Source organism: Perlabentimonas gracilis (assembly GCF_011174675.1).
Lineage (GTDB): Bacteria > Bacteroidota > Bacteroidia > Bacteroidales > Tenuifilaceae > Perlabentimonas > Perlabentimonas gracilis.
The window spans coordinates 115,343-173,013 of sequence record NZ_JAANIG010000003.1; the positions used below are offsets into that span (position 1 = coordinate 115,343).

A 57,671-nucleotide genomic window follows, 5' to 3' on the forward strand; every position below is an offset into this window, starting at 1 on the left:
GTACTAGCGGCCAACTTTATGGTTGGTGGCTCGCGTATCGCCGAAGCCTTCTCGCTAACGGGAATGAATGCCGTTCTATCCTTTGGCTTCTTTGGACAGCTGGTGTGGATGTTTGGAGGTTTAACAATACTAATCCTTCTGGGTAAGGCAAATCATATACGCAACCTAGCGCCCGGTATGGCTGGTTCACTATCGCACTCTGGACTAACTGGAGCATGTACCGCAGGCGATTTGGGCAACGAAGCACAGGTAAGAGCACCTATAATGATAAATATTCCATTCGTAGGGCATATCTTCGTATTCTCCATTCTTGCAGCCAGTACGGCATCGGGTAAGCTGCTTATTCCCTACACTCTAATCGTAGTAGTCGTAGGCATTATACTAACCTATTTTTCATTGAACACCCTGAGAAAAGCAGAGGGAAAGGAGTCGAAAGAAATTCGTGGCCTCATGCTATTCTCCCTGGGATGGCAGCTCATTGCCGTATTTGGAGGATTACTAATCCTAAATCTTGGTGGTATGGGCCTTAACGACTCGGTTATGGCCAACGCATCGGCCATATCGCACTTCGGCCTTTTTGCGGCTATACAAGGGGGAATGTTTGGAGAGCAAGCCTCTGGGCTTATAGCTTTTGTTTTTGCCATGCCGTTCCTTGTTCACCCACTAGTATTTGGGATATTTGGTAAAACAGCCGAGAACAATGGGGTTATGCCTAGCAAAATTGTTTATACCCTTGCAGCAATTGGTGTGCTTGGAGTGACCTATGCGCTAATCTTTTAAACCCTCATAGAATTGTTCTAACAGTTCGATTTTAGAACCGGTCGTATACCTTTACACCAGATCTACTGGCACCTATGATTATACAAAGCACAGAGCCTTGCCCAAAAGCAAGGCTCTGTTGCAAATGCCCCTGGCTCTATACCTAAAATATTCAATTGGTGACTTGCCTTGTGTTTAAAGCACTAGGTCTTGTTTGGTTGACATATTTAAAGATTGCCCCTAGCGCTGTATTCGGCTACCAAGCTTTATTTAATATTTGAGGTAAACTTTACGGCAAAAGAACTATAGGTGCAGCGTGCTTTATATTTTTGCCCAGCACACTTCATATTGAAGGCTTTACATTACTTAGATAATGAAATATTAATTAGCTTTGTATTTAACAAATCGTAATTTGGAAATCAACCAAAACAACTTATTATGACCGAAAGTAAAAACAATTACCAAGGCAATGGCCCTTCAGGGGCAATTTATGGGCTTGGGCTTATTGGGGCAGCAGTTTACTACATTGGCGCAGCCACAACCTTTTGGACTGGAGTACTGGGGTTCCTGAAAGCATTGGTTTGGCCAGCCTTTTTAGTTTACGAGGCTCTTAAATCGCTTGCTGCCTAGCGCGGCCCATCCAACAGCTTGCTAAGCACATCGAGTACCTGAACCACCTTAATGGGTTTGACTAGGTAGCTATCGAAAGCTTTACTATAAATAGCTACCTCATGCTCCAATGCGTAAGCAGTTTGAGCAACAATAGGCAATTTTGGGCGAATGCCCTTTATGAGCTTGGCCGCTGTGAGACCATCCATTACAGGCATCCGAATATCCATGAGCACAAGGTCGATACTTTCATTCTCTCTACATATATCAACAGCTTGCCTCCCATTGGTGACTGTAATCACCTTGCACCGCTTTTCAGATAGTAGCTCCCTAAGGTACACGAGGTTAAACTCCTCGTCTTCGGCTACTAGTATAATATACCCTTCTAACGAGCACTTTGCCTTCTCAACCACCACCTCCTGTTCATGAGCTAATGCTAACTTCTGGTTTGGTATGGTAAAATAAAAGGTTGATCCAATACCCACTTTTGATTCTAACCAGATTTTGCCCCCAAGCAGCTCAACTAACCCCTTGCAGATAGGAAGACCTAAGCCTGTTCCTCCATACGAGTGCTGTATGGTTAAATCGGCTTGAGCAAATCGTTTAAAAATTCGATGCTGTTTTCCCTCCTCGATACCAATGCCAGAATCGCTTACATAAAACTCTATTGTGTCAGCCTGAAGCACACAGCCAAACTCAACGACTCCCTTTTGGGTAAATTTTATGGCATTCCCAAGTAGATTGGAGAGAATTTGGTGAAGCTTAGCTTTGTCGGTTCCGATAATTGCTGAATCCATAGGGAGCCATTTGCCAACACGCAGCTGCACATCGCCTCTGAGCTTAAGCTTTAAACTATGAGAACCTTCCAACTCACGCAAAAGATCATTCACATTCACCTCTGAGCGAAAGACCCTCTCCTGCCCTGTTTCAAGCGATGAAATGGTTAAAATATTAGTAACGACCGAGAGCAGCTGCAGGCTGTTATCCACAATAAATTTTGAGTATTGCTTACGCTTCTCGGGGGTTAAATTTGGGCTATTAATCTTCTCGGAAAAGCCACAAACAGCATTAAGCGGGGTACGTATCTCATGCGACATGTTTTGTAGGAAAGCCGATTTTAACCTATCGCTCTCCTCGGCCTTCTCTTTGGCCTTAAGAAGCGCCTGCTCATTGGCTTTCTTCTGTGTGATATCTTCAGAAATTCCTATTAAAAACTTGCCGTTTCCACTGCTATCCCTAACTGCAATCTTTTTGGTGTATAAAATTTTGGGGCCATTTCTTGTGTCAATCAGTTCTTCCTCAACCACAAGTATATCATCCGACTCAAAAACCGATCTGTCCTTAGAGGTGAAAAAACTGGCTTGATTCTCAGGAAACAAATCATAATCACTCCTACCAATCAGTTCATGCCTAGCATACCCCAAAAGAGCCTCCGCCGCCTTATTCACCCTAATTAACTTTAGGTCTTTGGCATCTTTTATAAAAACCATGCTGGGAATATTATCGAACAAGTTCTCAATAAAAGCCTCGCTCTGCTCTGCCTTCTCCTTCGATGCCTGTAGCTGCTTATTCTTAATGTCGAGTTCTCGTTGGTTATTCCTAATTGATTTAAAGATGGGGATCATAAAGTATAGCCCAGCAGACAAAAATATTGATATGATCAATGCTGTATACTCAGCCAGGGTTACGCTGCTTCCCTCAATAGTCCCTTTAAAAATTGCAATTAGCGTAATTACTCTCCTGATTGCCATTAGCGATATGGCTAATGCTATTAGTATCCAAGCAAAATACCTTTCGGTCACGAAAATAAGATAGATAGCCACACCTACTGCAACAAGTTGAAAAAGAATTGATGCGATGATCACCGCTATTTCCATAGCATTAACGCATTAGATTTAGAAACCACCTATTTTTGGCAATTAGATATAAAGATAATGGCTTATTTATATGGCTATGAGAAAAGCAACTTTTCTCAGGTCATAACAAATCTACTAAATATAATTATCAAAAGGGAAACAGTAAAACTAATATTTTAACCTTGGGGTGGCTAATTGCTTACAAGAGGGTTAGGCTTACCACTAATTGCTGTGCTCGGCAAACAGCTATTTTACATACCGCTGCTTACCTATGCCTTAAACAGGCTTCCAGCTCACTTCGAATTGGCACATCCACATGGTAAGTTATGTACCATTGCAAATACCAATAGAGTTTGTCTTTGAAACGAGTTTCTAAACACCATAGGAGTATCCAAAACTGACACTAGCCGTTTACCTTGCGGTTTGGACTCCGGCGGCAAAGTATACTTAGAAACCTCACCTGTTGAAAACATTCGGGGGAGCCTCTTTGATCCACTTTGGGCATCATATTGGGTATTAGCAAAACCGCACTGCAAGCAGCATAATACAAGAACTAAGCACTTGCTCCATACCGAAGGGAATAAGCCGAGAAAATTTTATTGGCATTCAACAGTTCCGCTTGCTAGCGAATTATTTCACCAACTTGGCAAGATGTTTTTATAGCAATAAACTGCAGGAAAATTTGCGCATGGGGTTTTGCGATATAGCTTTTGTAGTAAAACCACAGCCCCCTATGTACTATGAGAGTTCTAGTTTTAACGTTAGGATAAGCTACTTTTCACCAACCAGAACTTGTGCTTCTCTAGCAGCAGGTAACTTTATTCGGGAAAGAAGCCAAGCAAGCAGAAGTCCACTAATCATTTGCCAAATGCCCCACCAAGCAGCCATAACAGCCATTCCACCATTGGCGTCGAAGAGTTTTGGATTGAAAATAAGGATTAACGCTAGTCCCGAGTTCTGTATACCCGTTTCAATGCTTAACGAGCGCCTATCGGCTCTCGGAACACGTCCAATTGTACCTACCAAATAACCTGTAAAAAGGGTCTGGGCATTAAGCACAAGGATAAGTACACCTATGGGTAAAAGAATACGCCCCATAAAATCGACATTAGCGTATAATGCTCCAAAGATAAAGCTGAGGTAAAGCACAACTGAGCCAATTTTAATGTGCTTTAAGTACTTCTTAGTAAACTCGGGGAACCTATGACCAAACCACATCCCCAGAATCAGTGGCAAACCTAGCAGAATGAATACCGTTTGCGCCATCTGCAGAAAATCAATTTCGATGGGGATATTTAGATGCAAAGCTCTTTCGGAATACCGCACATACATACCCCCCCAAATGGCGTAATTCAGGGGTGTTAGTATTGTTGCCGACAGAGTGGCAATGGCGGTTAGGCTAACCGACAGCGCCACGTTGGCCTTGGCCAACGACGATATGAAGTTGGAAACATTGCCCCCGGGACACGCCGATATTAGGATCATTCCCATGGCTATTGAGGGCGGTGGATTTAGAAGCAGAACTAGCACAAAGGTCAGAGCAGGTAGCAGAATAAACTGAGAGCCTACACCCAAAATTGCCGACTTGGGATAGTTTACAATATTTTTAAAGTTATCAATCTTTATCTCTAAGGCAACCCCAAACATAATGGCTGCTAGGGTTAAATTCATAAACAGTAATCCGCCCTCGCTGAAGTTAAGGCGTAGCGAATCGATATCCATTAGCAAATCGTACATATTCGTTGGGTTTGGGTTGGCTCCAAAAGTAGGGATAAAAAAATTAAATGGAGTACGCCTTATGGTTGGATTTTAAAAACATCGATTTTAGGTGCGATTACTGGTTGATACCCAAAACAAAGACACTAGCGCAGAATCACCTCGCCCTGTGGATGTCTCAGTATCGTTTCGTAGTATCTGTCTACCAAAAACAGGGGATTAAAAAGTTGGATTGCCGAAGCATTCTCGATATCGCTATTTAAAACTTTTCCTGTATGTGTATTTACTACTAAATATTCTGTTTCCACTCGTCCTTCGCCCATAGCTGCAGGCATTCTTATAATGGTTGCCCAGCGCTTATTCTCACTAATATCTACCACCTGAAAAACCGATTCGGGATCGTTTAAAATCTGAACGCCCTTTTGCGCAGGAGTATCAATAAGTACTTGCCCCTCATTACTATCATCAACATAAACATTTAGCACCTTGGGGTAAGGCTGGTTTCGGTAATCGGCCACATAGGTGTCATTGAAGAACAGCTCGCTTACACAGGTATCGTCATACTTTGTTCCCTTGTAAACAGACACAATCTCAAGCTGAAGAAAGGCGGATACCTGAAAAATGGGCTCTTCATGGTGCGTTGCGTAAAGCTCTTTCACCTTTTCAGTAAACTTTGCAATATCGGCATGTGCGAACGGGAACATAAAAGTCTGAAGCATATCAACATCCCTCAAGTCGATATAATGCTCGCCAGGAAGCTGCATCATTTTAAAGAGCATGGTAACCTCCGATGCATAGCCTACAGGATTTATCCCCACATGGCAAGTTACCCTAAACCTTTTTACCCTATTGTTCTGCTGATAGAGCGAGGGGCTTTTACCGTACCCAGCATGCACATTGATAGACCGGCAGTAGTGGGGAAGCGATATGTATACGGATTGTCCAACACCACTCCTCAGTTCACCCTCAACCCAAGCGGTGGTGTAGTTTCCGTCTACCAGGTTTAACACGCCATAGCGCTTATTAAACCACTCTTCTCCCTGATTTGGATCGTTAAGTTCAGATGTGGCCCTAAGGAAGTAGCCATTAGACTCGTACATGGCCAAATCGACCCACTCTTGTGCCCAAAGGCATTGGGATACAAGCATTAAGGCTACTAAGATTCCTCTCATATTGGTATGGGTTACTATTTGTACTGGGGCAGGCCTTCCAATTTTCCTACAACAACATCCCTTGTGTGTAGTAGTCGGCTACGCTCATGGCCCTCTTTGCTGTCGACATAACGGTTAATACGCCTAATCAAGCGATCGATATCCTTGGCGGTCAAATCATTTGCCATTAGTTCGATTATGGCAAGCGTGTAAGCGCGGCAATTCTCAAAGGACTCAATCTCGGCCAACCGCTCTCGCTTTGTTTGCGGGTAAATTTCATCAAAATTGAGCCCCCACTCCAGCAGCGAGATATGCTCGGTTTCTCTGCCTATCAAGCTCAAACTAACTTTTCTAATCGCTGAAGAATCGATGGTCATTGGCTCTATCTCTACAATAACATCTTGAGCATGTTTGTACAAAAACCAGCGATTCAAACTGTTTTCAGCCATAGGGGTGGGGGTCATACTTGAATCATTCTCCTCCTTAGGCAAAGCGTGCAAAGGTGCGAGGTTGAATATCACATCGTTATTAATGAAAAAAGCCGTTGTCTCCCACCTGCTTCTATTGCCATAGAACGAACCAAAATCGTAGATTCGGTTTAGGCTACTGTCCTCAAAGCTATATGTGAATAGGGAGATGTTACGGTATAGGCTTTTGGATATTCCACCATCGGGAAACCTCAGCAAACCCTTAGGGTGCCTAAAAATATGATGGAATTTGTAAAAAACTACCTGCGACGAGTCGGCGTTGTAATTTGCACCCCAGCCAATATCGGAGCTAATTTGAATGCCACCGTAACATCCGCTTAGTAAGATTGATGCTGTAACTACTAGGAGAACATTTAAAAATTTCATTGGCAACTCTGTTTAGCTTCCATTAAAGACCTTAAGCTTTAGGAAAAATACGGCATCGTTTATCTTGATAAACAGCTCCATATTGTCCCTAGTAAAAGTACCCTTACCGTCGCGCTTATCCTCCGAGAGAGTCCAACTTCCCTCCCACCCATTATCGGCTAGTACCTGCTGGTAATGATTTACGATATCGCCCCGCATCTTGGGGTTTATTTTCTCGATGTTAAAGGACTTGTAGGTTTTTTGCCCCTGGGCATCATCATTAACAACTCCCTGCCCAATGCGAATATCATTTGCTGATACACCCTCATGCAGCACTACTGATTGGGGAAAACCCTCGGGTAAACTGAGAGGCTCAGAAACAATTTTATCTTTTGAATCTACAGATCTTACTTTTTGATCTACCTGCTCGCAGGCATTAAGAGCTAAGGCCACTAGAGCTAGGCTAAGGATATACTTTAGGTTCATAGGTTTAAGGTTATGGGGTAGATATCTAAAGGCAAAGGTCATTTAAAAATGCATACATGTCAAGTACTGTGCAGTTTTTTTGCCGATATAGAAAGTAACCCACCGCGAAACTGCGGGGTATAGCTTACCTGTATACCATATCCCTATAAGAGAGTTGTTCGGCTAGTTTTCCTAATTGACAAAACTTGGGAAATCTTAACGATTCCAAGTCCAAAGTACGGACGCTGGAATGTTAAGGGAACAAAACGGCAAGAAAGGGAAACCACCTCCTTTGTAGTAAACCCCAACGTCAAAACTTGGAATCGTCCACCTGCCTTTGGGGGTCATTCCAACGTTTTGTCACCCCCCCTAGGCAAACTTCATTAAAAAGCCAACTCAAGCATCACCTCAAAAATACCTGTGTCGGGCACAGGGTTACCTTGATTATTATCGAGATAATTGTAATCGACCACAACCTTGGTTCTACCCTGAATGTGATATGCCACCCCAAAAATGTAGCGGGTAGAATAGGTTGGAATAGCCGTATCGTAGGTTTCGTTATTATCGTACCTAGCAAAAATGCTTGCCTTTTTACTGAATAGCTTAACCTCTCCAAACAAACTTTGCCCCCGGTTTTTAAAAGGATTACCCATGGGGTCAACCAGCCTTCCCGTATGGTCGCCTAATGCTTGATAAACCTGGCCAGTTATCACAAAGTACTCCTGCTCGTACGATAAAAACCCAGCGTACAAATTCCAATCGGGGGCAGCAGGGGTATTGCCTTTCCCAAGAGCCCCTGTAAAGCTGGTTTGCAACCCCGGAATGTGATTTGGCAAGGGTCTTAGCGTTAGGCGCCATTGAAAGGTCTTATTGTCATTCTTCTCCAGCGCATTGTATCCGCCTCCATTGTACACCCCCAGTGCGAATGACCCATACTTGCCAGCATGGTTACTATTCACTCTTCTCTGAAAATCCTCATCCATCTTCCCCCCTATAAGCGATGTTAGGGTAATGCCGAAATCGGCAGAACTTACCTGATCAATCCGATCTAGATAATGAGCACCTTCAACACGATACCTATTAATTTTTTCTTCATACTCAATAAAGGGCGTGTAAACCTGTCCTATCAATATGGATGGCTCGGTGAAAAAGCCCTGGCGAGTAGGATCTTTAAACTCGGCAAAGCAGTACTTAAGGCGCATCTCTACATCGCCCTCACCATCGCCCTCCTGATCGACAGTAATATCAGGAGTAATTCTTCCGCTTAGATAAGGTGTTATGTTCTTGCTAAAGGTTATGTAACCTCGCTTTATGGCAAACTCATTATGGCTTTCGCCCACAGCGCTGTGATACCTATAGCCCAAAAAGAGTTGAGCCGAGACCTTACTGTCGGAAAGGAATTTTGCCATTTGTCTCTCCATAGCCGTAAGCGAATCTACCTCAACACTCGGCATGGCCGCATTGCTAACCAAGTTAACAGAGCATACCAGTAGCAAAACTTTAAATAATCTCATAATCATGGGGAAATTTGAACGGCCAAAATTATAAAAAAACCCCTTAGAATAAAACAAAATCCCACAACCCGCATAAACAATGTAAACAGCCAGTATCCAGACCTTAACACCCCACCTATTGAGGAAAATAAAACGACGAATACTCCTTAGAAGCTAAACGATTAGACTGCGCACCTGTCTAAAACATCATTACAGAATCTATAATCATGAACATGTAAACAAAAAGAAATAGTAAAAGCAACTAAATCACTTACAAAATGAAAAATTACTTACTACTGATCATCCTCACCATTTTGCTAGTACCAGCAAAGGGACAGGATGAGGCACTATGGCTTCGTTACCCAGCCATTTCGCCTAATGGACAGGAGATTGTTTTTAGCTACAAGGGCGATTTGTACAAAGTTTCATCAACTGGAGGAACTGCTACTCCCCTAACCCTGCATGAGGCTCATAACTTCATGCCCGTTTGGAGCCCCGATGGCAGTAAAATTGCATTTGCAAGCGATCGCTTTGGCAATTTTGATGTTTACGTGGTTCCCTCTACAGGTGGTACAGCAAAACGGATAACTTACCACTCAGGCAACGATTTCCCTTGGGATTTTACCCCCGATGGCCAAAACGTAATATTCAGCTCACCCCGAAACGACCTCAACACCTCAGTAAGGTTTCCAAATCGAGGGCTCTTTGGCAAGCTATACCAAGTTCCCGTTGATGGTGGCAGAAACCTACTGATATCAACCGCAGGGTTCCAGCACGCACGCTTCGACAGCAATGGGGAGCGCATAATATTCCAGGACCGCAAAGGATATGAGGATGAGTGGCGTAAGCACCACACCTCATCGGTTACCCGCGATATATGGGTTTACGACATTAATAAGAAGCAGTACACCAAGGTAAGCAATTACGAAGGCGAAGATCGCGAACCCATATTCACTACCGATGGGCAATCGTTCTACTACCTTAGCGAGAAGAATGGACATCAAAATATTTTTAAGCGCTCGCTGGGCGAAAGTCCAACCGAGGTACAGCTCACCCATTTCGATAATCATCCCGTAAGGCATCTAACCCGCGCCAACGATAACACCCTTTGCTTTACCTGGAACGGGGAGATCTATACACTTAAAGAAGGTGGACAACCAACTAAAGTTACCGTGCACGCTCCGTTCGACTTTAGGGGTAAAGACGGGAAGATCCTATCGGTAAGTATCGGTGCAACCGAAATGGCGCTATCGCCCAACGGTAAGGAGGTTGCCTTCGTTTTCCGTGGCGAGGTGTTTGTAACATCTACCGAAGGAAATACAACCAAACGAATTACCAACACCCCAGAGCAGGAACGTATGCTTAGCTGGGCTCCCGATGGCCGCACCCTATACTACTCCACCGAGCGCGGCAATAGCTGGGACATATACAAGGCAACCATTGTACGCAGCGAGGAGCCCTACTTCTTTGCTTCAACCTTAATACAAGAAGAGCCAGTAATTGCAACCGAGAAGGATGAATTCCAGCCCATGGTTTCGCCCGATGGCAAGAACATTGCCTACCTCGAAGAACGTAACACCCTCAAAGTATTCAATATCGAGAATAAATCAAAGAAAGTTATTATCCCCGAAGGGAATAATTTCTCGTACCGCGATGGCGATCAGGACTACACCTGGAGCCCCGACAGTAAGTGGCTGGTAGCAAGAAGTTCCATGGGATTCTACGGTGCATCCTACCTAGTTGCATACGATATTGCCAACCCGCAAACGGAGCACAAACTAACCAACAGCGGTTTCTCCGACGGCAATCCAATTTGGACAATGGACGGAAAAGCAATGCTATGGGTAAATGATAAGGATGGCAAAAAACCTTTGGCATTTCAGGGTGCGCGAGAGGTAGATATTTTCGCCATGTTTTTCGACAAGGAGCAATACGATCGGTTCATGCTGAGCAAGGAGGAATTCGACCTATTAAAGGAACGTGAGGACAAGGAGAAGAAGGAAAAGGATGGTGATGATAAAAGCGATGATAAGAAAAAAAAGAAAGCTGCCAAGAAGAAGGACGACACCCCAAAATGGATACCCGACTTCAAAAATGTTGAGGACAGGAGGGTGAAACTAACACCAGGATCGGCAAATCTGGCTAGCTTCAACGTTTCCCCAAAAGGTGATAAGCTTTACTTTATGGCTCGCTACGAGAAGAATTACGATATATGGGAAGTTGACACCCGCACCAAGGAGCTAAAATCGTTGGCCAAGCTAAATGCTCGTCGTGGCGGCCGTATGGAAATTAGTGAGGATGGAAAAACGCTATTCGTTCTTGCCAACGGCAGAATTCAAAAAGTAGACACCAAAAACGGCAAGGTTAGCCCAGTATCAATTAGCACCGAAATGGTGCTTGATGCAGTTGCCGAGCGTGAGTATATATTCCATCATACTTGGCGTCAGGTGCAAAAGAAGTTTTACGACCCCAACCTGCACGGCATCGACTGGGATATGTACCGCGATGCCTACGCCCGATTCCTGCCTCACATCAACAACAATTACGATTTTCAGGAGCTGCTAAGCGAAATCCTAGGCGAGCTAAACGGATCGCATACCGGTGGGCGATACTCGCCACGCCATGAGAATGGCGATGCCACCGCATCGCTTGGCCTTTTCTACAACGAGCAGAAAGGCGGAAACGGCCTTGAAATTACCGAGGTAATTAAGGGTGGACCACTCGACAAGGCCGACAGCAAGGTTAAAGCTGGTCATATCATCGAAAAGATTGATGGCGAAGCCATAACTGAAAGCCTCGACTGGAATTTACTACTTAACCGCAAAGCCGATAGAAACGTGCTACTTAGCCTATACGACCCCGCCACCAAGCAGCGATGGGACGAGACGGTTAAACCCATATCGTATGGAGCCGAGAACGGATTACTGTATAACCGCTGGGTTGAAACCATGCGCGACATGACCGAGCGGCTAAGCAACGGCCGTGTGGGCTATGTACATGTAAGGGGGATGAACGATGGAAGCTACAGAACCGTTTTCGATGAGGTGCTGGGTAAGAATGCCGATAAGGATGCGCTAATTGTTGATACCCGTTTTAACGGTGGGGGTTGGCTACACGAAGACCTGTCGAACTTTCTTGACGGCAAACCTTACGCCACATTCAGACCCTATGGGTATATTGCAAAGGGTGGCGAGCCTCGCGACAAGTGGGCCAAACCCAGCGCAGTGCTCATGAGCGAGAGCAACTACAGCGATGCACACGCATTCCCCTACGCATATCGTGCCAAGCGAATTGGCAAGCTAATAGGCATGCCCGTACCGGGCACTAGCACTGCCGTTTGGTGGGAAACGCAAATTGACCCAACCATTGTGTTTGGCATTCCAATGATTGCATTCTACGGCATTGAGGAGGACAGACCCCTAGAGAACCTTCAGCTGGAACCAGATGTTAAGGTAGAAAATCCGTTCGAGAAAGTTCTTTACGGCGAGGACAAACAGCTAGAGAAGGCTGTGGAGGAACTACTAAAAGAGATTTAAACATAAGATAATGAATACAGTAAAAGGGTGGCCAGTTTTTGGCTGCCCTTTCTTAGTTGGCTACGATTATTTACCCTATAACCCCACCACCATTCAGATTCTCCAATAAAATCTTAAAGCCAAGTCCAAGTAATACCAGTCCACCAACAATCTCCATACGCTTGCCAAATCGCAGCCCAGCCTTCTTTCCAAAAAGCATACCCAGCATAGCAAATAGGTAGGTGGCAAAACCAATGATTAGTATTGCCTGAAAAATATTTACCTCGATAAACGCAAAGGAGAAACCCACCACCAGCGCATCAATACTGGTAGAAATAGCCATTCCAACAATTACAATAAGCTTAAAAGGATTTACTGGATTCCGCTTCTCCTCCGGCTTAAGGCTCTCAACTATCATCTTTACCCCAATCCCCGACAACAAGGCAAAAGCCAAGTAGTGACCAAGCCCATTGGTGAAAACAACCAGCTGCTCGCCTAGTATCCATCCTGCTAATGGCATTGCCCCTTGAAAAAATGCCATGACCAATGCCAGCCAAGTGGCTTGCCAAAACCTGATTTGGCATCTCATAACACCTATCGAAACCGAAACAGCGAAAGTATCGAAGCTTAAACCAATGGCCACAAGGGTCAAAGTGGGTATATCCATTTATTATCTAGAGTTGAGGTCTGCAAAAATACTAAAATATTATAGTCATACCAGAATTAAGATCTACCTCAACATTTCACCCTACGTTGCTTTGGGGATGGAAGATATTGATTTTTTATCACTAGTGTTCATTTGCGAACACTAAGTGTTCATTCCCACACAATAAAACTGGGCATCAGTTCTGTTGTACCCTCATCATTACCCTTGACTAGCTGAGCATTGGCCAGAATGGCACGCAGGTTGGACAACATAAACTCGTACAATTTCAACAAATAGAACTATGCTAAAAAATTATTTAAAAACAGCCTACCGGAATATAATCAGGGAAAAGTACTACACAATGACAAACATTGTGGGTTTAGCAGTTGGAATAGCTTGCTGTGTACTAATACTTCTATTTATTAACCATGAATCTAGCTACGACAATTATCATACTAGGGCTGATAGGCTATATCGTTTATACATTGACGGAAAGTTTGGGGATAACCTGATAGGATCATCGAAAACCTCTGCCCCAATTAAGGATGCCTTTGAGCATGAAATAGCCGAGATAGAACAGGTTACTCGACTTATGGAATCTATTCGACCTGTAGTCCGCAAAGATGAAGACTCATTTATTGAGGAGAATTTCTTTTACGCCGACTCCAACTTCTTTAGCACCTTTACGGTTGAGGTTATAGAGGGGAACCCCAAAACCGTGCTATCCAAGCCAAACTGTATGGTGATAACCCGAGAAATGGCAAAAAAATACTTTGGTGACGAAAATCCTATTGGCAAATCTTTAACAGTAAATAGTTATGAGATAGAAATAACTGGGATTACAGAAAAAATGCCCTCAAATTCTCATTTTCAATACAATTTTTTAGCTTCATTAACCACAATGGGTGTTGATAGCTGGCAAAGCTGGCTAACAAGCAATCTATACACATACGTTTTGCTCAAGCCTGGAGTCAACCCCAACGACATTTACCCCAAATTTCATAATATGGCTTACAAGTACGTAGGGCCTGAAGTACAGCAAGCTATGGGGATTGATTTGGAAACATTTGAGAAGATGGGTAACTCCTACGGATTCTTTCTCGAGGCTGTTCCTGATATTCATCTTTACTCCAACTTGGATCATCAGATAAGCGCAGGAGGTAATATTGCTTATATATACTTCTTTTCAACCATCGCCCTTTTTATTCTAGCAATAGCTTGCATCAACTATATGAATTTGGCTACAGCAAAATATTCGAACAGAGCTAAAGAAGTAGGAATTAGGAAGGTAGTGGGAAGCAGTCGAAAAAAACTCATTATACAGTTTCTTTTTGAATCGATTATAGTTTGCCTAATTGCTGTACTTATTGCTATGACAGCAATTGAGATTGTTCTACCGCAATTCAATTACTTAACGGGTAAGGATTTGTCACTTTCCTACTTTGACAATTGGTTTATTCTCCCTGCTTTCATTGTTTTTGGCACTTTTGTAGGGATACTTTCTGGAATTTACCCAGCCTTCTTCATGTCATCCTTCAAACCCATTGTCGTGCTAAAAGGCCAGCTCAACTCTAGCATGTCAAGCAGCCAATTCAGAGGAGTCTTGGTAGTAGTTCAATTTGCAATTACCATAGCGCTTTTTGTAAGCACTTTTGTAGTAACCCAGCAGCTCTACTTCTTCAAATCTAAAGATTTAGGATTCAGCAAAGAGGGAGTTGTTGTTCTTAAACGCACCCATACACTCGGTGATAAATACGGCGCATTTCGTGAAGAACTCCTCAGTTCGCCTGACATAATAGATGCCAGTTTCTGTGATGCTTTACCCGGATACAGCTACAATGGCACAACCGTTTCTGTTGAAGGGAAACCGTCAGAGGAGATGGTGCAAACAGGTATCGTTAGAGCGGACGAGAACTATATTCATACCCTAGGAATTCAACTTGTAGACGGGCGATACCTTAGCAGTAATTTTAGTACCGATCGAGAATCTATAGTAATAAATCAAAAAATGGCTAGCATGGCAGGCCTTTCCGAGCCGCTAGGGAAAAGGCTACTTATCCCATACTTCAATGGAGACAAAGTAACACCGGGCACCATCGTTGGGGTAATGCCAGATATCTACTTCGAGTCGTTACACAAAGAGACCAAACCAATGGTTTACGCCCTTAGCTCAGGAGCCGATTGGCTTATGGCAATTCGGTTTAGAAAAGATAACATCACAAATTCGCTTAAACACATTGAAAGCAAATGGAAGGAGTTTAATCCCAACCAACCCTTCTTATACTCTTTTCTAAATTCTGATCTGGAAAAACTATACAAAGAGGAGGAGCGAACAAGCAAAATCTTTAGCCTTTTCTCAATCCTTGCCATTTTTATTGCTTGCCTTGGCCTTCTGGGTATGGCTTCGTTCGCTGCTGAAAAAAGAACAAAGGAGATAGGGGTACGAAAGGTACTTGGGGCTGAGAATAAATCAATATTTATTCTCCTCTCGAAACAAGTAATCATGCTCGTTATTTATGCTGCCCTTTTTGCATCACCCATAGCATGGTTCGTCATGAAAAATTGGCTTAATAACTTTGCTCATCGAATCGACATTGCACCCTGGATGTTCTTCGCATCAATATTTATTGCATTTGCCATTGCGCTGCTAACCATAAGCTACCAAGCAATAAAAGCTGCAACCGCCAATCCAATCAGATCATTGAAATACGAGTAATTTCATTCCCAATACCATAATAAAAGGGGCGATAAAATAATGTCGTCCCTTTGTTATTTTAACACTTTACACGTTAACATTGTGTGTTTTGGTGTATTTTTGAGGCATTGTTTAGCTTAGTAAAAAAAATATGCAGCGAAACCTAAGAATTACAGCGATTACCCTTTTGCTAATTAACAGCATTGGTGCCCTTTGGGGCGGAGCAGGTCTTATATACGACCCTTCAGGTGAGTTTATGCAGATGCCCCTCGATTTCCTCACCCATTCCCCTTTCAATAGCTACTTGATACCGGGGATAATCCTATTTACGGTTAACGGCCTGATGTGCCTTGCGGCAGCCATTCTAACCATCCGCAAGTGGAGTTATCATCCACAGCTTATCATTTTGCAGGGAATACTACTTGCGGGCTGGCTCTCGGTTCAAATCATAATGATACAAGTTTTTTACGCACCTTTGCATTTACCCTTTTACCTTATTGCACTTGCATTGATTATGTCGGGTTCAGTTTTATTAAGAGCAAAACCAGCATAACACAAAGTTAAACATTAAGATACACTCTTTAAAACCCTACGCCATGAAACCAATCATCCTACTGGCTTTAGCCATAATGATATCGTCAATCGTCGTTGGCGAAACGCAAAAGAATGTTGAGTCGTCCATAAAGCACGTAACCGTATACCAGGTTGGTGCGCAGATAACTCGCAAATCGGAGGTAAAAATTGAAAAAGGCATCACCGAGCTCCAATTCAGCGGGTTGCCCCAGGCCATTAACCCCGAGAGCATACAAGCATCAGCCGATGCTGGGGTAACCATCCTATCTGTTACCCATGCCATCGACTACCTGAATAAGCAGAAGGCCACCGATCAGGTGCTGAAGCTCGAGAAAAGGCGTGAGGTGATAAACGACAGCATCAACATCCATAAAAACCTGCAGCGGGTTTACGCTCAGGAAAAGGATATGGTTATCGCAAACCAAGCCATTGGTGGCGATAATGGAATAAGCGCTGCCGACCTGGAGAAGATGGCCGTATTTTTCCGGAATCGACTTTCGGAGATTGAGAGCCTACACTACCAGCAAACGCTCAAAATTCGTAAGCTACAACGCGAGATGGTTACCATTACGCAGCAGCTGCTCGAGCTTAACGCGCAAATTGATATGCCCACCAGCTTGGTTAAGGTTAAGGTTAGCAGCGAAGCGGCTAAAAACGCCAAAATGGAACTTCGCTACTTTATTGCCGATGCCGGCTGGAAACCCAATTACGATATCAGAATTGAGGATGTGAACTCGCCCCTCGGGCTTTTCTACAAGGCCAAGGTAAACCAGAACACAGGCGAGGACTGGAAAGATGTACTGCTTACCCTCTCCTCGGGCGATCCATCCATTAGCAACTATAAACCCGAACTCGATGCTTACTTCCTAACATTCGACAACTTCTACAGCAAGAGGGATCCGCTTGAGGCTTCAAAACCTTACTCAGGAACCGTATCGGGAAGAGTTGTTGATGAAATTGGAGAGCCAATCCCCGGGGTTTCAATAATGATAAAGGGAACCACGCAGGGAGTTGCCACCGATATGGATGGCCGGTACTCCATTAAGGTTCCTAGCGCTAGTAGCACATTGGTTTACTCCTTTATTGGGATGAAATCGTTGGAACTCCCAGCTAGTTCCCCCGTTCGAAATGTTAGGATGGAAAGCGATAACGTGGCGCTCGAGGAGGTGGTTGTTACAGCTTATGGCGCCAGATCTGAAAATATGATGATAAGGGGTGTATCTAGTTCTGCTCCAAAAATGAATATTCAAATCCCTTTGGCCATTGAGAAGAGCCAGGTGGCAACCGAGTTTAAGATTGAAATCCCATACTCCATTCCCTCCGATAATCAAGCCTACGATGTTTCAATTCTTGAGTACACCGCACCGGCTCAGTACAAGTATGCTGCTGTTCCCAAGCTTACCACCGACGCATTTCTTATGGCCAGCATCCCCGATTGGCATCTCTACGAGCTGCTCGATGGCGATGTAAGCCTGTTCTTCAAGGGAATCTACCAAGGAAAAACCTACTTCGACTTAAGTTCCATTGAGGATACGCTTACCGTTTCGATTGGGCGCGACCGCGATATTCAGATTAAGCGCGAGTCGAAGAAGGAGTTTTCTCGCCGTAGCGTAGTTGGATCCAATAAACGCGAGCAGCGCGTTTGGGAAATTTCGGTAAAGAATAACAAACCTTTCCCTGTGGATATTGTGGTTGAGGATCAGTACCCCATATCAAGGTTAAGCGATATAAAAGTTGAGCAGGTTGATGCCCCCGGGGCAACCATCGATGAGGCTACTGGCAAGGTAAAATGGAACCTTAATCTAAAATCGGGCGAAACCCGAACCCTGCAGATTAAGTACACTGTGCGATATCCACAGAATAGAAAACTGCTGGTGGAGTAAAGATTTTTCACCAACTATAATGGCTTTATGAAACTCTGCGCCTCCTTTGTGTTTATATTTCATTCCATCACAAAGAAGGCGCAGAAAACACAAAAACCTTAAACTACCATTTCCTTAAAAAAATCTTCCATAGCAGCGATAGGTAAACCAGCTGAAGGGTAACACCAATTGCGCTAAAAAGCGCAAAGTGCCCAAAGCTGCTAATCTCTTCGAACGATCGGCAAACCCAAAAGGTGGGTATGGGTGCGAGCAGATATTTCAATCCCCCAGGGATAAAAAACTGGATAAAGGCAATAAATATAACAAAGCTAATACCCTTAAGTACAGCTGCCGCCTCAATTTTATTCGATGATATGCACAGCATCACAAAGGCCAAAATGGGTGCCAGTATCGACACATTGATAGACAGAACGATCATCTCAAAAAAACCAATCGAAACAAGCCCGTTTAGTGCAAAAAAGAAGATTGAATTAAACAACCCCACTGCAATCATCGTTAAAACCCTTAGGCCAATTAGCTTATTAAGGTTAAATGGCAAAACCCTTAGCACCTGATTGATTCCCCCATCCTTCTCGTCCATCATCACAAAGCCCATTACAAAGGCTGGGAAAATGGCCACCATTGCGCCAAACATAAGCACAACCAGCGGGGCATAATCGGTAACCTCGGGAAACAGTTCGATTAGTGCTGCCCCGCCAAACCGTACTAGCGGAACCAGCAGGAATGGGACAACGAGCATCAGAACAAGCGAACTGTCGCGAAGGATATTCCGGGTATCTGCCCTTAAAACCGAAAGGTATGTCGATTGCATAGCCGTGTTTTTTTCTAATTTGAATTAGGATGCTTCAATCATCTTTGCCCTGTAAACCCTTAAAGCCCATCGCCAGGCTAGGTATATTGATATCAGCAGGATTGATACCGACAGCAAAACCTCCCAAATTGCAATCGTTTCGAAAGCTGCCGTGAGCAGCTTAAGCGACGAGTGCGTTGGGATTATCCACATCAATTGCGATTGCCATAATCCAAAGAAATCGACCAGCGGAATGCAGAAGGGCATTAGAAACATCGGTATTATGAGAATATACTGGTTAAAGGTTTTAACCCTTTGCGCACCCACAAATCCCAGCAGCAAAAATAGGATGGATGTGAGCACTACAGCAACCATTACTAATACGTACGATGCATCCAATTGTGATGCGAAAACTATGGCCAGCGAAACAATAGCTGCCGGAATTGAGAGCGAAATTGATTTCGACAAGAGATACTGCCAGGGCTGTAATGGAGTTACCACCAGCGCCGAGCTGGTTCCAGCCTGCTTCTCGAACAGCACCATCACCCCAACAAAGATAAATCCCATCATCGATGGATCGGAAAAAATCAGCAGCACAATAATACTACTGGGGATATCGAGCAGGAACACCAGTCCAATGTACAGGGCACCAATACCAAGGGCAATTGGCAAAATTCCGTACTTAAGCAGAAGGATTACATCCCATTTTAATAGATTAAAAAAAGTTCTCATTATACAGCTGGCTTTTTGTTTAACCCTGTTCTATCCATTTGCTTTCAAACTTTTCCCTGTGGTTCTGAGGAAAACCTCCTCCAAGCTCTCCTCGCACGAGTGGATCGATTGAAGGTTAGGATTACCAATTGACTTCAGAAAGTCAATATTTTGATCCAATCCGCTAAACTCGAACTCCTGGGTAACGAGTTTCTCTTCAACCCGTGTTTCAACCCTAACCCTGCGTTGCCCGTTCTGTAGTTTTAGCTCGCGGGGCGAGCCAATCAGCTTCAGCTCCCCATCCACCATAAAGGCAACCCTATCGCACAGCTCATCGGCATCGTGCATATTGTGCGTGGTAAGGAATATGGTTTTTCCGCGTTTCTTTAGGTCGAAAATGATATCCTTTATCATACGGGCATAGCCCGGATCGAGACCCGATGTGGGCTCGTCGAGAAATAGAAGCTGTGGGTCGTGCATTAGCGCCCGCACAAAGTTAAGGCGCATCTTCATCCCCTTGGAGTAGGATTCCACAGGCTTTTTGGCGTGTCCCTCCAGCTCAACCATTCGTAGTAACTCAGCGGGTTTGTGGGCTATGGTTGGGTAAAACGATGCGAATAGCTTTAAGTTCTCCTCGCCGGTAAGCTTTAGGTAATGGTTAGGCAGCTCAAAGCCCACGCCAATATTGGCAAAGTAATCGCCACTCCAGTTCCCCAGTGGACGATTCAGCACGTTCACTTCGCCTTTGTAGCCCTGTAAAAGCTTTATCAAAAGCTTTTGGGTAGTACTCTTGCCAGCTCCGCTTGGCCCCAGGAATCCGAATATTTCGCCTTGGTGTACATCGAAGGTGATATTTCGAACAGCTTCTACATTCGATTTGGGATATGAATACGATAGGTTGTTTACTGATATCATAGCAAATATATTTTTAGGCCTTCCCATTAAGGAGTTTCACAAAATCTTCGGTAGCTTTTCGCTCCTCGGAATGGAGTGTGTCCAGCTCTCCGGTTACCACAGCGTGCAGCTCCATCCCATCAAGCATTGCCGCATACATCTGCGCCAATTTACGAGATGTAATGGGTGTTTTTATTTCACCCCCTGCCAAAGCCTTCTCGAAAAGGAGTGCCAACTTATCCTCCTCAAGCAGGCTACCCCTCTTAAGGTCTGTTCTAAACTCGGGAAACATGCTTACTGCCTGAAATAGGAGGTTAAAAAAGTTTGAGTTCTTATTCATCTCCAGCATTTTTTTGTAGGCTTGCGCCTTTGAATCGATTATGCCTATTAAACTTTCCAAAAGCGAATCACCTTGCTTTGCGGGAGGAATCCCCTCACCTATCCCTGCTATGAAATGAGTAGTAATTGCTTCCCGAAAAAGTTCCTCCTTACTTGGGAAATAGTGGTAAAACGCCCCCTTTGAAAGGCCAGAAACTCTAACCAATTCATTCATCGAAACCTTATCGTAACCCTTTTCCAGAAATAAGCGAAAGGCTTCAAAAAGTATAAAATCCTTAGTTTTTGTCATACATCATACCGACCGTTTGGTCGGTAAAGATAAATGAAAAACTTAACATACAAACAGTAAACAAGAAAAAAACATCCGCAGAAAAACAATTTTAAGTAAATTTGATATGGCTAAATATTAATCAGTTCCGCCAATAAAACAATGCTCTGCATGTGGAAAGAATGGTTTAGCTATACAAAATCGCAACGTTATGGTATACTAACCCTGGCGCTAATGGTGGTCGTGGTTGCATTTTATCCATTCGCTCACCAAACACTATTCACAAAACCCAGCCCGCTCCTTAGCACAAATAGCTTTCATAAGGTTGACAGCTTTTACAATGCGCTTACCTACTCCAAACCGAAGGTTGAAACCTCTTTCTCAATGTCTGAGGAGGAAAGGCCTGCGGCTGCGGTACCCGAAGAATTTTATTTTGATCCTAACACAGTGAGTACCTCGGAGCTAGTGAGGTTAGGGCTAACTCCTCGACAGGCCGCATCCATTGAGAACTACCGACAAAAGGGAGGTCTGTTTGCAAAACCAGATGACTTTGCCAAGATGTATGTTGTTGACAAGGATATGTTTGAAAGACTTAAACCCTATATCAAAATAGCACCTGCACCAGAGCAACAGCCAAAGGACTCAACAACTTATCCTCCGCAAGCCCAATTTGCCAAAACCGAATCAAAAATTTATATCGACCTCAACACTGTAGACACCCTCGAAATTACAAGAATAAGAGGGATAGGCCGTAGCTACGCTCGGAGGATTATCTCGTACAGGGAACGCCTTGGTGGGTTTTACAATACTAATCAGCTAACGGAAGTTTATGGCTTCCCTAAGGATTTGCTTTCATCTATTCAAGATCAAATCTGGGTTGACACGCTGGCCATCAATACAATTAACATAAACCTAGTGGACTACCAGGAGCTGAGGCGTCATCCATACCTAACGGACTACCAGGCAAAGGCAATTATTTACTATCGTGAAACAATGTCGAACTTCAGCAAAATAGAGGATATTAGAGCCAATAAGCTGATTGATGAGCAAACGTACCAAAGGATTAAACCATACCTCACCATAAACTAAAATCCATCTGCTATACAACTTTTTGTGCTAAGCTTAAGGTGCAAAATTTTATCTTTGCACTAAACTTAAGCATCATATGCAAAAAACCAAGTATTCAATCGTAGTTCCAGTATATAACCGTCCCGATGAAATTGATGAACTGCTAGAGAGTTTAACACATCAATGCTACAAGAATTTTGAGGTTATTATTGTTGAGGATGGCTCGAGTGAGCCTTGCGATTCTGTTGTGAAAAAATATGAGGGCAGGCTTTCGATTCAATATTACAAAAAGGAAAACACGGGGCCAGGAATAACACGAAACTATGGAGCAGAAAGGTCGGAAGGAGATTTCATCATCTTTTTCGACTCCGACTGTATAATACCAAGTGACTATTTTAATGAGGTCGAACTTGAGATCAACGCTAGGCCTGTAGATGCCTTTGGTGGCCCCGACAGGGCGCACGAATCGTTCAGCCCAATACAAAAAGCCATAAACTACTCCATGACCTCATTCCTCACAACCGGAGGGATTAGAGGGGGAAGGGAGCGAATGGATAAATTCTACCCACGAAGCTTTAACATGGGGATATCGAGGCAAGTTTTTGAGGATACAAAGGGATTCTCGACCTTACGATTTGGTGAGGATATTGATTTCAGCCTACGCATTATCAAGTCAGGGTTTTCAACCCGACTATTCCCCAAGGCATGGGTTTACCACAAGCGCCGAACAGATTTAAAAAAGTTCTTTAGGCAGGTTTACAACTCAGGGATTGCCCGGATTAACCTAAACATCCTTCACCCAGGAACCCTAAAACTAGTTCATCTTTTGCCTTCGGCATTTGTTGTTAGCATGCTGATATTTGGCCTCTGTGTACTTATTTGCAAATACTCAATTCTTGTCCCCTTGGCATACTCGCTAATGGTGTTTATAAATGCCTGGGCAATAACAAAAAAAGTAAATGTGGCCTTCCTTAGCATTGGTGCTGCGTGGGTACAACTTTTTGGATATGGGTTAGGGTTCTTGCATGCTGTTTGGCACAGGGTAATCTTAAAAGGATCCATATTCAATGCTTTTGAAAAGAACTTCTACAAATAGAATGGGCAGCAAGCAATTGGACTAAAATTTGTTAGTGAAAGCCTTGTGCAGTAAACTATCACTTTAAATTACTATCTTGCATAAAAATTGGGCAATATGAGAAACTTACTCCTACTCCTTGCAGCTGCAACCCTTTTTGGATGCGGCAGCAACACAAACACCAACGAGTTTAGCATAGCTTCGGTTGCCGAAGATGCACCGCCAATGGCTAGAATGGCTGCCGATTCGTATGCCCCTTCCGAGAAAACCATTGAACAATCGCCAGAGCAGAACCAAACCGCTGGGCAGCAAAAAATCATCCGCAATGCCCATATCTCAATTGAGGTGGAGAACTATGAAGAATCGAGACCTAAACTCGACTCTATCGTAAGGATACATAAGGGCTGGATATCCTCAGAAAACTTGAATAACTACGAGTATCGCATAACAAACTACATTACCATAAGAGTACCATCAGCGTCGCTTGACCCAATAATAAACGACCTACATTCAATAGCCAAAAGGATAGAAAGCCAAAGCATACAGAGCACCGATGTAACCGAGGAGTACATTGATATTGAGAGCCGATTGAAAAACCAACGCGAGGTGGAGAAAAAATTTATTGGCTTGCTTAAGCGAACCGATTCCATTGATGAAATACTAAGAATAGAAAGCAAACTAGCAGAAGTGCGTAGCCAAATTGAATCGATTGAAGGTAGGCTAAGGTACCTTAACAACAGGATAGACTACAGCACGGTAAACCTTAATATCTACCAAAAAATTGATTTTAAATTTGTCCCCGAGCCCATGGAAAGTTTCTGGGAGCGGCTTAAAACATCAATTCACAAAGGGTGGAAAGGTTTTGTTTCGTTTATTCTATTTCTCATTAGGCTTTGGCCACTACTAATAATTGGGTCACTCGCCACATATGCATTTACCCGTTACAGAAAGAACAGATCGAAACCAAGCATCATCAAGCGAAAGGCCAAGCGTAATAATAAAAAGAGCACAAAACCATCAAAAGTTTCTGATACCAACTAGATAACACCAAGATATTTATGAAGTTTTTTTCAATACTCACTCTGCTATTCTGTAGCCTAGGAGCGTTCGCACAAACTAGCCAAGAGCTTATGCTAAAGGCAAACCTTATGCATGAGCAGGAAGATTATCAGGGAGCAATCAACACCCTAAACCAAGCCATACAGCTCGACCCTGTGAATAAGCACGCATATATCTTCCGTGGCGACTCTAAGGTGCAAATCGGCGATATTCAGGCCGCAATTGACGATTATAGCAAAGCGCTAGACATCGATCATCGCTTTGCTATAGCATACTACTACAGGGGTAATGCTAGGATGATGATACAAGACTTTGAGGGAGCCGTGTTGGACTATAACGAGCTGGTAAAAATTGCGCCACAGTTTGCCATGGCCTACAACAACCGGGGGTTGGCAAAGGGTCACCTTAAGGACTACAAAGGAGCCATATCCGATTTTAACCGTGCCATATCCATAGATGCGAGGTTTGTGATGGCCTATGTAAACAGGGGAAGAACCCGGGTTGATGTGTACGACCTACAGGGGGCAGTTGTAGACCTTAACCAAGCCATTGTGATTGACCCAAAAAATTCGGAAGCCTACTACTACCGTGGGCTATCCAAAATTCTTCAAGGGTTGAAGAAGAATGGATGCCTTGACCTAGATAAGGCCCTTGAGCTGGGTAGAGTTGAGACCCAATTCCTGATTCGCGAATTTTGCAAAGAGAATGCTCCACCCCCAACACGCCGAAGGTGAAAAGGATAACGTTTTTATTACTTTCGCTACTACTAACCACCATAGCCCTTGCTCAGTCGGTAGATCAACTATTTAGCAATGGGCTGGAGAAGCACAACAGCAACAATTTTGCAGGTGCTATTGCAGACTTTTCGGTAGCCATTTCCCTAAAGCCCGATTTTGCTGTGCTATACTACTGCAGAGGGCAATCCTATGCAGAAATTGAGAATTACCCTAAAGCTATTGCTGATTTCACCAGGGCAATAGAAATAAATCCGCTAAACACTAGTGTATACCTTAAGCGAGCCGAGGTGTACTACAAAACCAATAGCAGCCTTCAGGCTGTAAACGACCTTACCGAACTGCTAAAGATAGACCCTTTCGATGCCAGAGCCTACCTACTAAGGGGGAAGGCTCGAAGCAAAATGTACGATTTCACTAGGGCCATAGCCGATTTCAACAGGGTACTAGAACTCGATAGGTCACAACGAAAAGCATTGCTGTATAGAGGGTTGGCCAAGCTAGAACAATCCGATTTTGGAGGAGCAATTCTTGATATGGAGACCCTACTTGAAGAGGAACCTAACAATTCCGAACTCCATTACTACCTGGGCATTGCCAATATACGATCGGGAAAAATAAATCAGGGATGCTATCACCTAACGGCTGCTCGAAATCTTGGCGATCCCAGAGCCAACTTAATGATTCGCGATCGGTGTGCCTTTTACGAGAGCGAAGATTAAGTAACTAAAGCACAAAAGCTACGCCTGTCCCCCACCAAAGTTCATTGGGAACGGAGGAATTCCAGAGTTTGTCTCGCCCACCTTAATTGGGCCATGGTTACTCTCAAACTTGGTTACATTATCCTTTAGAGCCATAAGCAAACGCTTAGCATGGTCTGGGGTAAGTATCACACGGGTTTGCACCTTAGCCTTGGGTAGGCCAGGCATTACCCTAACAAAATCGAGGATAAACTCCGAAGCAGAATGGGTGATTATGGCCAAGTTGGCGTAGTTACCTTGAGCCACCTCTTCGGAGAGCTCGATATTGAGCGGGTTGTTCTTCTTCTCTGTCATAACGTTTTCAATTAGGTTAATGGAGGGTAAAGATAAAAAAAGCGAGGGCAATAACCCTCGCTTTTTAAAATTATGTGGAAAAGTTCCAACTACTCATCCAGTTCGGTTACCACAGGATTTCCCTGCTGAATCATCTCCTGCTCCTCGTTGGTGTAAACCACAAGGTTATTAAAATCGCGCAGACCTGTTCCGGCAGGAATTAGGTGACCACAGATCACATTTTCCTTCAACCCTTGGAGAGTATCAACCTTTCCGTGGATTGCTGCTTCGTTAAGCACCTTAGTGGTTTCCTGGAACGAAGCTGCCGACATGAAGCTGCTGGTTTGAAGCGCAGCGCGGGTGATACCCTGAAGAACCTGGTTTGATGTTGCGGGAACCGCATCGCGAGCTGTGATCAGCTTCATATCCTTACGCTTAAGGATAGAGTTCTCATCGCGGAGCTTGCGTGCTGTCACAATCTGGCCTGGGCGAAGCGCCGAATCGCCAGCATCAACAACAACCTTCTTATCGTAAATCCAATCGTTCTCCTCCATGAACTCCCACTTATCTACAATCTGCTTCTCAAGGAAACGAGTATCTCCTGGATCGTCAATGTCAACCTTACGCATCATCTGCCTAACGATAACCTCAAAGTGCTTATCGTTAATCTTCACACCCTGCATACGGTAAACCTCCTGAACCTCGTTCACAATGTACTCTTGAACTTTGGTTGGACCTTTAATTGCAAGTATGTCAGATGGTGTGATTGCTCCGTCAGACAATGGAATGCCAGCGCGTACGTAATCGTTCTCCTGAACAAGAATTTGCTTTGATAGGGGAACAAGGTACTTCTTAACCTCTCCGGTTTTCGAAGTAATCATAATCTCTCTATTTCCACGCTTTACCTTACCAAACGATACCTCACCGTCGATTTCAGACACCACAGCGGGGTTCGATGGGTTACGCGCCTCAAACAGCTCAGTTACCCTTGGAAGACCACCCGTGATATCACCAGACTTACCTACAGCGCGTGGAATTTTCACAAGGATGTCACCAGCCTTAACCGCTTTACCCTCGTCAACCATAATGTGAGAGGTTACGGGTAGGTTATATGACTTGAGTACATCCTTACCTTTCATGATTTTAATGGCAGGGTTCTTTGTACGGTCGCGCGACTCAACAATTACCTTCTCACGGTATCCTGTTTGCTCATCGGACTCCTCCCTAAAGGTAACGTCTTTGATAACTGCATCGAAGGCCACTGAACCATCCATCTCTGAGATGATTACGGCGTTCCATGGGTCCCAGTCGCAGAGTTCTTGACCCTTGGTGATATCGTCGCCATCGTTAACATACAGCTTCGAACCATAGGGTACGTTATGGGTAGATAGCGTAATTCCTGTGTTCTTATCAACAATACGCATTTCGGCCAAGCGACCAATAACCACTTGGTGCGCAACCCCAAACTCGTCCTCCTTGGTGATACTCTTGAGTTCCTCAATCTCTACGCGGCCATCAAATTTCGAGATGATTTTTGAATCGGCAATGATGTTGGATGCGGTACCCCCAACGTGGAATGTACGAAGTGTAAGCTGTGTACCTGGCTCACCAATTGACTGTGCTGCAATAACACCAACAGCTTCGCCCTTCTGAACCATTCGCCCAGTGGCAAGGTTACGACCGTAGCATTTTGCACAAACACCCTTGCGTGATTCACAGGTTAGTACTGAACGAATTTCGACCTGTTCAATGGGCGACTCAGCGATTTGAGTAGCAATCTCTTCGGTTAACTCCTCTCCAGCTGATATAATGAGTTCACCCGTAAGCGGATGGTAAACATCATGAACAGTGGTTCTACCTAGTATTCTTTCGTATAGCGTTTCAACAACCTCCTCGTTTTTCTTAATGGCAGTTGCCACAAGGCCACGAAGGGTGCCACAGTCTTCTTCAGTAATTATTACATCTTGCGAAACGTCAACCAAACGACGGGTAAGGTAACCCGCATCGGCTGTCTTAAGCGCCGTATCGGCAAGACCCTTACGCGCACCGTGAGTTGAGATAAAGTACTCGAGTACCGATAGGCCCTCCTTAAAGTTTGCCAAGATGGGGTTCTCAATAATCTCGCTACCAGTTGATCCTGACTTTTGTGGTTTTGCCATTAGACCCCTCATGCCGCAAAGCTGACGAATCTGCTCCTTCGAACCCCTCGCACCAGAGTCAAGCATCATATATACAGAGTTGAACCCTTGGTTATCCTCAGCCAGCTGTTTAAGCAGCGTTAAGGTTAGCTTGGCATTGGTATGTGTCCAAATATCAATAATTGCGTTGTAACGCTCGTTGTTGGTTATAAGACCCATATTGTAGTTAGCCATAACCTCATCAACCTGGGCGTACCCCTCATTCACAAAAGTAACTTTCTCTTCGGGCACAGTTACATCACTAAGGTTGAATGATAAACCTCCCTTAAATGCGAAGGAGTACCCCATATCTTTAATGTCATCGAGGAACTGCGATGTACGCGCAATGCCAACAATTTTCAACACTCTACCAATGATATCCCTAAGCGATTTCTTAGTCAACAATTCGTTAACATAACCTGCCTCACGGGGAACAAACTGATTGAAAATTATACGACCAACGGTGGTTTCAATCATTTCGGAGGTAGTTGAACCGTCCTCGCTTACTTTCTGTATCTTAAGTTGTACATTAGCATGCAAGTCGGCAACGCGCTCATTGTAAGCAATAATTGCTTCTTCGGGAGAATAAAACCTTAATCCTTCGCCTTTTGCACCAGGGCGAGGCTTGGAGATGTAGTATAGCCCTAACACCATATCCTGCGAGGGAACTGTAATAGGGGCTCCGTTAGCAGGGTTTAGAATGTTGTGCGCTCCTAACATCAGTATTTGAGCCTCAAGAATGGCCTCATTACCCAACGGAAGGTGAACAGCCATCTGGTCACCATCAAAGTCTGCGTTAAACGCTGTACATGAAAGTGGGTGTAGCTGAATTGCTTTACCCTCAATAAGCTTTGGCTGGAAGGCTTGAATACCTAGCCTGTGAAGCGTAGGGGCACGGTTAAGAAGCACTGGATGCCCCTTAAGTACATTCTCCAGAATATCCCATATTACAGGATCCTTACGATCGACAATCTTCTTGGCCGATTTTACGGTCTTAACAATTCCCCTCTCAATAAGCTTGCGAATGATGAATGGCTTGTAAAGTTCTGCTGCCATATCCTTTGGCAAACCGCACTCATGCATCTTTAGCTCAGGGCCAACCACAATAACCGAACGAGCAGAGTAATCGACACGTTTACCCAATAGGTTCTGACGGAATCGACCCTGCTTACCCTTTAGACTATCGCTTAGCGATTTAAGAGGCCTATTGGCATCGGTTTTTACGGCATTGCTCTTTCTTGAGTTATCAAACAAAGAGTCAACTGATTCCTGAAGCATACGCTTCTCGTTACGAAGAATTACCTCGGGAGCTTTAATCTCGATTAGCCTCTTGAGGCGGTTATTGCGAATGATTACCCTACGGTACAAATCGTTAAGATCCGAGGTTGCAAATCGGCCACCATCCAAAGGAACCAACGGACGAAGTTCGGGTGGAATCACTGGAACAACCCTTAAGATCATCCACTCGGGCTTATTAATATGAGCCGACTCACGGAATGCCTCAACTACCTGTAGGCGTTTTAGCGCCTCATTCTTTCGCTGTTGCGACGTTTCAGTGTTGGCCTTATGGCGTAGATCGTAGCTTAGCTCATCGAGCTGTAGGCGAGACAGAAGCATGAAAATTGCTTCGGCCCCCATTGCTGCAATGAATTTATTGGGATCATCATCATCAAGATGCTGATTATCTTTTGGTAGAGTTTCAAGAATGTCAAGGTATTCCTCCTCGGTAAGGAAATCCATATAGCTAACATTCTCGGCTATACCCGCATTAATTACCACATATCTTTCGTAGTAAATAATCGTGTCGAGTTTTTTGGTAGGCAAGCCCAAAAGGTATCCAATTTTATTTGGTAACGACTTAAAGTACCAAATGTGGGCCACAGGAACTACAAGGTTGATGTGTCCCATGCGCTCGCGACGAACCTTCTTCTCAGTTACTTCAACACCACACCTATCGCAAACAATACCCTTATAACGGATACGCTTATACTTGCCACAATGACATTCGTAATCCTTTACCGGCCCAAAAATCCTCTCGCAGAATAATCCATCGCGTTCGGGCTTGTAGGTTCTATAGTTGATAGTCTCGGGTTTAAGCACCTCACCGCTTGAGCGCTCTAGCACCTCTTCTGGAGACGATAGGCTTATGGTAATCTTTGTGAAGTCGCTTTTTGCCTTATTTTCCCTTCTGAACGACATATTGTAATATGTTAAGTTGTTAAGTCTTGCATAAGGTACAGCTCAGGGCTATACGTATCTCTCGAAGTGGCTCTCGATTAATCGAGCGCCACGTTAAGGCCTAAGCCGCGTAATTCATGCAGCAACACGTTGAGTGATTCTGGAATGCCAGGCTGTGGCATGGACTCACCCTTAACGATTGATTCGTATGCCTTGGCTCTACCCACCACATCATCCGATTTGATGGTAAGAATTTCCTGAAGGATGTGTGATGCCCCGAAGGCCTCGAGCGCCCAAACCTCCATCTCACCAAAACGCTGACCACCAAACTGTGCTTTACCTCCAAGTGGTTGCTGTGTGATGAGCGAATATGGACCAATGGAACGAGCGTGCATCTTATCATCAATCATATGCCCTAGCTTAAGCATATAGATTATACCTACTGTTGCTGGCTGGTCGAAACGCTCACCAGTTCCACCATCGTATAGGTAGGTTTTCCCATAACGTGGTACTCCAGCTTTGTCGGTAATCTCATTTATTTCATCCAACTTCGCTCCATCGAAGATTGGCGTTGCAAACTTGAGCCCAAGCTTTTCGCCAGCCCAACCAAGAACTGTTTCGTAGATCTGTCCGAGGTTCATACGCGAAGGTACACCCAAGGGGTTAAGCACAATGTCAACCGGTGTTCCATCGTCGAGGAAGGGCATATCCTCATCACGAACTATTTTTGCAACAATACCCTTGTTACCGTGCCTACCGGCCATTTTATCGCCCACTTTAATTTTACGCTTCTTGGCGATGTAAACTTTGGCCAACTGAACAATTCCTGCTGGCATTTCGTCGCCAATGGTAACGTTAAACTTCTTGCGCTTATGATCGGCATCAAACTCCTTGTACTTAAGAATGAAGTTGTGTACAACTTGCTTAATCAGCTCATTCTTATGCTTATCTGTAGTCCACTTGGCTGCGTTAACATTTAAGTAATCGATCTCGGTAAGCATCTTTTGGGTAAACTTAACGCCTCTAGGGATAAGCTCTTGTCCAAATAAATCGACAACGCCCTGCGATGTTTTCCCGTTCACAAGGTGGAAAACCTTGTCAATCAGCTTCTCCTTTAGGTTTATTACATTGTAGTTAAACTCCTCATCAATTTTGGCTACCAAGTTCTTTTCACTGTTCTTGCCTTTCTTATTATCCTTCACCGAGCGAGTAAAAAGTTTCTTTTCAATCACAACTCCGTACAGAGAGGGAGGTGCTTTCATTGAAGCATCCTTCACATCGCCTGCCTTGTCGCCAAAAATTGCGCGTAGCAGTTTCTCTTCGGGAGTTGGATCGGACTCACCCTTAGGGGTAATCTTACCAATAAGGATATCGCCAGGCACAACGTTTGCACCAATGCGGATCATTCCGTTCTCATCAAGATCTTTGGTAGCCTCTTCGCTCACGTTGGGGATATCGGATGTAAGTTCCTCAACACCCCTTTTGGTGTCGCGTACCTCAAGAACGTATTCATCAACATGAACCGATGTGAAAATATCCTCACGAACCAAACGCTCGCTGATCACAATGGCATCCTCAAAGTTATAACCTTTCCAAGGCATAAACGCCACCTTGAGGTTACGCCCAAGAGCAAGCTCTCCATCGCGCGTTGAATATCCCTCGGTAAGAATTTGACCTTTCTTAACCTCTTGCCCCTTAACAACCATTGGACGTAGGGTAACGCAAGTATTCTGATTGGTCTTCTTGTATTTTGGTAGTTTGTAACGCTTAATCTCAGGATCGAAGCTTACAAAACGTTGCTCTTCTGACTGCAGATATTTCACCACAATCTCATCGGAGTCAACGTATTCAATAATTCCATCCTCTTCGGCAACTATTTGCACACGGCTATCGCGTACAACCACCTCCTCAAGTCCGGTGCCTACGATAGGGGCTTCGGGGTTGATAAGGGGTACTGCCTGGCGCATCATATTCGAGCCCATGAGGGCACGGTTGGCGTCGTCATTCTCAAGGAATGGAATAAGCGAGGCAGCAATTGATGCGATCTGGTTTGGTGCCACATCCATCATATCAACCTTCTCACGCTCCACCAATGGGAAGTCTGACTCAAGCCTCGACTTCACCTTTGCATTTGCAAACGATCCATCCTCGGTTAGCGGAGCATTGGCCTGCCCAATGATTTTATACTCTTCTTCTTCAGCGCTCAGATAAACAACCCCCTCGTTGGTAAGATCAACCTTGCTATTTTCAACCTTACGGTAAGGAGTTTCAATAAATCCTAGCTCATTGATTCGAGCGTACACGCAAAGCGACGAGATAAGACCAATGTTTGGCCCCTCGGGAGTTTCAATGGGACATAACCTTCCGTAATGCGTGTAGTGTACGTCACGTACCTCAAAACCTGCACGCTCACGCGACAGACCACCTGGCCCCAGCGCAGAGAGACGACGCTTGTGGGTCATCTCAGCCAGCGGGTTGGTTTGATCCATAAACTGCGATAGCTGGTTGGTTCCGAAGAAGGAGTTGATTACCGAGGATAACGTTTTGGCATTAATCAGGTCAATGGGTGTAAACACCTCATTGTCGCGCACGTTCATACGCTCACGAATGGTGCGAGCCATACGGGCTAGTCCAACGCTAAACTGATTGCCAAGTTGTTCTCCAACGGTTCTAACACGTCTGTTGCTTAGGTGGTCAATATCATCCACATCGGCCTTTGAGTTGATAAGCTCGATGAGGTACTTAATAATTTCGATGATATCTTCCTTCGTAAGCACCTTAACATCTATGTCGGTGCTAAGGTTTAACTTTTTGTTTATCCTGTAACGACCAACCTCACCTAAATCGTAACGCTTATCGGAGAAGAAAAGCTTATCGATCACGTCACGGGCAGTAGCCTCGTCAGGTGGTTCAGAGTTACGTAGCTGCCTATAGATATGAACAACGGCTTCTTTCTCTGAGTTACAGGGGTCTTTATGTAGTGTATTGTAGATGATGGCGTAATCGGAGATGTTGTGATCGTCCTTATGCAGGAGGATCGTTTTAGCTCCAGAGTCCACAATCTCATCAATATGCTCATTCTCAATAACAGTCTCACGGTCGAGAATAATCTCGTTACGCTCAATGGATACTACCTCACCTGTATCCTCGTCAACAAAATCTTCGACCCATGATTTTAAAACGCGTGCGGCCAACTTGCGGCCAACAAACTTTTTGAGGTTTGCCTTTGACACCTTGATCTCATCGGCAAGACCGAAAATCTCAAGGATATCCTTATCGCCTTCGAAACCAATGGCCCTTAGCAGGGTTGTTACGGGCAATTTCTTTTTCCTGTCGATGTATGCGTACATGACATTGTTAATGTCGGTAGCAAACTCAATCCAAGAACCTTTGAAAGGAATAATCCTTGCCGAGTAAAGTTTGGTACCGTTGGCATGAACGCTTTGACCGAAGAATACGCCGGGTGAACGGTGTAGTTGCGATACCACAACACGCTCGGCACCATTTATCACAAAGGTTCCGCGAGGGGTCATATACGGGATAGTCCCCAGGTAAACGTCCTGCACCACCGTATCAAAATCTTCGTGCTCGGGGTCGGTGCAGTAGAGCTTTAACTTGGCCTTAAGCGGCACATTAAAGGTTAACCCGCGCTCGATAGTTTCATCGATAGAGTACCGAGGAGGGTCGACGTAATAATCGATAAACTCGAGAACAAAGTTGTTCCGAGTATCGGTAATGGGAAAATTTTCGGCGAATACTTTATACAGCCCCTCCTTCTTTCGCTCCTCGACAGAGGAACCAAACTTGAAGAATTCACCAAATGATTTCAATTGAATATCAAGAAAATCAGGGTAACTAAACTGATTTTTCGTCTTAGCGAACGATATTCTTTTATTTACTGTTTCTGAGGACATTGCGATAGGATTTGTTGAACCATTAATTTAAACAATAAAAAGGCTTAGAGTCTAACAGATAGACTCTAAACCCTTAATACCTAATGCTATCAGGTTTTTCTTATTTAAGTTCAACTTCTGCTCCTGCCTCTTCGAGTTGTGATTTAAGCGATTCGGCCTCTTCCTTCGAAGCGCCTTCTTTAACTGCTTTAGGAGCAGCGTCAACTAGTTCTTTGGCTTCTTTCAGACCAAGTCCAGTAAGTTCTTTCACTAGCTTCACTACCTGAAGTTTAGCACCACCAGCTGACTTAAGAACTACGTCAAAGGTGTTTTTCTCTTCAGCAGCAGCACCTTCGCCACCAGCGGCGGGGCCAGCAACAGCCACTGCAGCAGCAGCAGGCTCAATACCATACTCGTCCTTAAGGATCTGAGCAAGTTCGTTTACTTCTTTTACAGTAAGATTAACTAGTTCTTCTGCAAACTTTTTAAGATCTGCCATTTTTCCTAACGGTTTATTAATTAATTCCAAACAAAATAATAATTATCCTTCACGCTCACCGAGGGTTTTAACCACTCCGGCGATAGTATTTGGCGCTGATTGTAGCTGAGAAACGACTTTCTTAGCAGGCGACTGCAGCAGGGCAATAACGTCGGCAATAAGCTCGTTTTTGCTCTTAAGGCTAACAAGAGCCTCAAGCTGGTTCTCACCAATGTAAAATGATTCCTCAACGAAAGCAGCTTTAAGTACTGGTTTTTCGTGTGTTTTACGAAATTCCTTGATAAGCTTTGCGGGTACATTACCCACCTCAGTAAACATTATTGAGGTAGAGCCCTTAAGCGTATCAAACAGGGGCGAAAAATCAGCCTTCTCTCCACACTTCTCGAGTGCTTTTTGTAGAAGGGTATTTTTCACTACCACAAGTTTTATCTGCTTCTCAAAACACTTACGACGCAATGTGCTGGTATCAGCAGCGTTGAGTGTAGATGTATCAGCCAGATAAAAGTGGGGATACTGATTGATTTGCTCAGCAAGCGTATCAATGATTACATTCTTATCTTCCCTTCTCATGATAAATGGGTCTCTATTGCGTTATTACTACTTTTCCGCGATTGATTTGGTATCAATCTGCAAACCAGGGCTCATAGTGCTTGAAAGGTAAATACTCTTGATGTAAGTACCTTTGGCTGCGCTAGGCTTGAGCTTGTTAATAGTTTGAATAAACTCCTGGGCATTTTCTACCAATTTCTCGGGATCGAATGAAACCTTACCGATGGAAGTGTGAACGATACCAAATTTATCAACTTTAAAGTCGATTTTACCAGCCTTAACCTCATTCACGGCCTTGTCCACATCCATGGTCACGGTTCCGCTTTTGGGGTTTGGCATTAGTCCACGTGGGCCTAGAATACGACCGAGGGCACCAATCTTTGGCATAACGGTTGGCATAGTGATGATTACATCAATATCTGTCCAACCTCCCTTAATTTTATCGATATATTCATCTAAGCCTACGTAGTCGGCACCTGCGGCTTTAGCAGCCTCCTCCTTATCGGGAGTACACAGTACTAATACGCGAACAGCTTTTCCAGTTCCATGAGGTAGGGTTACTACACCACGCACCATTTGGTTGGCCTTTCGGGGGTCAACACCAAGGCGAATGTCGATATCCACTGAGGCATCGAACTTAGTGTAGGTAATCTCCTTCAATAAACTGGCTGCCTCCGATAGTTTGTACTGCTTATCGGGTTCAATCTTCGACAACGCAAGTTTTTGGTTCTTGGTCAATTTTGTCATCTCGCTAAAAGAGGTTAAATGTTACTTACCTGGAAATTCTCCTGTAACGGTAATACCCATACTGCGGGCAGTACCAGCTACCATACTCATAGCCGATTCCAAGGTAAAACAGTTCAGGTCGGGCATTTTATCCTGGGCAATTTCCCGTACTTGATCCCATGAAACCGAAGCAACTTTCTTTCGGTTTGGCTCAGGTGAACCGCTTTTCAGTTTAGAAACCTCCAGCAGCTGAACCGCCACGGGTGGTGTCTTAACGATAAAATCGAATGATTTATCAGAATAAACGGTGATGATAACGGGGAGTACTTTCCCTGCCTGACTCTGGGTTCTGCTGTTGAATTGCTTGCAGAACTCCATAATGTTAACCCCCTTCGAGCCGAGTGCGGGACCAACGGGTGGCGATGGATTTGCGGCGCCTCCCTTAATCTGTAACTTGATTAATCCGGCAACTTCTTTAGCCATAATGCTTTAGCTCTTAACAGTTATTACTCTTTTTCGACTTGCATAAAGCTGAGCTCCAACGGAGTTTTGCGGCCAAAAATTTTGACCATTACCTTCAGCTTCTTCTTCTCCTCGTTCACCTCTTCAATGATTCCAGAGAAAGAGTTGAATGGACCATCAATCACTTTCACGGTTTCACCTACGAAGAAAGGAACGTTTAACTCCTCATCGCTATCGGCTAGCTCATCGACCCTTCCTAGGATACGATTGGCTTCCGACTGGCGCAATGGGATGGGTTCGCCTGTTTTGGGGTCTCCCAAAAACCCAATCACATTGGGTATATCCTTCAAGATGTGTGGTATTTCGCCCACCAAGGCAGCCTCAAGAAGAACATATCCGGGATAAAAAATCCGTTCTTTGCTTACCTTCTTCCCATTACGGATTTGGTAAACCTTCTCGGTTGGTATAAGTACTTGAGCAATAAAATCGTGCAGCTTTAGCCGGTTGATCTCATTGTCGATGTACTCCTTGACCTTTTTTTCCTTCCCACCAATGGCACGCAACACGTACCATTTTTTAACGCTCTCTTCCATTGACTAATTCCTCTCAGGCTTTAATACATCATTCTGTAAATAACATCCATCACATTCTCAAAGGTAATATCCATGACGAATATGACTAGTGCAATTAAAAGGGAAGCTATCATTACAATTAATGCACTGGATTGAAGATCTTTCCATGTTGGCCACGATACTTTGTGGATCAGCTCGGTGTAAACTTCCTGAAGGTATGCTTTAATTCTCATATAATTCAGTTATGTTGCACGGGAGGAGCGACTCGAACGCCCGACACCTGGTTTTGGAGACCAGTGCTCTACCAACTGAGCTACACCCGTGTGAAAAGAGGTTTACTTGCCCGGGGCAAGTAAACCCTTTATTGTTTTATGACAATTAGTCAACGATTTCAATAACCTGACCTGCACCAACTGTACGTCCACCTTCGCGGATAGCGAAACGAAGACCTTGGTTGATAGCCACAGGGTAGATTAGGTTTACGGTGATGGTTACGTTATCACCAGGCATTACCATCTCTACTCCTTCAGGAAGCTTGATCTCACCAGTTACGTCAAGAGTACGTAGGTAGAACTGAGGACGATAGTTGTTGTGGAAAGGAGTGTGACGACCACCTTCTTCTTTCTTCAACACGTATACCTCTGCCTTGAAAGTAGTGTGAGGCTTAATAGAACCTGGCTTAGCAAGTACTTGTCCACGCTTAATCTCTTTCTTATCAACACCACGTAGTAGTAGACCTACGTTGTCACCAGCCTCACCACGGTCAAGAATCTTACGGAACATCTCAACACCAGTACAAACAGTCTTACGGCTTTCTGCACCTAGTCCGATAATTGAAATCTCGTCGCCAGTGTTTACAACACCAGTTTCGATACGACCAGTAGCAACAGTACCACGGCCAGTGATTGAGAATACGTCCTCAACAGGAAGAAGGAAAGGCTTCTCGATGTCACGTGGAGGAAGTGGAATGTAGGTATCAACAGCGTCCATAAGTTCCATTACCTTATCAACCCACTGCTCTTCGCCGTTTAGTCCACCTAAAGCAGAACCACGGATAACAGGAGCGTTGTCGCCATCGAAGTTGTAGAAGCTAAGCAGTTCGCGAACTTCCATTTCAACTAGCTCAAGCATCTCTTCGTCGTCAACCATATCGCACTTGTTAAGGAAAACAACCAGTTTAGGTACGTTTACCTGACGTGCAAGAAGGATGTGCTCGCGGGTTTGAGGCATAGGACCATCAGTAGCAGCAACTACGATGATAGCGCCGTCCATTTGAGCAGCACCAGTAACCATGTTCTTAACGTAGTCAGCGTGACCAGGACAGTCAACGTGCGCGTAGTGACGGTTAGCGGTTTGGTACTCAACGTGAGCAGTGTTAATAGTGATACCCCTTTCTTTTTCTTCGGGTGCGTTGTCGATAGAGTCGAACGAACGGAACTCAGAAAGACCTTTCTCAGCCAAAATTTTAGTGATGGCGGCGGTTAAGGTGGTCTTGCCATGGTCAACGTGACCAATGGTTCCGATGTTTACGTGAGGTTTCGACCTATCAAATTTTTCTTTTGCCATGACTCCAGTTTGTTAAATTATTAGATTTAAAAGATTGATTGTCGAGAAAATTGATAGTGCTTGAGCCAATGATGGGAATTGAACCCATGACCTCTTCCTTACCAAGGAAGCGCTCTACCTCTGAGCTACATCGGCTTAAAGAATAGAGCGGGAGACGAGACTCGAACCCGCGACCCTCAGCTTGGAAGGCTGATGCTCTACCAACTGAGCTACTCCCGCTTATTTCAAACCAATATAAAGTGTGGGGAGAGCAGGATTCGAACCTACGAAGGCATAAGCCAGCAGATTTACAGTCTGCCCCAGTTGGCCACTTTGGTATCTCCCCTTTTGCACTAACTTTAAAGAACATTTTCTGAGCCGATGGAGGGATTCGAACCCCCGGCCTGCTGATTACAAATCAGCTGCTCTGACCAACTGAGCTACATCGGCAATAGGCTTAGAACTTGGATTTTCGGCGGTTTAACCCTTCCGAAATCGGTTGGCAAATGTATAAATATTTTATTTACCCACCAAAAAAAATATGATTTTTATAAAAAAAAACGCCCCCCTTAGGATTACCTACCAGTGGTACAGGTGGTTTAGGCTCAAAGGGGGCGAAGTATTTAACGATAGCCATTAATTAAACGTATCGAAAGGAATTAGATTCCCCGTTGCTTCTCTTTATGCTTTGTTACCTGTCGTTTCAGAACCTCCAAACAATCATCCACACCCTCCTCGAAGGTTTTGGCCTGACGCTCAACAAAAAGATCGTTGCCAGGGATTAGCAGCTTCACCTCAACAATCTTGTTCTCCATATCCTGGGAGTTTTCGAGCTTAAGAAACACTTCCGCTCCAATAATTGCATCGTAAAAGCGCTGTAACTTGGCCAGCTTTGAGTTGATAAACTCAACTAGCTTCTTGTCGGCATCAAACTTAATCGATTGAATTTTAACGTCCATATTATAATCCTCCATTGTTATGTTGGTTATATACTAATCAGGCCCTAGGGTGAGCCTGTTTGTATGCATTCCTTAATTTCTCGACACTGGTGTGCGTGTACACTTGTGTAGCCGATAGGCTGGCGTGCCCCAGCAACTCCTTGATGGCGTTAATGTCGGCGCCCTGGTTAAGAAGGTGCGTGGCAAATGTATGCCTGAGCACGTGGGGGCTCTTCTTCTCCAGCGAAGTAACCATCGACAGGTACTTGTTAACTATTCGATATAAAAGCTGGGGGTACGCTGCCTTGCCCAAGTTAGAAACAATAAGGTTGGGCATTTGGTTCGAAGGCAATAGCTCATTCCGTTGCTCAATGTACTGGGTAAGGAGCGGGATAAGCTCAGGGTGAAGCGGAACAAGTCGCTCCTTGGATCCCTTACCAAATATCTTTACGGTGCTGGCTTTAAGGTTAAAATCAGTAACCTTAACGTTAGCCAATTCCGAAACCCTTACCCCCGTGAAGTAAAAAAGCTCCACCACCAACAGATCGCGAAGACCAAAGAAACCTTCGGGGAACTCTATGTGATCGAGCAATTGATCTGTTTCGGCAGTAGTTAAAAAGTATGGCATCCGTTGGCTCATCTTAGGAGCCATTACCTTGCTCATGGGATTCTTTTGAACTACACCTTTCAGAATAAGAAACCTATAAAAACTTCGTAGAGAAGACAACTTACGATTAACCGAGCGAGCCGAGCGCTTTGTGTTTAGCAGATGCGAAAGCCAGGCCCTAATTGTCCTATGGTTTATCTGTGCAACCTCTTCATGCGAGGGTTCGATACCACAAAACGAAAAAAACTGCCGCAAATCGTCTCCATATGCACGGATAGTTTGGACAGAATAATTTCGCTCTACCTGAAGATATTTAAGGAATTGTGTAAGCATATTCTTTGGATGCAATATAATGTTTTTTTTGGCCGTTGCCAAAAAAAATCAGGCAAATCTGCCTGATGCATCCAGAGAATTTTACTCCTCCTTTTGCTGAAGCTGCTGGATATAGATAGCCTTTTTAATCTCCTCCCTGCGCTTGATGGATGGCTTGCTGAACGCTTGACGCGAACGAAGTTCCTTCATGGTTCCAGTCTTCTCGAATTTACGCTTGAAGCGCTTCAAGGCCCTTTCAATATTCTCGCCTTCTTTGATGGGTATTATGATCATGCCTTTAATTAATTGGTTTATTTTTAAATGAGCTGCAAAATTATAACTTATCCCAGTTTTTTCCAAAAAAAAGAACTCTTTTATTTCTCATTCTCACCGACAGGTATTTAAACTTCTATTTACCAGCAATATATGCGCCGTTAGGAAATTAAAGTTGTGCTAAAACCTAGCCGTGAAACCTATGTGTAGCTTTGCATTCCTAAAGTTTAAGGTCTCCCCCATGCCATTGCCCAGAGCGTAGCTCATGCTGAACACCCCTCCCGCAGAAGCGAGCTGAAATCCAAAGCCTGTGCCATAGGGTGATTGGATAGTAGATACATCCTGATCCATTATCGACAGCAACCCTTGATCATAAAAAAGGAAAACGTTCAATGATCTCTCGACTCTAAACTGAAGCTCAGCCTGAGCAATTGAGTAAGCAGGTGTTATAATTGTCTCCTGATTGAACCCTCGCAACGAGCCAAATCCACCTATACGATAGAGTTCGTTCTCGTAAAAAGTACCCAAGGCATCGCTGCTAATTCTATTCAAAACCTGCCCATGCAAAGCCGCCTTAAGGACAAGCCAATCGTTGTAAATAGGATGATAACCCACAATATCGACAGAAATTTCACCCACAACCGATGAACCATTAGAACTGTTTACGCCCTCTCCCTCTTTCCGTTGGCCCACAGCAAAAGTTGCGCCAGCGCGGTACCCCTTGATGGGAAGAACGAGGTCCAGTGGCTGCCCAATGGTTAAGGCAGCTGTGTACAGAAATGTACTTGTATTGCCTATACCATTAGCTAAACTAGTGGTACTTGAACTCCTATAATCGAAACCCAAACTGACGACACCACTACTAAACGGAAAGTTAATGCTAACCTTTGGATTTACATTGATATAAGATGTATCGCGACGAAAAAGATTGAAATGGGACGACACGCCAATGCTTGAACCAAACAGGTAGTGCCACTCCGAAGAAACCTTTAATCGCTGAGTACCCTGATCGAAGGCCTGCCACTGTAACGAATTTGACTCTCCCTTACCAAAAACATTCAGCAGCTGTAGGTTTAAATCGCCAGTAAATCGTAAACGCGGATTCTCGTCGGGCTTGGAGCTAAACCCAAGTATACCCGAAAACTGGCTAGCCTGCTGGTTCGTGAGGTATGTGTATACCCTTGCTCTACCAGGAGTGAACTCCACCTCAACGGGTCGAATACTCGTTACGAAAGGCAATGCCTGCAACTTTGAGTCGTAGGCCCTAAGCTGCGACTCAGAATACATAGCATCCCTACTAAACCCAAGGTACTGTTCAATAAAACCACGAGAAATCTTAGCATCACCCATAAGGTATAGGGTGTCGAGACGGATTATTGGCCCCGGATTAATGCTTAGGTTTGAGTGAAAATGGTTGCCATGAATTTGCAATTCTGAGTGCGTAATAGATGCAAAGGGGAATCCATTATCCTCGAGAAATGTAGTTACTTGGTTGCCCAGGTCGCCAACCAATTTTGGGCTAAGCGGTTTATCCAGAAAACGCGAGGGCTTAACGCCGGCTCTCTGTAACCATCTTTGAGAAACGCTGTCGGCATCAATGCTAGCCCATTGGTACATTTTACCCAAATGGCCATAGGCCATTAGCTGTGTGGTTGATATCGATATGGAATCGATACGTGCTTCGAGGTATCCCTCTCCATGGAGGCTGGCAATACAACGCGAGAAGTTAGCGTGAACAGATAGAGTGTCGAGGCTCAGCTTACTGCGATAGCATTCCTTAACTAGAACGGAGTCGCTAAATACCAACAGGCCCTGTGCATTTACGGCAAAGGCAAAAAGAATCGACAATATTGTTGAACTAACTCTGACCAGCATGGAGGGTGTGAATTACAAATTACACTACCTTATAAAGCCCAAAGGTAATGCATATTTGTCCCGCACTTTATCTAGAGAAAGGAAAACGTGCTTTAAGAGTTTTGAATGCGTGCAATTGTAACTACTAGAGTTTGCTTGCTACATCTCGTTATTCATAAACCCTTGATCGTGCAGTACCTTTAGGAGTACCTTGGAGAACGCCACGTTATCTTTTTTAGTATAACGGTTATCGGTAAATATCTGGGCAAGGGTTTCTTTCTTGTTCTCCTCAATCAGCTTTTGGGTAAGTGGTAAGGCCTCCTTGGCAGCGTATATCTGATCGATATCGCCCTCGGAATAGTCTTGATAAACCTCGCGATGCAGAACTGCCGGTACTGGCAGACGGTCGGTTAATCCGGGGGTCTCGTCGGGATAGCCAAGCACAACCGTAGTTACAGGCACAACCCCCTTGGGAAGCTTAAGTATGTCGATAATTTTATCGGCTGTATACGTAGTGGTGCCAAGGTAGCAAATGCCAAGCCCCTCCTCCTCTGCTGCAATGCAAACATTCTGCGCCACCAGCAGCGCATCGATGGCGGCGGTAAAGAACGATAGAAAATTGTCGTAACCCGGCACCGCATCGCGCTGGTTACACCACTTGTTAAATCGGTTAAAATCGGCGCAGAAAGTTAATACCACTGGAGCCTGCTTTACCATGGGCTGGTTAAAGTGGCATGGAGCCAGCTGATCCTTCACGGACTGATCCTGCGTTACAATAATGCTGTAAACCTGCATATTCCCGGTTGTAGAGGCACGGGTGCCAGCGTAAAGAATATCGTTGAGCAACGACTCCTCAATGGGTGTAGTCTTGTACTTACGGATTGATCGGTGGTTCAGAATGGCGCTCATATGCATTAGGTTTACAAGTTTACAAAAAGCCAGCAGCACTCTTTACACAATTAGCTGCATCTCAAGTAGCTGTACAGAATAGAATGCTGGATGTTTAACTAAGCAAAGGAACAAGATTTGACAATAAAATCAATCAATATTGTAGTGTTTTACAACATTAGGATAAAAAATGTAATGCATATGCTTATTCTCAGAGTTTTAACACGTAGGCACCCCTCTCGGCAATGGAGTAGAAATTAACCCCGTGCGCTTTTGAGTGTTGCGAGATAGAAGCCACTTGCCAGGGTGGTAAGGTCTCGTCGGCCACTACCACCTTAGGGCTTACTAGGGTTAATACTGTTGGGAAGGATTGTGCTACATTACGGGTTATAAGCAGAATATCGACATCGAATTTGCTAGATGCTAGGGCACCTGCATCTGCTGTAAATTCGGGGATAAGTATAAGTTTATCCTTAAAATGCAACCAGGTCCCCAAGCCGTTTCGATGTATTGCAACATTGCCCTGCAAAAGATTGGTTGACTGCTCTGCATTTAGAACTGGAAATACTGGTTGATCGATCCCTCCCCCTACCCTACTTAGATATCCGCCTAGCGCAAAGGAGAAATTGCTTGAGGTTAGCGCTGTAGTGGTATCTGCTGTGCATAGAACCACATCGGAACCACTTCGAAAGCAGAGGAGCGGTTGCTGCCTCTCGGCAAAAACAATAAGTTCAGTCTGACTGTTGGTAGCCGAATAGCGGAGGGAGCGTTCCACAAAGAAAATCAACAGGCAACCCAACAATAGCTTTATGTAAACCAATTTTCGATACTCAAGGAGTAAGCCTAGCATTACAATTGATATCAGCAGGATTAGGGCCTGAGTAGGACTTAGCGAAATTCCTGTGGAGGTGGAAAACGGAAGGGCTTCGGTAAAACGAATTAAGTAGTTTAAAACCGAAAGGGCGCCATTTAAAAGCCATCCGAGGGAAGCGGCCAGTATTGGAATGGGCGAAAAGATGAGCAGCCCAATGGTTAGGTACAGAATTACAAAGGCCATTGGTATGGCAAATAGGTTGGTGAGCAGAAAGTAGTTGGGAAACTGATTGAAGTAGTAAAGCCCCAGCACGAATGTGCCCAGCTGGGCAGCAAGCGACACCGAAATCAAAACCCAAACCTTATCAATCAACCTATTTTTAATATACAACAGGTTGTAGATATATGGATAGAAGAAAACGATGGAGATTACGGCAAGGTATGAGAGCTGAAACCCCACCTCGGTGATAAGCATGGGATTTGCCACCAGAATCACAAACGCCGATGCGCTTAGGGTGTTGTAAATGCTAGTCTTATGGCTTAATGCTGTTCCAACAATTACCAGCGAGAACATAAGCGCTGCGCGAATAACCGAGGGCGATAAGCCTGTGAAAACGGCAAAAAACCAAAGGAAAAGAATTAGCAATGCCGATTTTAACAGCTTCCCCTGTTTAATCCTATTGAAAAAGAAAAGAAATGCCGATAGGGTGGCGAAAAGTATCCCCACATGTAAACCCGAAACGGCCAAAATATGCATTGCACCAGAGGCCGAGAAAACCCTTCGGGTCTCCTGATCGAGCAAGGCTTTGTAGCCCATGGTTAAGGCAGACAGCACAGCTAAGTTTTCGCCTTCAATTCCAACACGCTGAAAGAGCGAAAGCAAACCCGCTCGAAGCCGACTGGTGGTGGAATGTAGCCAATGGGGCTTATGGCCAACCCATTGCCAGCTATTGGCTGGAACAAAGGAGATGCTGCCAATACCCTTTTTGGAAAGATATTTTGCGTAATCGAACTGGTAGGGGTTTTTGGCTGGCGGAGGTGATGCGAATGCAGATTTAATTGCCAGTATATCGCCATACCTAAGGTTTAACGCAGCCGAATCGGTGGCAGAAAAGTACAGCAGCAACTTTTCGCTTACCGGTTTCCACTCGCTCTCGGCATAAACCATGGTTACCTCTGCCAGCACCCGCGTGCTAGCCAACCGAACCTCAGGAGTATCAAGCAGCCTAGCAATGGCGCTGTGCTCACCACCATGCTCCAACATGGTTTCGGACTGGGAAAGCTGCGTTAGGGTGAACCCAGCAGCGAATAGAAACGCATAGGTAACCACACCAAACACCCAGCGGTGAGCCCAAGCGGTGCGCATTGAAAAGACGATTATCAGCAGCACAAACAGAGCCGAAACAAAGATTAGCATAAGCAGCTGATTGGCATGCTTACCTACAGCCAGCGCAGCAATAATACCTATTATATACGGAATAAGGAGTCGGAAGAAGGGAACCTGTACGCCCATATAGTATTGAATGACATGAATGTAGATGTAAGTTACAGCTATAATATCAAAAAATCAATGGGCATAAAAAAAGGCTCCGAGCAACTCGGAGCCTTTCTATGGGGAGATGAACTAGCTATCGCTTAATTACCTTACGAACGGTACGCTCACCATCTTGTCCTTCGACTGAGATTAGGTAAACTCCGCTAGGCAGCTTCTCGGTTGGGATAGAAACCCTGCTATCGCCATGCAGCTGCATATTTACAACCTGCTGGCCAATAAGGTTTACTACCACAACGCGACGAGCGTTCTGTACATTATCAAGCCATAACGTATGGCTAAATGGGTTTGGATATGCATTGATGTTCTCCTCGGTAACCACACCAGCACTTGTTGCCAGCTCAATATCGCTAGCGTTACGCGGTGCTAACCTGTGCTCGCTGAAAGCAAACAGACCAAATCCGGTGATGTTGTACTTTTTGCCTACCTCAATAGTTGCTGGGTCAAAAGCATATAATCCTGGGTCAATTGAAAGAACACCACTGCCATCGTTCACCAAGAACCTTCCGTTACCCGGTGCATTATCGGTACACTCGGCATCCTCAACGCGAAGTAGCATACTCTGCCATTGGTAACCAGCGGGTTTGGCTGCAACCTCGGCTGTTGTAAGCAACTTAGGCGCAGGAACATCATTATCGCTAGTTATCACTTCAAACGTAGGATTAGTTATCTGCACAAAGTTATAGAAATGGTCAACCTTACCAGTTACTTGCACCTCATCGCCAATGGCTGGGTTTCCTGTAGCAGTATTTGTGTACACCATGATACCATTCCATGCTGTTACACCATCCTGAATAAAGAAACCTCGCTCATTACCACTGTAGAAATAAGCTCCGGTTACAATACCTTTGGTTGTAACCACCTCGCCTTGGTATGGGCTTAGGGCTGGATCCTCTGTGGTGTAACGCACCTCGTAGATGGTTAGGACAGAAATCTCTTCGATGGTAAAGGTTACAGAACGTGATACCTCGGGATTTAACACATCGCCATTATTATCAACAAGCCACATGGTTAGGGTGTACTCACCTAATGCCAAACCAGTTAGTTCAAAGTCATCGGTAGTTTTCAGTTCAACCTCGTCACCAGCATTTAGCTTGTAAACAACATAACCATCGTCTTCGCCACCAGAGTTATCACCTACCTGGAAGTTATACACAGCAAAGCTAACGGTTACTTTATCGTCATATAGTGTGCTACCATCGGCTGGAGACGTAATGCTAAGCGTTGGTTCATTACCATGCCATCCAATGAATGACAATTCATCAGCAGGATAAACTATCCACTCGCTATCGTCGGCATTGGTACCAGCCGATGCTGCCCAGTTGGTATTACCAATTGTGATATGAGCTTTACGAACTAACGTGTGATCCTGTGTAGCACCTTCCTCGCCAGCAACTGACCAAGCTGTGTTCTCAGTTTCAACGCCAATAACATCAATAAGAACAAGGTCTTCGCCGTCCTTCTTAAACAGACCTATTGCATCGTTACCCGTGAATGAAACAAGTCGGCAACCATCGCAATCGCTACCATAACTTAATGAAAGGTCCCCAACTGAGGTAATCTCTTCATCGGCCCCTGAATTATAGATAACATACACTTTACCTGCATCAAGTGTTCCGGTAAGAGGAAGAATATACTCTTTCATTTCAACACCGTCTCTAATGGCCCAACCTCCACCATTGTATGCTGCTTTTACTACATAGTTGGAAAGGTCGAGTGCGCTACTGGTTGGGTTATACAACTCGATTGCACGGTTGTTACCATTTTCCTTGCCCTCAATATACTCCGAAATAAACAGGTCTCCAACAGGCTCTTCCACAGTGGTAAAGGTCCATACTGTTTTATCGTCTAGGGCTGGAGTTTCATTGCCTGAAAGATCCTTAATAACACCTGCATCGGCAAGGATATAGTACTCGGTTTCGAATGCCAAGCCACTTACGTCAATAGTAAGCATATCGTTGTTGATGGTGAAATCCGTATCGGCAAAGCTCAACACCTCGGTATCGTCGGAAACCTTATTGATGGTGATATTACCAGTACCAGCCTCAATATCCTCATCGAATTTGATGCTAAGCGTAAAGCTAACGGGCACATCAACATCGTCCCATGCGGGATAGAACTCAACCCCCTCAGGAGACATATCATCTACCACGGTAAGCACCTCGGTGGTTTCGCGAGAGAAGGCAGCGTCGGTTGCATCTTCGATGCGAACGGTAAAGGTACCAAAATCGCCATTGGCCACGGTGTAGGTATATGTACCAAGGGTTGCATCTACTGGGGCATCCTCGTTAAGCAGAATGGCCTCGCCTCCATCACCTGTCTCAACCACATAGATATTAATATGGGCAATATTGGCTGCTGTCCATGTAAATTCAATATCATCCGCGGTATTGTATGTTGCAGGCAATGCAGGGCCGGTAATCTCCAGCTCGCGGTTCTCGCCTGTTATGGTAACCTTGTAGTAGGCAATGGTTCCATCCTCGGCGGTAACTTTAGCAACAACCACATCCTCATCGGCAAGCACCTGGGCTGAGTAGTTGGCTTCCTCTACCAGAGCTTCGTTAAGGTAAACCTCAACGCTAGCGGCATCGTCGGTTGCGGCAATGGCAATACCCTCGAAACCGGTAAAGTCGTCAACGTAAAGCGTTGCACCCTCGTCGGTATCGGGATCATCAACCAAAAGGCCTGTTCTTGGTAATACATTCAGACCACCAAGGGTAAAGGTGGTAAGTGAAGCGTCGTTAGATACATAAACCTTAACATCTACTTCGCCAATACCTATTTGCCTGCTAGAACCAGATGTTCCACCTCTTTCTGATGACCAAGAAAGAACGAAAACTTCATTATTCTGAATATTTAAACCAGAAATTACAGCCGAAACTGTTTTGTCAACTCCGTCGGCAGTAGAATAAGCAAGATCAGGAACAACTTCACCATTAAGCGTAACTGTCCACTCTGGGGGACGAGTCTCAGCTACTTTTTCAACCATCCCCAGATATGAAACATCAAGTTTTTCAATTGTTGCTCCAGTATTATTTAAAAGGGTAAGGGTTGTGGTTAGTACTCCGGTTGTTCCTGTATGCTGATATCCCAAAACATTAGCGTTTCCTCGGAAACCGCCAGCGGTTCCAGAACCCCAGTCTCCTTTATACTTATACTTGTCGGATGAACTTCCAGTAGCATCGAAACTCCATTCATCATCATTGCCATAAACGAGCAATTCTGTATCAGTAGCAAAAACAAAGTTGCTAAAATCTTGAGCATATGGAAGCCCTGGAGGTAAAGGTGAAACACTACCGCTAGCAGTAATCTCCTTAGCCGGGGCTGTACCACCCGATATGTTAATTATTTCGTTGCTATAGTCGCCAGCGGCGAGGCCACTCTTTAGCCTGATATAAACAGGGGTGCTAGAGAGCTCACCTGCGGTATATGGAACATCTACAGATGCGCTGTAAGTATTATCATCGGTTGATACCTCGAAGCTAGTACCTGTGGCATTAACCGCTATGTTCCCCTCAGCTGGGTCGAAGTTTTCACCATCTATGGCAACGGTTTGCGATGTGGAAGGCCCGTAGCCCAAAATGTACTTAAAGCCCGAAAGCACCTCGGTGTCAACGTTGAGCACAGGCAAAGAAGAGTCGTAAACATTGATATTATCGACACGCCAAGTGGCTGCTCCATTGGTTGTAGAGGTATACTTAAATCCTATGTGAACATTACTTTCAGCAGCATAAGCAGACAGGTCAATATTATCTACTGTAACAAAATCCCATGAACTACCACCCGCTCTATTTGTAATTGTTAATGGGACCCAAGTAGCATCATTGGGATTACCAACCCCTGAGTAGTCTGTAGAAACGAGAACTTCTTGACTAGATTCAGCGTGAGAATAATTAATCATCTCGTCAAAGACAAGCGCTATTTTAGTCAATCCTGTAAAGTCGAGCGCAGGAGTTATTAGCCAATCTTCATTAGCCAAATTTGTACCTGAATAACCTGACATATTTGCACTTCCTCCTGAATTCCAAGACCATAATTGATCGCCCAGTACTGAATATGTATAGCAATCGCTCAGATCAGCATCAAAAGTTTCTAAGTAAGGTAAGGCTGTGCTCTTTGGCCCAACTACGGTATAGCTCCGCTCGGTTGAAGTTGACGATTCGGCATCAGCATCCTCGGCGGTAATTATATAGTAAACAGTTGTGCCGTCAGTTTGGGAAGGGATATCCGTATCGGTAGTATAGGTATCCCCAACCCCCTTGCTCATGGCAATGGTTGTGCCATAATCACCTGTTGCGGTTCCCCACTTAAGTTCAACAGTCTCAATGGCTGCATCACCAGCGGTAACATCAGCAGATATTGAAACCGCATCAAGTGTTGTTACAGCGTTGGGGGTTCCTGTTGGGGTTTGGGTAATGTTAGAGATTGTCGGGGAGGTTGAAGGACCAGCATCTAGTTTATATAAATTCAATGTATTAGGACTAGCATATGGACGCCAATCTGCTTGATATATTGAAATAGCTCTTGAACCTCCACTGGTATGATTTGAAGCAAAAGTAAATGCTCCACCAGTAACACTTACAATGTATTCATGGCTTGATGTTTCATTAAAGGAAAAACCAGAAGTACTATTTGCAGTAATTTCGCAATACTTAGCTTGATCTTCATTATAAAGAGTGAAGCCATCAACAGTATTTCCAACAACTAACCACACAACTGCAACTGATGGATCAATAATTTTTGATTCAGATATAGTGATAGCAGTGTTACCCATTCTACCACTTGCAATTGTATTCGTTAATGCTCCATTATAGTCTCCATTAATGCCATGGAAAACATAATAAGTACCTGATTCAATTTCTTCAACAGTGGTAATTTGTTCAAAAGTACCAGTTCCTGAGTACTGCCCCCACCCCACTCCACTCCAGAGGAGCATGGTTGCAGCAAAGAATGTTGTTCTGAGTAGATGTTTTACTTTCATAGTCGTTAGGTTTAGTTAGTATTAAGTTAGGTATTGCATTTTGTAACATACTGCAGGGCAACTGTATATACCCGGTAAATATGTAGCTGCTTTTTAAAAAACCTCCCCAAAAAATTTATGGAAAGGGAGGTCAAGTTAGTTGGAATATTTTTAATAATCAAGTTGAGGAGAGCTAAATTATTGTTACGAATTTTGGGTAGCGTGTGGAACGGTGGCGGGTTACGGGTTAGACAGCTGCGGGTTAGATGGTTACAGGTTAGACGGTGGCGGGTTAAAAGACCTGACAGCCCTGCCTGTCGCTTGCTTACCCTGTCTAGAGGTCATAGCCGTCAAGCTAAGATCAATTTCAATTTATCTAAAGTCGTTTATATCCTTATTCACACCCTCGTAGAGGGTGCATAGCGATAGGGTATAGATTGCAAAGCCTTAAAGCACCCCGTGGGGGTGCAATATATATATCCGCAACCCTTATTGCGCATCTACGAAGCGCTAATTTATTTGAATCAATTTCTTCAATCGCTATGTGCCCTCTACGAGGGCTATTGTATTCATATTCTGCTCAATCCTATAGAAATATTTGTTTCTTTTGTATCCTTAGCTTGACGGCTATGGCCTAGAGGTAGGCGATAGCAGACAGGGTGCGTAGCACCCTGCCAAAGGAAAGAGCAGGCAGGCTGTCAGCGTCTCGTAAAGAAAGAATGAGTTGCAGGTTGGACGGTTACGGGGTTGGATGATCTGCTAAGGCAGGCAGGCTGTCAGCGTTGGGCCAAAAACAAGTTGGGAGAGGCGTTTTCTTAGAAAACAGGCAGGAAGTGTTTTTTATAACGTAGCAACCGAATCGTATCTTGCGAGTACGCCCCTGCCTGCGTGGTTCGCAATGACGATTGACCTTTTTGGTCAAGATGCGGATAAACACTATAAGTTGCTTTGACATTTCATTGAACTCATTGATATAAATCCTAAATTTGTGGTATAACACAAATCTTATGACAAAGGATACAGCAATAAAACTATTCAACGACAAGCAGATTAGAACAATTTGGGATGATGAGCAAGAAAAGTGGTATTTCTCAATTGTTGACGTCGTTGGAATTTTAACCGAAAGCCCAAACCCTCGAAAATATTGGAGTGTATTAAAATCAAGGTTAAAAAAAGAAGGAAGTCAGTTGACTACAAATTGTAGTCAACTGAAAATGCTTTCATCTGATGGAAAATACTACAAAACAGATGTTGCTGATACAGAACAACTTTTTAGACTAATTCAATCAATTCCTTCGCCTAAAGCTGAACCCTTTAAATTGTGGTTGGCAAAAGTTGGTAGGGAAAGAATTGACGAGATTGAAGACCCTGAAATAGGAATTGACAGACTTATGGAAACCTACTTGCGGAAAAGGTATTCTACATCTTGGATAAATCAACGACTTAAAAGCATTGAAGTTCGAAAAGAACTTACAGATGAATGGGATAAAAGGGGTGTAACAAAAGGACAGGAATACGCAATCTTAACCGATGATATAACAAAGGCTTGGAGTGGCTTAACAACGAAAGAATACAAGAACTTCAAGCAGTTAAAGAGAGAAAATTTGCGTGACCATATGACAAACCTTGAATTAGTACTGAATATGCTTGCGGAAGCGACCACAACTGAAATATCAAAAGAAAAGAAACCAAGAAATTTTAAAGAAAATCAAAAGATTGCAAAACAAGGTGGAACCATTGCAGGAAATACAAGAAAAGAAATTGAAGAGAAAACGGGGAAAAAAGTGGTTACAAGCCAAAATGCAAAAGAACTTATTGAACGAAAGAATAAAGAACTGGAATAATTAAGGCTAGCATACAACATAGGGTGTAGCCAACCTCAACACTTCTATCGTCGAGACAAGACACGGTGCTAACTGACAACGGAACTTCGCAGCTTCATCGCCCGTTTGGAGCGATTTCGGATGGGGAAAAGACCTGACAGCCCTGCCTGTCACTTGCTTACCCTGCCTAGGTAGGCGACAGCAGACAGGGTGCGAAGCACCTTCCAAAGGAAAGAGCAGGCAAGCTGTCAGCGTCTTGACGAGAAGAAATGAGTGGAGGGTTAGATGGTTGCGCGTTGGCGGGTTAAAAGACGCTGACAGCGTGCGTAGCACCTGTCAGCGTCTCGTAAAGAAAGAATGAGTTGCGGGTTAGACAGTTGCGAGTTAGAAGGTTACGGGTTGGAGGGTTGCGGGTTTAAAGACCTGACAGCGTGCGAAGCACCTGTCAGCGTCTGGAAAGGAGAAAATGAGTTACGGGTTGGATGGTTACGGGTTGAATGACCTGACAGCCCTGCCTGTCGCTTGCTTACCCTGCCTACCGAGGTAGGCGACAGCAGACAGGGTGGGAAGCACCCTGCCAAAGGAAAGAGCAGGCAGGCTGTCAGCGTCTTGACGAGAAGAAATGAGTGGAGGGTTAGACGATAGAAACTAAAATAATAGAGCCCTGCATTGAATGCAAGGCTCTATTAGGGATAAAAATAAGATAATTTACCAGTAGTATCCGACTAAGTATTTTGTAAAATGATAACAATGTTATAGATTTCTCGCTTCGCTCGAAATGACAGGCTGTTACGCTGTCAGGGTGAGGGGGTGAAGGCCGCTACGCCGCCTTCACCCCCCTTAGACCTCTTGAAAGTACTGTCATTTCGAGCGAAGCGAGACCACGAAGTAGCGCGAAGCTATATCCATATTTATTAGTCGGCCAGTAGTGATAATTTACGTAAGGGTTACATCTTCACCATACGGCGAACTACCCGCTGGCCGGTACTATCCTCTAGAATAACTAGGTAAACACCATCCCTTAGGCTGCTGGTATTGATGTGGGTTTCGCCGTTAAGGGTTACGGCCATCACCTGCTTACCTATAATATCGGTGATAATCACCCGCGCCGCCGACTCGGCATTGGCAATGCTTATGGTGTTGGTAAATGGGTTGGGGTAAACCCTTACGCCACCCAGCGCAAGCGAGGGCACGCTGGTTATCACCTCGAACTCCACGGTGACGTTGGTATTGGCATTGAGGCCAGTAAGGGTATAGGTAATGTCGGTATTGCCGGCAATTGGATCGTCGTTTACACTCCACTCCTTCACCCTGTACCCATCGTTGGGGCTGGCGGTAAAGATTATGGTGCTGCCCTCCTCCACCTCGTCGCCCGAAGCTATGCTAAAGGTATTTACCGTTGCGCCAAGGGTTCCGTTGGCATTACCATTTACCTCAACCACGCTAAACGATACGGTGTACATCACAGGAATCACCTCCTCGAACTCAACGGTTACGGTGGCATTATCGTCGAGACTTGGGATTGTGTATTCGTTGCTGGTGTTGCCCTCAACGGCTTCGCCATTGTGTACCCATTCCTTTACCCGGTAATGTGGTGCCGGATCGGCGCTAAACACAACCGTGCTGCCCACTGCAACCTCTTGTCCCGATACAATATCGAGCCCGTTGGCCGAAACAACCAGATTGCCAAGGCCTGCCTTAACCGAGAATGTAACCGAATATTTTTCCTCTTCCTCCTCCACAAACTCTACCGTAACCACCACATCGTATGACAATCCATTGATAGTGTACGTATTATCGGCAAACCCTGCTAATGGATCACCATTCAGGGTCCATACCTTTACCAGAAAACCTTCGTCGGGAGTGGCAACAAATTCAACTACGCTACCCTCCTCCACCTCGACGCCCGAAGAAATACCAACACCATTTGCTGTTGCGGTAAGAGTTCCGTTATCGCCCACAACGGAGAAGGTAACGGTAAAGGTCTCGGGTACTATTGGTTCGAACTCAACGGTCACCACCACATCGGCAGTAAGACTTGGTATGGTGTAGGTGTTGTCGGTAAACTCAGATAAGGGATCGCCATTTACAGTCCACTCCTTTATGGTGAAACCCACCTCTGGGGAAGCACTAAACACAATGGTGCTACCCGCCACAATATCATCGCCCGACGATATGGGATTATCGTCTGCTGTAGCCGTAAGGGTCCCATTGCTTCCCTCCACCGAAAACGTAACCGTGTATGTGTCGGGCTCAATGGGTTCGAACTCCACAGTAACCGTAACGTCAGCATCGACACTTGGCACAACCAGCTCGTTGGATGTATTGTCGGCAACCACCTCGCTATTGAGCGTCCACTGTTTCACTTGGTAGCCATCGGCTGGGGTTGCGGTAAACACAATCTCACTGCCAATATCAACACTACTGCCAGAAGTAATTTCAACATCGTCCACCTTGGCGGTAATCTCCCCTTCGCCGAGCTTGGAGAAGGTAACTTGGAAGGAAGGTATTAAGTCCACAACTTCGACAGTAAACGTAGCATCATCACCCTCATCGAAGGCAATAATAAAATTGAAGGCATTCCCCTCGACTGCTCCATCAAAAGCCGAAGACATTATGGTAAGGGTGTTATCTTGTAATGTGAAATCGCTGCCCAACGAGAGTGGAGATCCATCGAGAGTGACACTAGAAACTGAGGTAGCAACATTCCAAGTAATTGTGGTGGAAATATCCTTAGGATCGTAAAGATTGAACTGAGCAGTGGTGGGACTAATAGTAGCTGACTCGGGCAAGGTTATTGAAAAATCGCGGAAGCGAGTTCGCCCTGTACCACTCGTCATCTGCAATTTAAACCGGCCGCTTGTAACATTGTACACATCTGTTACATCAAGGGCAAAGTTATGGATCTCGTAGTCGGGATCCGAAGCGGTTACTTGGAATGTCTCAACCACATCATAATCGGCACCATCATTTGATGAGACTAATAATGATAGCTCTCGGCCCGAACCAGTGCCCCAAGTTGCAGTTGAAAACTCAAATTGAAGTATATCGTAAGGCGTAAAATCAATTGATGGTGATTCAACAAAGCCATTGATATCTATTTGCAGATAGGGTTCTGAAATCTCCTGAATAGTAGCATTTTCTATATGAAAACCTTGGTCAATTGCCAAATCGACATCAACCTGCGATCGAAAGTTATTTATATACGGAATAGTAAATGCCTCAACCACCCTACCTGAAAGCGATACTGTTTTAGCATCCTCCTCGGCTACACCACCGCCATAAACCTCGACATCTCCATTGAATTCGCCAACAGGAAGCCCCTGGGCTAGTCTAACCCAAATACTAATAGCACTACCATCATAATCGGTAAGGGTTAGGGATGAACCATATACGCCTACCTCACTTTCTGAAACCTCAAAATCTGTGGGTGCTGTAATGGTTACATCTGTTTCATCGAGGTTTGCGCCTGTAATTTCGAAAGGCTTAGGCTGAGAGGGCCCGTTACCAACAACATATGTCATAACAGTTATTGAGACAGGGTTAACATTTAAATACGGATCATCAGTAGTACCATACAAATGAATGTCATCAATGTTAATTTGCGCATCTCCTGCAATGTTTGTAAATTTAATTGTAAGGTTCTCAGCTGATGGAATTGTACCTTCAGTTACCTCAATTAACCTCCAGTTTGTTGTTCCAGAACCTGTTGGTTGGGGTGGAAAACCAAGCAAGTTAAAGTTTTCTCCATCTTCACTTACCTCAATTCTAAGGTGTGTTGCGTCTGATGCAACTGTAGACTTTCTTAGACCAAACTCAAGTTTTATATCAGAAAAATTTGATGTGTTGATGTTTGAAATTATAAGGGTTGGGTCACCTGCATTCGTAAGAAATATATTTCTATTACCACTTGCACCATCATATCCAGAGGATGAATTGGTAGTTCTTGAATCTCCTGTACCAGAAAAATTTAATTCAGGGTTATCAAAGTTAACTGCTGATATTGCTTTTGTACCTGTTTCAGGCTCATTAACATCCATTGTTTCTTTGAAAACACTTGTTTGCCCCCACCCCACTAAACTCCAAAGGAGCATCATGGAGGTAAAGAATGTTGTAGTGAGTAGATGTTTTACTTTCACAATTGCTAGGTTTAGTTAGTATTATGTTTGTGGACGTAATTTGCACTGCAAACCCTATCCGCATTGGTCTGCAATCGCCTTACAACATAAATGTTTTGCAAAATCGTTAAGGGAGGTCAATATATGGGGAATATTTTTTATAATCAAGAAGGGGGAGATAAATTTTGGTTGCGGGTTGAGGAGATGAGCGGTGAGCGGAGAGTGGTGAGTGGTGGGGGGCTTTTGGGTTTAAACGCTAAAGCGCAAAAACGCTAAGTGAAATAAATCCTCAGTGCGTCTCTGCGCCTTGGCGTGAGCTCTTTCTACAACGGCTTAACCAACACTCAGATATCCTCTGTGAACCTCATCAGCGGGGGTATTGTTGTGGTTGTTTTTAAACGCTAAAGCGCAAAAACGCTAAGAGAAATAAATCCTCAGTGCGTCTCTGCGCCTTGGCGTGAGCTCTTTCTACAACGGCTTAACCAACACTCAGATATCCTCTGTGAATCTCATCAGCGGGGGTATTGTTGTGGTTGGGTTTAAACGCTAAAGCGCAAAAACGCTAAGTGAAATAAATCCTCAGTGCGTCTCTGCGCCTTGGCGTGAGCTCTTTCTACAACGGCTTAACCAACACTCAGATATCCTCTGTGAATCTCATCAGCGGGGGTATTGTTGTGGTTGGGTTTAAACGCTAAAGCGCAAAAACGCTAAGTGAAATAAATCCTCAGTGCGTCTCTGCGCCTTGGAGTGAGTTCTTTCTACAACG

General features: G+C 44.5%; 42 protein-coding genes and 5 tRNA genes (2 of these 47 running past the window's edge). 12 read left to right on the forward strand and 35 right to left on the reverse strand.

What is annotated here, in order from left to right; translation table 11 throughout:
* A protein-coding gene (locus G8O23_RS02470) for a hypothetical protein (protein ID WP_166361412.1) crosses the window boundary here: on the forward strand, positions 1-780 show its 3' portion. Its footprint begins 759 nt before the window's first position; only the last 780 of its 1,539 coding nucleotides appear in the window; its start codon lies off the left edge, out of view; its stop codon occupies positions 778-780.
* A gap of 417 nt (positions 781-1,197) precedes the next feature.
* Positions 1,198-1,389, forward strand: a complete 192-nt coding sequence (locus tag G8O23_RS02475; RefSeq protein WP_166361414.1) for a hypothetical protein — start codon at positions 1,198-1,200, stop codon at positions 1,387-1,389.
* Here G8O23_RS02475 and G8O23_RS02480 read toward each other — a convergent pair.
* From G8O23_RS02480 to G8O23_RS02505, 6 genes are all read right to left on the reverse strand, one after another.
* Complete coding sequence (locus tag G8O23_RS02480) at positions 1,386-3,245, reverse strand: hybrid sensor histidine kinase/response regulator (protein ID WP_166361416.1); 1,860 nt, start codon at positions 3,243-3,245, stop codon at positions 1,386-1,388. The two genes, G8O23_RS02475 and G8O23_RS02480, sit on opposite strands and share 4 nt — an antisense overlap.
* A 750-nt stretch (positions 3,246-3,995) precedes the next feature.
* Entirely contained in the window at positions 3,996-4,961 is a 966-nt protein-coding gene (locus G8O23_RS02485; RefSeq protein ID WP_166361418.1) for a bile acid:sodium symporter family protein, read from the reverse strand.
* A 125-nt stretch (positions 4,962-5,086) separates the two neighbouring features.
* The gene (locus G8O23_RS02490) at positions 5,087-6,112 is read right to left on the reverse strand and encodes an NADase-type glycan-binding domain-containing protein (RefSeq protein ID WP_166361420.1); all 1,026 of its coding nucleotides are present in this window, start codon (positions 6,110-6,112) and stop codon (positions 5,087-5,089) included.
* A 14-nt stretch (positions 6,113-6,126) separates the two neighbouring features.
* Entirely contained in the window at positions 6,127-6,945 is an 819-nt protein-coding gene (locus G8O23_RS02495; protein WP_166361422.1) for a hypothetical protein, read from the reverse strand.
* A 12-nt stretch (positions 6,946-6,957) separates the two neighbouring features.
* Positions 6,958-7,452: a hypothetical protein gene (locus G8O23_RS02500; protein WP_166361424.1), complete on the reverse strand. Its 495-nt coding sequence runs from the start codon at positions 7,450-7,452 to the stop codon at positions 6,958-6,960.
* Positions 7,453-7,772: 320 nt separating this feature from the next.
* Positions 7,773-8,903, reverse strand: coding sequence for a hypothetical protein (locus tag G8O23_RS02505; RefSeq protein ID WP_166361426.1), 1,131 nt, complete (start codon positions 8,901-8,903; stop codon positions 7,773-7,775).
* Positions 8,904-9,160: 257 nt separating this feature from the next.
* Between G8O23_RS02505 and G8O23_RS02510 the strand changes: the two genes are divergently transcribed.
* Positions 9,161-12,418 (forward strand): S41 family peptidase, encoded by a 3,258-nt coding sequence (locus G8O23_RS02510; RefSeq protein WP_166361428.1) that lies wholly within the window; start codon positions 9,161-9,163, stop codon positions 12,416-12,418.
* Positions 12,419-12,488: 70 nt separating this feature from the next.
* Here the strand turns inward: G8O23_RS02510 and G8O23_RS02515 are convergent, their stop codons facing one another.
* Complete coding sequence (locus G8O23_RS02515) at positions 12,489-13,064, reverse strand: manganese efflux pump MntP (protein WP_166361430.1); 576 nt, start codon at positions 13,062-13,064, stop codon at positions 12,489-12,491.
* A 280-nt stretch (positions 13,065-13,344) separates the two neighbouring features.
* Between G8O23_RS02515 and G8O23_RS02520 the strand changes: the two genes are divergently transcribed.
* The 3 genes from G8O23_RS02520 (at position 13,345) to G8O23_RS02530 (ending at position 18,194) form a co-directional block, all read left to right on the forward strand.
* A complete protein-coding gene (locus tag G8O23_RS02520) occupies positions 13,345-15,759 on the forward strand; it encodes an ABC transporter permease (protein ID WP_166361432.1) in 2,415 nt (804 codons plus the stop codon).
* Positions 15,760-15,889: 130 nt separating this feature from the next.
* Positions 15,890-16,291, forward strand: a complete 402-nt coding sequence (locus G8O23_RS02525; protein WP_166361434.1) for a hypothetical protein — start codon at positions 15,890-15,892, stop codon at positions 16,289-16,291.
* 43 nt (positions 16,292-16,334) lie between these two features.
* A complete protein-coding gene (locus tag G8O23_RS02530) occupies positions 16,335-18,194 on the forward strand; it encodes a DUF4139 domain-containing protein (RefSeq protein WP_166361436.1) in 1,860 nt (619 codons plus the stop codon).
* Positions 18,195-18,297: 103 nt separating this feature from the next.
* Here G8O23_RS02530 and G8O23_RS02535 read toward each other — a convergent pair whose 3' ends face one another.
* Genes G8O23_RS02535 through G8O23_RS02550 form a run of 4 tightly spaced genes read right to left on the reverse strand, consistent with a single transcriptional unit; the run spans position 18,298 to position 21,217 of the window.
* On the reverse strand, positions 18,298-19,005 hold the full coding sequence (locus tag G8O23_RS02535; RefSeq protein ID WP_166361438.1) for a hypothetical protein: 708 nt from the start codon (positions 19,003-19,005) through the stop codon (positions 18,298-18,300).
* Positions 19,006-19,029: 24 nt separating this feature from the next.
* Positions 19,030-19,716, reverse strand: a complete 687-nt coding sequence (locus tag G8O23_RS02540) for an ABC transporter permease (RefSeq protein WP_166361440.1) — start codon at positions 19,714-19,716, stop codon at positions 19,030-19,032.
* A gap of 30 nt (positions 19,717-19,746) precedes the next feature.
* Complete coding sequence (locus G8O23_RS02545; protein WP_166361442.1) at positions 19,747-20,610, reverse strand: ABC transporter ATP-binding protein; 864 nt, start codon at positions 20,608-20,610, stop codon at positions 19,747-19,749.
* 13 nt (positions 20,611-20,623) lie between these two features.
* On the reverse strand, positions 20,624-21,217 hold the full coding sequence (locus G8O23_RS02550; RefSeq protein ID WP_166361444.1) for a TetR/AcrR family transcriptional regulator: 594 nt from the start codon (positions 21,215-21,217) through the stop codon (positions 20,624-20,626).
* A 150-nt stretch (positions 21,218-21,367) separates the two neighbouring features.
* Here G8O23_RS02550 and G8O23_RS02555 point away from each other — a divergent pair, with 150 nt between their 5' ends.
* From G8O23_RS02555 to G8O23_RS02575, 5 genes are all read left to right on the forward strand, one after another.
* Positions 21,368-22,285, forward strand: coding sequence for a ComEA family DNA-binding protein (locus G8O23_RS02555; protein WP_166361446.1), 918 nt, complete (start codon positions 21,368-21,370; stop codon positions 22,283-22,285).
* Between the two features lie 76 nt (positions 22,286-22,361).
* The gene (locus G8O23_RS02560) at positions 22,362-23,360 is read left to right on the forward strand and encodes a glycosyltransferase (RefSeq protein ID WP_166361448.1); all 999 of its coding nucleotides are present in this window, start codon (positions 22,362-22,364) and stop codon (positions 23,358-23,360) included.
* A gap of 96 nt (positions 23,361-23,456) precedes the next feature.
* Entirely contained in the window at positions 23,457-24,380 is a 924-nt protein-coding gene (locus G8O23_RS02565; RefSeq protein WP_166361450.1) for a DUF4349 domain-containing protein, read from the forward strand.
* Between the two features lie 17 nt (positions 24,381-24,397).
* Entirely contained in the window at positions 24,398-25,132 is a 735-nt protein-coding gene (locus G8O23_RS02570; RefSeq protein WP_166361452.1) for a tetratricopeptide repeat protein, read from the forward strand.
* On the forward strand, positions 25,129-25,854 hold the full coding sequence (locus G8O23_RS02575; protein ID WP_166361454.1) for a tetratricopeptide repeat protein: 726 nt from the start codon (positions 25,129-25,131) through the stop codon (positions 25,852-25,854). Before G8O23_RS02570 ends, G8O23_RS02575 begins: the two co-directional genes overlap by 4 nt.
* An 18-nt stretch (positions 25,855-25,872) precedes the next feature.
* On the opposite strand, the gene G8O23_RS02580 is transcribed toward G8O23_RS02575, so the two are convergent.
* The 22 genes from G8O23_RS02580 to G8O23_RS02685 all read right to left on the reverse strand — a co-directional run bounded on the left by G8O23_RS02580 (position 25,873) and on the right by G8O23_RS02685 (position 50,985).
* On the reverse strand, positions 25,873-26,187 hold the full coding sequence (locus G8O23_RS02580) for a DUF3467 domain-containing protein (protein WP_166361456.1): 315 nt from the start codon (positions 26,185-26,187) through the stop codon (positions 25,873-25,875).
* Positions 26,188-26,276: 89 nt separating this feature from the next.
* Positions 26,277-30,542, reverse strand: coding sequence for a DNA-directed RNA polymerase subunit beta' (rpoC, locus tag G8O23_RS02585; RefSeq protein WP_166361458.1), 4,266 nt, complete (start codon positions 30,540-30,542; stop codon positions 26,277-26,279).
* 77 nt (positions 30,543-30,619) lie between these two features.
* Positions 30,620-34,435, reverse strand: coding sequence for a DNA-directed RNA polymerase subunit beta (rpoB, locus tag G8O23_RS02590; RefSeq protein ID WP_166361460.1), 3,816 nt, complete (start codon positions 34,433-34,435; stop codon positions 30,620-30,622).
* 100 nt (positions 34,436-34,535) lie between these two features.
* Positions 34,536-34,913 (reverse strand): 50S ribosomal protein L7/L12, encoded by a 378-nt coding sequence (gene rplL / locus G8O23_RS02595; RefSeq protein WP_166361462.1) that lies wholly within the window; start codon positions 34,911-34,913, stop codon positions 34,536-34,538.
* A gap of 42 nt (positions 34,914-34,955) precedes the next feature.
* Entirely contained in the window at positions 34,956-35,483 is a 528-nt protein-coding gene (gene rplJ, locus G8O23_RS02600) for a 50S ribosomal protein L10 (protein ID WP_166361464.1), read from the reverse strand.
* A gap of 27 nt (positions 35,484-35,510) precedes the next feature.
* Positions 35,511-36,209: a 50S ribosomal protein L1 gene (rplA, locus tag G8O23_RS02605; RefSeq protein WP_166361466.1), complete on the reverse strand. Its 699-nt coding sequence runs from the start codon at positions 36,207-36,209 to the stop codon at positions 35,511-35,513.
* Positions 36,210-36,230: 21 nt separating this feature from the next.
* The gene (gene rplK / locus G8O23_RS02610) at positions 36,231-36,671 is read right to left on the reverse strand and encodes a 50S ribosomal protein L11 (RefSeq protein ID WP_166361468.1); all 441 of its coding nucleotides are present in this window, start codon (positions 36,669-36,671) and stop codon (positions 36,231-36,233) included.
* Positions 36,672-36,694: 23 nt separating this feature from the next.
* On the reverse strand, positions 36,695-37,243 hold the full coding sequence (nusG, locus tag G8O23_RS02615) for a transcription termination/antitermination protein NusG (RefSeq protein WP_166361470.1): 549 nt from the start codon (positions 37,241-37,243) through the stop codon (positions 36,695-36,697).
* A 20-nt stretch (positions 37,244-37,263) separates the two neighbouring features.
* Entirely contained in the window at positions 37,264-37,455 is a 192-nt protein-coding gene (gene secE, locus G8O23_RS02620) for a preprotein translocase subunit SecE (protein ID WP_166361472.1), read from the reverse strand.
* 17 nt (positions 37,456-37,472) lie between these two features.
* Positions 37,473-37,545 (reverse strand) — tRNA-Trp (locus G8O23_RS02625).
* A 55-nt stretch (positions 37,546-37,600) separates the two neighbouring features.
* On the reverse strand, positions 37,601-38,788 hold the full coding sequence (tuf, locus tag G8O23_RS02630; RefSeq protein WP_166361474.1) for an elongation factor Tu: 1,188 nt from the start codon (positions 38,786-38,788) through the stop codon (positions 37,601-37,603).
* A 63-nt stretch (positions 38,789-38,851) separates the two neighbouring features.
* Positions 38,852-38,923: transfer RNA gene (locus G8O23_RS02635), tRNA-Thr, on the reverse strand.
* Positions 38,924-38,934: 11 nt separating this feature from the next.
* A tRNA-Gly gene (locus tag G8O23_RS02640) sits at positions 38,935-39,007 on the reverse strand.
* Between the two features lie 23 nt (positions 39,008-39,030).
* Positions 39,031-39,113 (reverse strand) — tRNA-Tyr (locus G8O23_RS02645).
* Positions 39,114-39,143: 30 nt separating this feature from the next.
* Positions 39,144-39,217: transfer RNA gene (locus G8O23_RS02650), tRNA-Thr, on the reverse strand.
* Positions 39,218-39,426: 209 nt separating this feature from the next.
* Positions 39,427-39,726, reverse strand: coding sequence for a ribosome hibernation-promoting factor, HPF/YfiA family (hpf, locus tag G8O23_RS02655; protein ID WP_166361476.1), 300 nt, complete (start codon positions 39,724-39,726; stop codon positions 39,427-39,429).
* A gap of 37 nt (positions 39,727-39,763) precedes the next feature.
* Positions 39,764-40,645 (reverse strand): site-specific tyrosine recombinase/integron integrase, encoded by an 882-nt coding sequence (gene xerA / locus G8O23_RS02660; protein ID WP_166361478.1) that lies wholly within the window; start codon positions 40,643-40,645, stop codon positions 39,764-39,766.
* Positions 40,646-40,726: 81 nt separating this feature from the next.
* Positions 40,727-40,918, reverse strand: a complete 192-nt coding sequence (gene rpsU, locus G8O23_RS02665) for a 30S ribosomal protein S21 (RefSeq protein ID WP_166361480.1) — start codon at positions 40,916-40,918, stop codon at positions 40,727-40,729.
* A 159-nt stretch (positions 40,919-41,077) separates the two neighbouring features.
* Positions 41,078-42,772, reverse strand: coding sequence for a BamA/TamA family outer membrane protein (locus tag G8O23_RS02670; protein WP_166361482.1), 1,695 nt, complete (start codon positions 42,770-42,772; stop codon positions 41,078-41,080).
* Between the two features lie 138 nt (positions 42,773-42,910).
* Entirely contained in the window at positions 42,911-43,660 is a 750-nt protein-coding gene (locus G8O23_RS02675; protein ID WP_166361484.1) for an NADPH-dependent oxidoreductase, read from the reverse strand.
* Between the two features lie 190 nt (positions 43,661-43,850).
* On the reverse strand, positions 43,851-45,965 hold the full coding sequence (locus G8O23_RS02680; RefSeq protein WP_166361486.1) for a ComEC/Rec2 family competence protein: 2,115 nt from the start codon (positions 45,963-45,965) through the stop codon (positions 43,851-43,853).
* A 115-nt stretch (positions 45,966-46,080) separates the two neighbouring features.
* A complete protein-coding gene (locus G8O23_RS02685) occupies positions 46,081-50,985 on the reverse strand; it encodes a lamin tail domain-containing protein (RefSeq protein WP_166361488.1) in 4,905 nt (1,634 codons plus the stop codon).
* A gap of 986 nt (positions 50,986-51,971) precedes the next feature.
* Here G8O23_RS02685 and G8O23_RS02690 point away from each other — a divergent pair.
* Complete coding sequence (locus G8O23_RS02690; protein ID WP_166361490.1) at positions 51,972-52,808, forward strand: BRO-N domain-containing protein; 837 nt, start codon at positions 51,972-51,974, stop codon at positions 52,806-52,808.
* A gap of 926 nt (positions 52,809-53,734) precedes the next feature.
* Here G8O23_RS02690 and G8O23_RS17605 read toward each other — a convergent pair.
* Positions 53,735-56,926 (reverse strand): InlB B-repeat-containing protein, encoded by a 3,192-nt coding sequence (locus tag G8O23_RS17605; RefSeq protein WP_166361492.1) that lies wholly within the window; start codon positions 56,924-56,926, stop codon positions 53,735-53,737.
* Between the two features lie 737 nt (positions 56,927-57,663).
* Positions 57,664-57,671: the end of an AraC family transcriptional regulator gene (locus G8O23_RS02700; RefSeq protein WP_166361494.1), read on the reverse strand. Its footprint extends 928 nt past the window's final position; the window shows 8 of its 936 coding nt (coding positions 929-936); the start codon falls outside the window, past its right edge; the stop codon is at positions 57,664-57,666.

Bases quoted from the DNA above. Each gene is read 5' to 3' on its own strand.
- G8O23_RS02475 (WP_166361414.1), top strand. From the start codon at position 1,198: ATGACCGAAAGTAAAAACAATTACCAAGGCAATGGCCCTTCAGGGGCA.
- G8O23_RS02480 (WP_166361416.1), bottom strand. From the start codon at position 3,245: ATGGAAATAGCGGTGATCATCGCATCAATTCTTTTTCAACTTGTTGCA.
- G8O23_RS02485 (WP_166361418.1), bottom strand. From the start codon at position 4,961: ATGTACGATTTGCTAATGGATATCGATTCGCTACGCCTTAACTTCAGC.
- G8O23_RS02490 (WP_166361420.1), bottom strand. From the start codon at position 6,112: ATGAGAGGAATCTTAGTAGCCTTAATGCTTGTATCCCAATGCCTTTGG.
- G8O23_RS02495 (WP_166361422.1), bottom strand. From the start codon at position 6,945: ATGAAATTTTTAAATGTTCTCCTAGTAGTTACAGCATCAATCTTACTA.
- G8O23_RS02500 (WP_166361424.1), bottom strand. From the start codon at position 7,452: ATGACCTTTGCCTTTAGATATCTACCCCATAACCTTAAACCTATGAAC.
- G8O23_RS02505 (WP_166361426.1), bottom strand. From the start codon at position 8,903: ATGAGATTATTTAAAGTTTTGCTACTGGTATGCTCTGTTAACTTGGTT.
- G8O23_RS02510 (WP_166361428.1), top strand. From the start codon at position 9,161: ATGAAAAATTACTTACTACTGATCATCCTCACCATTTTGCTAGTACCA.
- G8O23_RS02515 (WP_166361430.1), bottom strand. From the start codon at position 13,064: ATGGATATACCCACTTTGACCCTTGTGGCCATTGGTTTAAGCTTCGAT.
- G8O23_RS02520 (WP_166361432.1), top strand. From the start codon at position 13,345: ATGCTAAAAAATTATTTAAAAACAGCCTACCGGAATATAATCAGGGAA.
- G8O23_RS02525 (WP_166361434.1), top strand. From the start codon at position 15,890: ATGCAGCGAAACCTAAGAATTACAGCGATTACCCTTTTGCTAATTAAC.
- G8O23_RS02530 (WP_166361436.1), top strand. From the start codon at position 16,335: ATGAAACCAATCATCCTACTGGCTTTAGCCATAATGATATCGTCAATC.
- G8O23_RS02535 (WP_166361438.1), bottom strand. From the start codon at position 19,005: ATGCAATCGACATACCTTTCGGTTTTAAGGGCAGATACCCGGAATATC.
- G8O23_RS02540 (WP_166361440.1), bottom strand. From the start codon at position 19,716: ATGAGAACTTTTTTTAATCTATTAAAATGGGATGTAATCCTTCTGCTT.
- G8O23_RS02545 (WP_166361442.1), bottom strand. From the start codon at position 20,610: ATGATATCAGTAAACAACCTATCGTATTCATATCCCAAATCGAATGTA.
- G8O23_RS02550 (WP_166361444.1), bottom strand. From the start codon at position 21,217: ATGACAAAAACTAAGGATTTTATACTTTTTGAAGCCTTTCGCTTATTT.
- G8O23_RS02555 (WP_166361446.1), top strand. From the start codon at position 21,368: ATGTGGAAAGAATGGTTTAGCTATACAAAATCGCAACGTTATGGTATA.
- G8O23_RS02560 (WP_166361448.1), top strand. From the start codon at position 22,362: ATGCAAAAAACCAAGTATTCAATCGTAGTTCCAGTATATAACCGTCCC.
- G8O23_RS02565 (WP_166361450.1), top strand. From the start codon at position 23,457: ATGAGAAACTTACTCCTACTCCTTGCAGCTGCAACCCTTTTTGGATGC.
- G8O23_RS02570 (WP_166361452.1), top strand. From the start codon at position 24,398: ATGAAGTTTTTTTCAATACTCACTCTGCTATTCTGTAGCCTAGGAGCG.
- G8O23_RS02580 (WP_166361456.1), bottom strand. From the start codon at position 26,187: ATGACAGAGAAGAAGAACAACCCGCTCAATATCGAGCTCTCCGAAGAG.
- rpoC (WP_166361458.1), bottom strand. From the start codon at position 30,542: ATGTCGTTCAGAAGGGAAAATAAGGCAAAAAGCGACTTCACAAAGATT.
- rpoB (WP_166361460.1), bottom strand. From the start codon at position 34,435: ATGTCCTCAGAAACAGTAAATAAAAGAATATCGTTCGCTAAGACGAAA.
- rplL (WP_166361462.1), bottom strand. From the start codon at position 34,913: ATGGCAGATCTTAAAAAGTTTGCAGAAGAACTAGTTAATCTTACTGTA.
- rplJ (WP_166361464.1), bottom strand. From the start codon at position 35,483: ATGAGAAGGGAAGATAAGAATGTAATCATTGATACGCTTGCTGAGCAA.
- rplA (WP_166361466.1), bottom strand. From the start codon at position 36,209: ATGACAAAATTGACCAAGAACCAAAAACTTGCGTTGTCGAAGATTGAA.
- rplK (WP_166361468.1), bottom strand. From the start codon at position 36,671: ATGGCTAAAGAAGTTGCCGGATTAATCAAGTTACAGATTAAGGGAGGC.
- nusG (WP_166361470.1), bottom strand. From the start codon at position 37,243: ATGGAAGAGAGCGTTAAAAAATGGTACGTGTTGCGTGCCATTGGTGGG.
- secE (WP_166361472.1), bottom strand. From the start codon at position 37,455: ATGAGAATTAAAGCATACCTTCAGGAAGTTTACACCGAGCTGATCCAC.
- tuf (WP_166361474.1), bottom strand. From the start codon at position 38,788: ATGGCAAAAGAAAAATTTGATAGGTCGAAACCTCACGTAAACATCGGA.
- hpf (WP_166361476.1), bottom strand. From the start codon at position 39,726: ATGGACGTTAAAATTCAATCGATTAAGTTTGATGCCGACAAGAAGCTA.
- xerA (WP_166361478.1), bottom strand. From the start codon at position 40,645: ATGCTTACACAATTCCTTAAATATCTTCAGGTAGAGCGAAATTATTCT.
- rpsU (WP_166361480.1), bottom strand. From the start codon at position 40,918: ATGATCATAATACCCATCAAAGAAGGCGAGAATATTGAAAGGGCCTTG.
- G8O23_RS02670 (WP_166361482.1), bottom strand. From the start codon at position 42,772: ATGCTGGTCAGAGTTAGTTCAACAATATTGTCGATTCTTTTTGCCTTT.
- G8O23_RS02675 (WP_166361484.1), bottom strand. From the start codon at position 43,660: ATGAGCGCCATTCTGAACCACCGATCAATCCGTAAGTACAAGACTACA.
- G8O23_RS02680 (WP_166361486.1), bottom strand. From the start codon at position 45,965: ATGGGCGTACAGGTTCCCTTCTTCCGACTCCTTATTCCGTATATAATA.
- G8O23_RS02685 (WP_166361488.1), bottom strand. From the start codon at position 50,985: ATGAAAGTAAAACATCTACTCAGAACAACATTCTTTGCTGCAACCATG.
- G8O23_RS02690 (WP_166361490.1), top strand. From the start codon at position 51,972: ATGACAAAGGATACAGCAATAAAACTATTCAACGACAAGCAGATTAGA.